This is a genomic window from Pseudomonas pichavaramensis, from assembly GCF_050473265.1.
In the GTDB taxonomy this organism is placed as follows: Bacteria; Pseudomonadota; Gammaproteobacteria; order Pseudomonadales; family Pseudomonadaceae; genus Aquipseudomonas.
The window spans coordinates 281153-337825 of sequence record NZ_JBJKFJ010000005.1; the positions used below are offsets into that span (position 1 = coordinate 281153).

Annotated in this window: 53 protein-coding genes (2 of these 53 only partly in view); 32 read left to right on the forward strand and 21 right to left on the reverse strand. The window is 61.2% G+C overall.

Annotated elements, in window-relative coordinates; genetic code table 11:
* A protein-coding gene (locus ACJRW5_RS10830; protein WP_484570516.1) for a UPF0149 family protein crosses the window boundary here: on the reverse strand, positions 1–146 show its beginning. 439 nt of this gene lie to the left of the window's left edge; only the first 146 of its 585 coding nucleotides appear in the window; the start codon lies at positions 144–146; its stop codon lies beyond the left edge, outside the window.
* Positions 147–312: 166 nt separating this feature from the next.
* Here ACJRW5_RS10830 and recQ point away from each other — a divergent pair, with 166 nt between their 5' ends.
* From recQ to ACJRW5_RS10850, 4 genes are all read left to right on the forward strand, one after another.
* Complete coding sequence (recQ, locus tag ACJRW5_RS10835; protein WP_484570517.1) at positions 313–2445, forward strand: DNA helicase RecQ; 2133 nt, start codon at positions 313–315, stop codon at positions 2443–2445.
* Between the two features lie 74 nt (positions 2446–2519).
* A complete protein-coding gene (locus ACJRW5_RS10840) occupies positions 2520–3680 on the forward strand; it encodes a GGDEF domain-containing protein (RefSeq protein WP_484570518.1) in 1161 nt (386 codons plus the stop codon).
* Between the two features lie 120 nt (positions 3681–3800).
* Positions 3801–4232: a MarR family transcriptional regulator gene (locus tag ACJRW5_RS10845; RefSeq protein ID WP_484570519.1), complete on the forward strand. Its 432-nt coding sequence runs from the start codon at positions 3801–3803 to the stop codon at positions 4230–4232.
* 272 nt (positions 4233–4504) lie between these two features.
* A complete protein-coding gene (locus ACJRW5_RS10850; RefSeq protein WP_484570520.1) occupies positions 4505–6598 on the forward strand; it encodes a FimV/HubP family polar landmark protein in 2094 nt (697 codons plus the stop codon).
* An 88-nt stretch (positions 6599–6686) separates the two neighbouring features.
* Here the strand turns inward: ACJRW5_RS10850 and ACJRW5_RS10855 are convergent, their stop codons facing one another.
* Positions 6687–8873 carry a patatin-like phospholipase family protein gene (locus tag ACJRW5_RS10855; protein ID WP_484570521.1) on the reverse strand — a complete coding sequence of 729 codons (2187 nt, stop codon included), beginning with the start codon at positions 8871–8873 and terminating at the stop codon, positions 6687–6689.
* A gap of 72 nt (positions 8874–8945) precedes the next feature.
* Here ACJRW5_RS10855 and ACJRW5_RS10860 point away from each other — a divergent pair, with 72 nt between their 5' ends.
* Positions 8946–9227 (forward strand): Rdx family protein, encoded by a 282-nt coding sequence (locus ACJRW5_RS10860; protein WP_484570522.1) that lies wholly within the window; start codon positions 8946–8948, stop codon positions 9225–9227.
* A gap of 185 nt (positions 9228–9412) precedes the next feature.
* Here the strand turns inward: ACJRW5_RS10860 and ACJRW5_RS10865 are convergent, their stop codons facing one another.
* The 3 genes from ACJRW5_RS10865 to ACJRW5_RS10875 form a co-directional block, all read right to left on the reverse strand.
* Positions 9413–10264: a DMT family transporter gene (locus tag ACJRW5_RS10865; protein ID WP_484570523.1), complete on the reverse strand. Its 852-nt coding sequence runs from the start codon at positions 10262–10264 to the stop codon at positions 9413–9415.
* On the reverse strand, positions 10261–10596 hold the full coding sequence (locus ACJRW5_RS10870; RefSeq protein ID WP_484570524.1) for a tRNA-binding protein: 336 nt from the start codon (positions 10594–10596) through the stop codon (positions 10261–10263). The genes ACJRW5_RS10865 and ACJRW5_RS10870 overlap by 4 nt, the downstream gene beginning before the upstream one ends.
* 104 nt (positions 10597–10700) lie before the next feature.
* Positions 10701–11447 (reverse strand): helix-turn-helix domain-containing protein, encoded by a 747-nt coding sequence (locus ACJRW5_RS10875; protein WP_484570525.1) that lies wholly within the window; start codon positions 11445–11447, stop codon positions 10701–10703.
* A 134-nt stretch (positions 11448–11581) separates the two neighbouring features.
* On the opposite strand from ACJRW5_RS10875, the gene ACJRW5_RS10880 reads away from it, so the two are divergent.
* Together ACJRW5_RS10880 and ACJRW5_RS10885 are read left to right on the forward strand one after the other, a co-directional pair.
* Positions 11582–12400, forward strand: coding sequence for a UDP-2,3-diacylglucosamine diphosphatase (locus tag ACJRW5_RS10880; protein WP_484570526.1), 819 nt, complete (start codon positions 11582–11584; stop codon positions 12398–12400).
* Positions 12397–13434, forward strand: coding sequence for a glycosyltransferase family 4 protein (locus tag ACJRW5_RS10885; protein WP_484570527.1), 1038 nt, complete (start codon positions 12397–12399; stop codon positions 13432–13434). The genes ACJRW5_RS10880 and ACJRW5_RS10885 overlap by 4 nt, the downstream gene beginning before the upstream one ends.
* Before the next feature lie 43 nt (positions 13435–13477).
* Here the strand turns inward: ACJRW5_RS10885 and ACJRW5_RS10890 are convergent, their stop codons facing one another.
* The 3 genes from ACJRW5_RS10890 to ACJRW5_RS10900 form a co-directional block, all read right to left on the reverse strand.
* Positions 13478–14866 carry an adenylate/guanylate cyclase domain-containing protein gene (locus tag ACJRW5_RS10890; RefSeq protein WP_484570528.1) on the reverse strand — a complete coding sequence of 463 codons (1389 nt, stop codon included), beginning with the start codon at positions 14864–14866 and terminating at the stop codon, positions 13478–13480.
* 159 nt (positions 14867–15025) lie between these two features.
* Entirely contained in the window at positions 15026–15613 is a 588-nt protein-coding gene (locus tag ACJRW5_RS10895) for an HD domain-containing protein (RefSeq protein WP_484570529.1), read from the reverse strand.
* Between the two features lie 44 nt (positions 15614–15657).
* Positions 15658–15975, reverse strand: a complete 318-nt coding sequence (locus ACJRW5_RS10900) for an Mpo1-like protein (protein ID WP_484570530.1) — start codon at positions 15973–15975, stop codon at positions 15658–15660.
* A gap of 133 nt (positions 15976–16108) precedes the next feature.
* Between ACJRW5_RS10900 and ACJRW5_RS10905 the strand changes: the two genes are divergently transcribed.
* Complete coding sequence (locus tag ACJRW5_RS10905) at positions 16109–17122, forward strand: AraC family transcriptional regulator (protein WP_484570531.1); 1014 nt, start codon at positions 16109–16111, stop codon at positions 17120–17122.
* Positions 17123–17140: 18 nt separating this feature from the next.
* Here ACJRW5_RS10905 and ACJRW5_RS10910 read toward each other — a convergent pair whose 3' ends face one another.
* A complete protein-coding gene (locus ACJRW5_RS10910) occupies positions 17141–18595 on the reverse strand; it encodes a TrkH family potassium uptake protein (RefSeq protein ID WP_484570532.1) in 1455 nt (484 codons plus the stop codon).
* A 3-nt stretch (positions 18596–18598) separates the two neighbouring features.
* Positions 18599–20053, reverse strand: coding sequence for a TrkH family potassium uptake protein (locus ACJRW5_RS10915; protein WP_484570533.1), 1455 nt, complete (start codon positions 20051–20053; stop codon positions 18599–18601).
* A gap of 149 nt (positions 20054–20202) precedes the next feature.
* Between ACJRW5_RS10915 and ACJRW5_RS10920 the strand changes: the two genes are divergently transcribed.
* Positions 20203–20574, forward strand: coding sequence for a YkgJ family cysteine cluster protein (locus ACJRW5_RS10920; protein ID WP_484570534.1), 372 nt, complete (start codon positions 20203–20205; stop codon positions 20572–20574).
* Between the two features lie 197 nt (positions 20575–20771).
* Positions 20772–21332: a nitroreductase family protein gene (locus tag ACJRW5_RS10925; RefSeq protein WP_484570535.1), complete on the forward strand. Its 561-nt coding sequence runs from the start codon at positions 20772–20774 to the stop codon at positions 21330–21332.
* A gap of 33 nt (positions 21333–21365) precedes the next feature.
* Here the strand turns inward: ACJRW5_RS10925 and ACJRW5_RS10930 are convergent, their stop codons facing one another.
* The 5 genes from ACJRW5_RS10930 to ACJRW5_RS10950 all read right to left on the reverse strand — a co-directional run bounded on the left by ACJRW5_RS10930 (position 21366) and on the right by ACJRW5_RS10950 (position 24849).
* Entirely contained in the window at positions 21366–22694 is a 1329-nt protein-coding gene (locus ACJRW5_RS10930; protein ID WP_484570536.1) for a sensor histidine kinase, read from the reverse strand.
* A 63-nt stretch (positions 22695–22757) separates the two neighbouring features.
* A complete protein-coding gene (locus ACJRW5_RS10935) occupies positions 22758–23168 on the reverse strand; it encodes a Spy/CpxP family protein refolding chaperone (RefSeq protein ID WP_484570537.1) in 411 nt (136 codons plus the stop codon).
* Positions 23169–23447: 279 nt separating this feature from the next.
* Complete coding sequence (locus ACJRW5_RS10940) at positions 23448–24125, reverse strand: response regulator transcription factor (RefSeq protein ID WP_484570538.1); 678 nt, start codon at positions 24123–24125, stop codon at positions 23448–23450.
* Positions 24126–24128: 3 nt separating this feature from the next.
* On the reverse strand, positions 24129–24509 hold the full coding sequence (locus tag ACJRW5_RS10945; protein ID WP_484570539.1) for an SH3 domain-containing protein: 381 nt from the start codon (positions 24507–24509) through the stop codon (positions 24129–24131).
* A gap of 40 nt (positions 24510–24549) precedes the next feature.
* Positions 24550–24849, reverse strand: a complete 300-nt coding sequence (locus tag ACJRW5_RS10950) for a YciI family protein (RefSeq protein WP_484570540.1) — start codon at positions 24847–24849, stop codon at positions 24550–24552.
* Between the two features lie 279 nt (positions 24850–25128).
* Here ACJRW5_RS10950 and ACJRW5_RS10955 point away from each other — a divergent pair, with 279 nt between their 5' ends.
* The 7 genes from ACJRW5_RS10955 (at position 25129) to rluB (ending at position 31105) form a co-directional block, all read left to right on the forward strand.
* Positions 25129–25995, forward strand: a complete 867-nt coding sequence (locus tag ACJRW5_RS10955; RefSeq protein WP_484570541.1) for a PHP domain-containing protein — start codon at positions 25129–25131, stop codon at positions 25993–25995.
* A gap of 13 nt (positions 25996–26008) precedes the next feature.
* Positions 26009–26635 carry an L-threonylcarbamoyladenylate synthase gene (locus ACJRW5_RS10960; protein ID WP_484570542.1) on the forward strand — a complete coding sequence of 209 codons (627 nt, stop codon included), beginning with the start codon at positions 26009–26011 and terminating at the stop codon, positions 26633–26635.
* A gap of 82 nt (positions 26636–26717) precedes the next feature.
* Positions 26718–27932 carry a tryptophan--tRNA ligase gene (locus ACJRW5_RS10965; RefSeq protein ID WP_484570543.1) on the forward strand — a complete coding sequence of 405 codons (1215 nt, stop codon included), beginning with the start codon at positions 26718–26720 and terminating at the stop codon, positions 27930–27932.
* Between the two features lie 79 nt (positions 27933–28011).
* Positions 28012–28770, forward strand: a complete 759-nt coding sequence (locus ACJRW5_RS10970) for a segregation and condensation protein A (RefSeq protein WP_484570586.1) — start codon at positions 28012–28014, stop codon at positions 28768–28770.
* A complete protein-coding gene (gene scpB, locus ACJRW5_RS10975; RefSeq protein WP_484570544.1) occupies positions 28767–29555 on the forward strand; it encodes an SMC-Scp complex subunit ScpB in 789 nt (262 codons plus the stop codon). The genes ACJRW5_RS10970 and scpB overlap by 4 nt, the downstream gene beginning before the upstream one ends.
* Positions 29556–29652: 97 nt before the next feature.
* A complete protein-coding gene (locus ACJRW5_RS10980) occupies positions 29653–29835 on the forward strand; it encodes a DUF1289 domain-containing protein (protein ID WP_484570545.1) in 183 nt (60 codons plus the stop codon).
* Positions 29836–29995: 160 nt separating this feature from the next.
* Positions 29996–31105 carry a 23S rRNA pseudouridine(2605) synthase RluB gene (rluB, locus tag ACJRW5_RS10985; RefSeq protein ID WP_484570546.1) on the forward strand — a complete coding sequence of 370 codons (1110 nt, stop codon included), beginning with the start codon at positions 29996–29998 and terminating at the stop codon, positions 31103–31105.
* Between the two features lie 53 nt (positions 31106–31158).
* On the opposite strand, the gene ACJRW5_RS10990 is transcribed toward rluB, so the two are convergent.
* The 5 genes from ACJRW5_RS10990 to ACJRW5_RS11010 all read right to left on the reverse strand — a co-directional run bounded on the left by ACJRW5_RS10990 (position 31159) and on the right by ACJRW5_RS11010 (position 36058).
* Positions 31159–32085: a GGDEF domain-containing protein gene (locus ACJRW5_RS10990; protein ID WP_484570547.1), complete on the reverse strand. Its 927-nt coding sequence runs from the start codon at positions 32083–32085 to the stop codon at positions 31159–31161.
* 241 nt (positions 32086–32326) lie between these two features.
* Positions 32327–33067, reverse strand: coding sequence for a YciK family oxidoreductase (locus ACJRW5_RS10995; protein WP_484570548.1), 741 nt, complete (start codon positions 33065–33067; stop codon positions 32327–32329).
* 72 nt (positions 33068–33139) lie between these two features.
* Positions 33140–33811, reverse strand: coding sequence for an N-acetylmuramic acid 6-phosphate phosphatase MupP (gene mupP, locus ACJRW5_RS11000; RefSeq protein ID WP_484570549.1), 672 nt, complete (start codon positions 33809–33811; stop codon positions 33140–33142).
* Positions 33812–33816: 5 nt separating this feature from the next.
* On the reverse strand, positions 33817–34515 hold the full coding sequence (gene ubiG / locus ACJRW5_RS11005) for a bifunctional 2-polyprenyl-6-hydroxyphenol methylase/3-demethylubiquinol 3-O-methyltransferase UbiG (protein WP_484570550.1): 699 nt from the start codon (positions 34513–34515) through the stop codon (positions 33817–33819).
* Positions 34516–34738: 223 nt separating this feature from the next.
* A complete protein-coding gene (locus ACJRW5_RS11010) occupies positions 34739–36058 on the reverse strand; it encodes a TRZ/ATZ family hydrolase (RefSeq protein WP_484570551.1) in 1320 nt (439 codons plus the stop codon).
* 159 nt (positions 36059–36217) lie between these two features.
* On the opposite strand from ACJRW5_RS11010, the gene mtnA reads away from it, so the two are divergent.
* From mtnA to rpsA, 8 genes are all read left to right on the forward strand, one after another.
* Positions 36218–37294 carry an S-methyl-5-thioribose-1-phosphate isomerase gene (gene mtnA / locus ACJRW5_RS11015; protein ID WP_484570552.1) on the forward strand — a complete coding sequence of 359 codons (1077 nt, stop codon included), beginning with the start codon at positions 36218–36220 and terminating at the stop codon, positions 37292–37294.
* Positions 37295–37767: 473 nt separating this feature from the next.
* A complete protein-coding gene (gyrA, locus tag ACJRW5_RS11020) occupies positions 37768–40542 on the forward strand; it encodes a DNA gyrase subunit A (protein WP_484570553.1) in 2775 nt (924 codons plus the stop codon).
* A 118-nt stretch (positions 40543–40660) separates the two neighbouring features.
* Entirely contained in the window at positions 40661–41746 is a 1086-nt protein-coding gene (gene serC / locus ACJRW5_RS11025) for a 3-phosphoserine/phosphohydroxythreonine transaminase (RefSeq protein ID WP_484570554.1), read from the forward strand.
* A 1-nt stretch (position 41747) separates the two neighbouring features.
* Positions 41748–42842 carry a prephenate dehydratase gene (gene pheA / locus ACJRW5_RS11030; protein ID WP_037054127.1) on the forward strand — a complete coding sequence of 365 codons (1095 nt, stop codon included), beginning with the start codon at positions 41748–41750 and terminating at the stop codon, positions 42840–42842.
* Between the two features lie 96 nt (positions 42843–42938).
* Positions 42939–44048, forward strand: coding sequence for a histidinol-phosphate transaminase (gene hisC / locus ACJRW5_RS11035; protein WP_484570555.1), 1110 nt, complete (start codon positions 42939–42941; stop codon positions 44046–44048).
* Positions 44045–46285, forward strand: a complete 2241-nt coding sequence (locus ACJRW5_RS11040) for a bifunctional prephenate dehydrogenase/3-phosphoshikimate 1-carboxyvinyltransferase (protein WP_484570556.1) — start codon at positions 44045–44047, stop codon at positions 46283–46285. Before hisC ends, ACJRW5_RS11040 begins: the two co-directional genes overlap by 4 nt.
* A complete protein-coding gene (gene cmk / locus ACJRW5_RS11045; RefSeq protein ID WP_484570557.1) occupies positions 46282–46947 on the forward strand; it encodes a (d)CMP kinase in 666 nt (221 codons plus the stop codon). The genes ACJRW5_RS11040 and cmk overlap by 4 nt, the downstream gene beginning before the upstream one ends.
* 292 nt (positions 46948–47239) lie before the next feature.
* Positions 47240–48922: a 30S ribosomal protein S1 gene (rpsA, locus tag ACJRW5_RS11050; RefSeq protein WP_012018329.1), complete on the forward strand. Its 1683-nt coding sequence runs from the start codon at positions 47240–47242 to the stop codon at positions 48920–48922.
* 263 nt (positions 48923–49185) lie between these two features.
* Here rpsA and ACJRW5_RS11055 read toward each other — a convergent pair whose 3' ends face one another.
* Complete coding sequence (locus ACJRW5_RS11055) at positions 49186–49629, reverse strand: REP-associated tyrosine transposase (protein ID WP_484570558.1); 444 nt, start codon at positions 49627–49629, stop codon at positions 49186–49188.
* Between the two features lie 290 nt (positions 49630–49919).
* Between ACJRW5_RS11055 and ihfB the strand changes: the two genes are divergently transcribed.
* The 7 genes from ihfB to rfbH form a co-directional block, all read left to right on the forward strand.
* Complete coding sequence (gene ihfB, locus ACJRW5_RS11060; RefSeq protein ID WP_003243558.1) at positions 49920–50204, forward strand: integration host factor subunit beta; 285 nt, start codon at positions 49920–49922, stop codon at positions 50202–50204.
* A gap of 205 nt (positions 50205–50409) precedes the next feature.
* A complete protein-coding gene (locus ACJRW5_RS11065; RefSeq protein WP_484570559.1) occupies positions 50410–51900 on the forward strand; it encodes an MBL fold metallo-hydrolase RNA specificity domain-containing protein in 1491 nt (496 codons plus the stop codon).
* Positions 51901–52030: 130 nt separating this feature from the next.
* Positions 52031–53479, forward strand: a complete 1449-nt coding sequence (locus ACJRW5_RS11070) for a mannose-1-phosphate guanylyltransferase/mannose-6-phosphate isomerase (RefSeq protein ID WP_484570560.1) — start codon at positions 52031–52033, stop codon at positions 53477–53479.
* Positions 53480–53595: 116 nt separating this feature from the next.
* The gene (locus ACJRW5_RS11075) at positions 53596–54579 is read left to right on the forward strand and encodes an FAD-binding oxidoreductase (RefSeq protein ID WP_484570561.1); all 984 of its coding nucleotides are present in this window, start codon (positions 53596–53598) and stop codon (positions 54577–54579) included.
* Positions 54580–54600: 21 nt separating this feature from the next.
* Positions 54601–55374, forward strand: a complete 774-nt coding sequence (rfbF, locus tag ACJRW5_RS11080; RefSeq protein ID WP_484570562.1) for a glucose-1-phosphate cytidylyltransferase — start codon at positions 54601–54603, stop codon at positions 55372–55374.
* Between the two features lie 5 nt (positions 55375–55379).
* Entirely contained in the window at positions 55380–56447 is a 1068-nt protein-coding gene (rfbG, locus tag ACJRW5_RS11085; protein ID WP_484570563.1) for a CDP-glucose 4,6-dehydratase, read from the forward strand.
* 49 nt (positions 56448–56496) lie between these two features.
* On the forward strand, positions 56497–56673 hold the beginning of the coding sequence (gene rfbH / locus ACJRW5_RS11090) for a lipopolysaccharide biosynthesis protein RfbH (protein ID WP_484570564.1). The gene runs 1137 nt beyond the window's last position; only the first 177 of its 1314 coding nucleotides appear in the window; its start codon is at positions 56497–56499; its stop codon lies off the right edge, out of view.

Here is a 56673-nt window from a genome sequence, read left to right on the forward strand (position 1 = left end):
ATCCACTCGCGCTCGGGCACATGGTCCGGGCAGATCGACAGGGCGGTGAGGTAGCCATGGGCGGCCACATAGTCCAGCGCTTCTTCGTGCAGCTCGTCGGCATCGAGGAAGGCTTGCAGGCGTGACAGTTGCTCAGCGAAGGACATCGTGGGGCTACCTTGAAGGATTAAACGAGGCTGGATTCTAGTCCACGCGGGCCTTTGCGGCCATAGCGGCAAGGCTGCGGCGGCAGAAAAGAGCCGCTTCGGACGGGGTGAGGCGCCGTCTTCGGCCAGAGTGCGGCATAATAGCCGGCTCGATTCGGAGGCCTACATGCTCGACCACGCGCAGCGCATTCTCAAAGACGTTTTCGGTTACGACGCCTTTCGCGGCAATCAAGCCGCGATCATCGAGCGCGTGGCCAGCGGCGGCGATGCGTTGGTACTGATGCCCACGGGGGGCGGCAAGTCGCTGTGCTATCAGGTACCGGCACTGATGCGCGACGGTCTGGCCGTGGTGGTGTCGCCGTTGATCGCACTGATGGACGACCAGGTCGCGACGCTGGACGAGCTGGGCGTGGCAGCGGTGGCGCTGAACTCCACGCTAAGCCCCGATGAGCAGCGCGAAATCGCCGACCGCATTCGTCGCGGGCAGATCAAGATGCTCTACCTGGCGCCGGAACGCCTGGTGCAACCGCGCATGCTGAGTTTCCTCCAGGGCCTGGATATCGCGCTGTTCGCCATCGATGAGGCGCATTGCGTGTCGCAATGGGGGCATGACTTCCGACCTGAATACCTGCAGCTCGGCCAACTCGCCGAACTGTTCCCCCAGGTGCCACGCATCGCCCTGACCGCCACGGCGGACAAGCGTACCCGCGAGGAGATTGTCCAGCGCCTGCACCTGGATAATGCCGAGCGCTTTCTCTCCAGTTTCGACCGACCGAATATCTTTTACCGCATCCAGCCCAAGGATCAGCCGCGCAAGCAGTTGCTGGGCTTCCTTGCCGCGCGCAAGGGCGATGCCGGCATCGTCTATTGCCTGTCGCGCAAGAAGGTCGAGGAGGTCGCCGATTTTCTCAGCAGTCAGGGCTTCCCGGCTCTGCCGTATCACGCAGGTTTGCCCAACGACCTGCGCGCCTACCACCAGAAGCGCTTTCTCAATGAGGAAGGGCTGATCATGGTGGCCACCATTGCCTTCGGTATGGGTATCGACAAGCCTAACGTGCGCTTCGTCTGCCACCTTGATCTGCCCAAGTCGCTGGAAGCCTATTACCAGGAGACCGGCCGTGCCGGTCGTGACGGTTTGCCCGCCGATGCCTGGATGGCTTACGGCCTGCAGGACGTGATCTTCCTCAAGCAGATGCTCAACAACTCGGAGGGCGACGAGCGCCACAAACGCATCGAGCAGCACAAGCTCGATGCCATGCTGGCTCTCTGCGAGGAGACCCGCTGCCGCCGCCAGGCGCTATTGGCCTATTTCGACGAGGTGCTGGAGCAACCCTGCGGGCATTGCGACAACTGCATCGACGGCGTGGAAACCTGGGACGCCACTGAGCCGGCGCGACAGGCGTTGTCAGCAATCTATCGCAGCGGTCAGCGCTATGGCGTCGGCCACTTGGTCGATATTCTGCTGGGGCGCGACAACGAGAAGATCCGCGCCTCCGGCCACCAGCACCTGGCTGTTTTCGGCGTTGGCAAAGGCTTTTCCGAAGTCGAGTGGCGTACCCTGTTCCGCCAGTTGGTCGCGCGTGGTCTGGCCGATGTCGATCTCGAGGGTTTCGGCGGCCTGCGTTTGGACGAAAGCTGCAGGCCCCTGCTGCGAGGTGAAGTCGCCCTGCAGTTGCGTCGCGAGCCCAAGCCGACTCAGGCGGCCAAGGCCTCCAGCAGCGCGGCAAGCCAGCTGGTTCGGGGGCACGAACGGGAGATGTGGGAGGCATTACGTGCTCTGCGCCGCAAGTTGGCCGAAGAACACAGCGTCCCGCCTTATGTGATCTTCCCCGATGCCACGCTGCTGGAGATGTTGCGCAGCCAGCCCGGATCGCTCAGCGAAATGGCAGAGGTCAGTGGCGTGGGGGCGCGCAAACTGGAGCGCTATGGCCAGGCCTTCCTCGAAGTGCTGGCTGGCAACGCCCAGGCTGAGGCACCGGCGCCGGTCGCGGACCTGCGTCACGAGCTGGTCAGCCTGGCTCGCGCCGGCATGACCCCGGCGCAAATCGCCGGTCAGCTCAATTGCAGTGAAAAGAACGTCTACAGCCTGCTTGCCGAGGCCATCGCCGCACAGCAGCTAAGCCTGGAACAGGCACTGGATCTGCCCGAAGAACTGTTGGGTGAAATCCAGGAAAGCTTCCTTGATGGCGAGGGCGAATTGCCTGCGGTCAGTGAGATAGCACCGCTGTTTGCAGGGCGGGTCGACGAAGCCGTGCTCTACTGCGTGCGCGCAGCCCTGCAGGCTGAGTTCGAACTGTAGCGGCGGGGTTTTTCTGGCGGCATTGCGATGCCCCGGCTAAGGTGTGGGGCAGGCCGCCAGACGACGAGGTGACGGTGCCTAACTATCACGCTTGGCTCGATGAGGTTCGCCCGAGTCCTTATGCCGATCAACTGAGCCTGGGGTTTCGCGGGTTGCGGTTTTCCCGCGTGCTGGAACGCGAATACCGCGCTCACATGCTTGACGACAGTTTCGAACTCAAACGTATCGCGCTGATCGCTGCCACGGTCATCTGGTTGGCGCTGGGCGCGTTGGATCTGCTGGTGGTGCCGGCATCGCATCTGGCCTGGGTGCTCGCCGTGCGCTTCGCCGTGTTGATCATTCTGCTGGTCTGCGCAGCCCTGATTCTGCAGCGGCGTCACACGCATCTGTTGTTGCCACTAAGCATGGCCTGCATTCTCACCCTGGGAGTCGGGGCTGCGCTGATCGTCGGTATCGCCCATCGAGCCGACCCCAGCTATCCCTATGAGGGCTTGTTGTTGGTGAGCATGGCCGCCTATTTTCTGGTGGGATTGCGTCTGAGTGAGGCACTCGCCTGTTCCCTGATCATTCTGTTTGTCTACGTGGTGGTGGAGTGGTTGGCCGGGCTGCCTGCGCCGAGGCTGATCAACAACCTACTGTTTCTCGCCTTCGGCAACCTTACGGGGGCCGTCGGCTGTTATCTGCTGGAACATAAGTCGCGCGAGCAGTTTCTGGTCAGTCGGCTGATGCGCCTGCTCGCTTATCACGACAGCCTGACAGGGCTGCACAATCGACGTAGCTTCAATCGCCAATTCGAGCGCCTCTGGCGTCAGGCGCAGCGGGACGGCAAGTCACTGGCGCTGCTGCTGTGCGATATCGATCACTTCAAAGCCTACAACGACTGCTATGGCCACCAGGCTGGCGATGCGGCCCTGCAGCGTGTGGGCATTCTGATCGAACAGGCCGCGCGGCGCCCGCTGGACATGGGCGTGCGCCTGGGCGGGGAGGAATTCGCCCTATTGCTGTTCGATATCGGTGCCGACGAGGCGCGGCAACGCGCCGAGGCCTTGCGTCAGTCACTGGAGGCGGCTGCCATCGCTCATCGCAACTCCGATAGTGCCGCTGTGCTGACCATGTCCATCGGTATCGCTTGCCTGACTCCAGGTGTTCAGGCGGAGCTGGGGCAGCTTTATGAGCAGGCGGATCGGGCGCTCTACGAGGCCAAGGCATTCGGGCGCAATCAGGTGGCCGCCTGAGTCGTGGTAAGACTGTCGCATTCAGCAATGTACCGGTGAAATCCGCGCTTGCTCTGCGCGTCGGGTTATGGCTAGCTAGCTAATAATTAGTTTTTGACCTTTGTATGAGTCCGCTTGCCCATGTCTTACCCCGACCAACATCGCTTTGCCATGCAAGTCGCCCAACTGTCACGCGCCTGGCGTTCGGAACTGGACCGACGCCTCGTTGGCCTGGGCCTGTCCCAGGCGCGCTGGCTGGTATTGCTGCACCTGGCCCGCTTCACCGAAATGCCAACTCAGCGCGAGTTGGCGCAAAGCGTGGGTGTGGAAGGGCCTACCCTGGCCCGTTTGCTCGATAGCCTGGAAAGTCAGGAACTGGTTATCCGCGTGGCCGTACCTGAAGATCGACGCGCCAAGAAAATTGCACTGCAGCCCAAGGCCCAACCGCTGATCGAGAAGATCGAGGCGATTTCCACCGAACTGCGCCACGAAGTCTTTGCCGGCATCGACGAGGATGACCTGCGACGCTGCCAGCAGGTCCACGCCCGGGTATTGGCCAACCTGGTGAAATGAGATCTGGTTGGCATTTTGCTGATCGCCGGTCAAGCGCTTTTTGTGCCTAACCTTCGATTGAAGAAGGTTGATGGCACCCTGCTTTCGTCGGCAAACTGACGCCCAATCCGCTACTTTGTGAATTAGTAGCCATAATGCAATTCAAGACGGTCCAGACAGGGATACTTCTGGCCGTGCTTCGAGTTTTCAAGGGCGCCAGCCTCCCGGCCAAGGGAAGCCCGGACAGGAAGTCGGGGAGGCGGCGTTCGAGCCTGGATAACCCTGGAGGTCACATGGCTCGGGTGCGTCAGTTGATGTTGGGTTTGGCGTCGGGGTCCGCTCTCTATTCGGGAATGGCGCCGGCGCTCGGTTTGGGTGAAATCACGCTGCATTCGGCGTTGAATCAGCCGTTGGAAGCCGAGATCGAATTGCTTCAGGTAGGCGATCTTGGCGCGCAGGACATTCGGGTCGCTCTGGCACCTGCCGAGGTGTTCAGCCGCTCCGGCGTCGAGCGTTTGTATTTCCTCAACGATCTGCGCTTTACGCCTCTGTTGCGTGGCTCGCGTAGTGTGATCCGGGTGGTCTCGAATCGCCCGGTGCGTGAGCCCTATCTGAATTTCATCGTCGAAGTGGCGCGCCCCAACGGCCAACTGCTGCGTGAGTACACCGTACTGCTCGATCCACCAGGGTCGGCTGCCTATTCCACTGTGGCAGCGTCCAGTGTCGCGCCGCTTGCCCAAACACCGCGTCAGACCACTACGTCGGCTGCGTCTTCGGTACGAGTGGTGACGCCGCCCAGTGCCGAGGCCGGGCATCGTCATCAGGTTGTGCGTGGTGACAGCCTCTGGTCGATCGCCGCGCGCTTGCGTGAAGAGGGCAGTGCACTGTCTCAGCAGGCGCTCATGGAGGGCATTCTCGCCCTTAACCCGCAAGCCTTTGCTGGCGGTGATCCTGGGCGCTTGATGGCCGGCGCTGATTTGCTGCTACCTGATGCAGCACGCGCCGGCGTGACCACTCCAGCAGTTGCCTCGGAGACCGCCAAAGCGCCTGAAACCCTTGCCGAGAGCGGCGTTGAAGGGCCTGTGAGCGCGCCGCTGGCAGCTGTGGAGTCGGCGCCCGAACAGACCGATGGCTTGCAAGTGCTGGCAGAGAAACAGCGCCAAGTCGATCTGGAACTGGCCAATCAGGCTGCGGAAAACCTGGAACTGCAACAAGGGCTAGCGCAATTGCAGGTGCAGGTGCAGCTATTGCAGGAGCAACTGGCCGAGAAGGATGCGCAACTGGCCGAACTGGCTGCGCGCGCGTCGGTGGAGTCGGCTTCGCAACCGGCAATCGAGACGCCGGTGGAGGAGCAGGTGACCCCTGTTGCTGTCGAGCGGGGATGGTTTTCCACATTACTTGCTGGCGGCATTGGCTTGCTGCTGTTGCTCGGTGCGCTTTTCTGGGCAGCACGGCGTCGTGAAAAGAGCACGCCGGTGGTTCAGGTCGAACCCAAGGCTCAGCCATCGGTGCGCCCGAAGGCAGTTGATGCGGCTCCCGTCGCAGCAGTTGCCGTTGCTGCCAAGCCGGTGCCAGCGCCGGTGCCACAGCGACCGCAGGCACCGACCGATCCGTTGGAGGCGGCCAATGTCTACATCGCCTATGGCCGCATCAGTGAGGCACGGGGCGAATTGAGCAAGGCGCTGGTACAGGAGCCGCAACGCAGCGATCTGCGCTTCCGTCTTCTGGAGGTTCTTGCTCAACTGGGCGATGGCCCGGGGTTTGCGCGCGAGGAGGCGATTCTGCGTGCGGACGCTTTCGATGAGGCCCGCATCGACGCACTGAAGGCGCGCCACCCCAATTTGCACCTGGCCAAGGCGCAGCCGTCTGCGCCTGTCGTTGCACCAGCGCAGCCGGCCGTCGAGCCTTCAGCCGAGCCTGATTTCCAGCTCAACCTGGACGACTTGTCGCTGGATGCCGATTGGGATCTGGTCAGTCCGTTCTCGACCGCCGGCAAGGCCAAGCCCAAGGCAGCAGCCGAGCCTGAACTCGATGCTTCGTTCTCCAGCAATCTGCAAGAGTTGCCGGAGGTATTCGAACTGCCTCATGAGGACGAGCAACTGACTGCATTTGGCGAGATGGAGATGGTGCTGCTCGACGATGGCGAGCAACTGGATGACAACTTCCTCGATGCTTTCGCGGGTGATGCCGACGCCACTGCTGCGCTGCAGGGCGATTTCGAGCACCTGGCCGGTAACCCGGAGCATATGGCCAAGCTCAATCAGGCGTTGGCCTACATCCGGCAGGGGGACGTTGCAACTGCGTGCGACATTCTCAACGAAGTGATCGATCAGGGTGATGACGAGCAGAAGAAGGCGGCCCGTCAACTGTTGGCGGAAATAGCCTGACGTCGCTCGCAGCTCCACTCCAGGCCGCGCTCATGCGCGGCCTGGTCGTTTTCGAAGGGGGCAGGGCGCGCCGTGCGCACCGGGAATACTAGAAACTCTTGCCCAGGTTGAGATACAGCGCTTTCTCACGCTCGTCATTGAAGCCGTAGCTGAAGTTCAGCGGACCCAGCGGTGTGTCCAGGCCAAGGAAGATGCTGGCGGCGTTGATGTAGCCGCTGTCGAAGGCATTGTCATTGTTCCAGGCGCGGCCACGTTCCAGGGACAGGCCCAGGTACAGGGGGAAGTCCAGCGGCAGCAACGAGCTTTGCGTCAGGCGGCGGTAGTAGATCATTCGGGCCAGGGCCATATTCTGGCCGCTCAACGAATCCTGGCGGAAACCGGAGAGCTCCTGGGCGCCGCCGAGGATGAAGCCGGACGTCACCACCTCGGCTTCGTCCAGGGTTCTGCCGTAGCGACCGCCCAGCAGCCAGGTATTGGGACCGTGGGTCAGCGCCTTGTTCAGCTCCAGTTGCCACTGGCGGTATTCGTCGTCCGAGCCCAGGCCCTTATCGTACTGGCGCAGGAGCAGGCCGATGTCTTCACCCTTGATCGGGAAGTCGAGGTTGTCCAGGGTGTCGAAGGAGTACTTCAGTTCGTAGTAGCCCTCGCTGAAGCTAAAGCTGGGCAGGTCGCGTTCACCCACGCGTACATCGGCTTCGCCCCAGGCCTGGCCAATGCCGAAACGGATTTCGCCATTGTTGGCGATCTGCCGGCCGAGATTGAGGCCGTAGCCGTAGCGCTCCAGGCGGTATTCGGCGATGGGGTCATTATCCAGTATCGCCTCGACGTTTTGCGCTTCGCCAAACAGATAGGGCGCGACGAAGTAGCGTGAGCCGGCATCCAGCGGCTGATAGAACTCGCTGTAGAGTTCCTGGCGGTCGCCCAGTTGCAGGCGGGTCAGCCATTCGGCGCCGAGCTCGTTGATACCGTTGACGCGGTAACTGGCACCTATGTTGAAGGCGCTGTCGCCGCGCATGTCGTCGGAGAGGCTCAGCCCCAGGCGCAGGTAGTCGGTACCGGTACGTCTGCCACGCGCATCGATCACCAGGGCGCTGCCGCGTTGATCCAGCGCCTCGACGCGGTACTGCACGCGTTCGAAGTAGTCCAGCCCGTAGAGCGTGCCCATGTCCTTCTGCAAGCGCTCCACATCCAGCGGTTCGCCCAGGGGCTGGCGGATATGTCGACGAATCACTTCATCGCCGACCTTGGAGTCATTCTCCACATGAATTTCGCGGATCACCGGGTTGCGCTGCTCGCGTGAGCGCGCCATCGCCAGCGCCGGGCTGCCGGCATTGCTGGTACGCAGCCGGGCGAGACTCTCGGCCTTGACCTGGGTCGCGCGATAGCCGGCGACGATCATCTGCTCGCCTCGATTGAAGTCGGCGACACCAAAGCCGGCCAAGGCCGGTTGGATCAGCACGTCATCCTCAATCAAGGTCGCCAATTGAGCTTCGGAGTTCTTGCGCATCATCAGGTTGATCGACTGGTTCATCACGTCGACCACGGTGAGTAACTCGTCGGCCGGTTTCAGCGGCATACCGAGGTCGACGACGATGACATGGTCGACCCCCATCTGCCGCGCGACGTCGATCGGCACGTTGTTGACCATGCCGCCATCGACCAGCAAGCGGCCATCCACTTCAGTCGGTGCAAATACGGCGGGTATCGACATGCTGGCGCGCATCACCTGGGGCAGGTGACCGCTGGCCATGACCACTTGCTCGCCACTGACCACATCGGTGGCCACGGCTCGATAGGGAATCGGCAGTTTGTCGAAATCCCGTGTGGCGCTGCGGTGCACCAGCAGACTTTCCAGCAGCAGTGCCAGGTTCTGTCCCTGAATCACCCCCAGCGGCAGGCCCAGGCTGCCGTCGTCGCGGAAGCTGAGCTTCTGCTTGATCAGAAAGTCGCGGTCGTCCTGCTTGCGGCGAAAGGGCACGTCCTCGCGCGGCGGCGAGTCGGAGAGCGCCTGCTGCCAGTCCAGGTCCAGCGCCAGGCGTTCCAGTTCCTCGACCGAATAGCCGGCGGCATAAAGCCCACCGACGATGGCGCCCATGCTGGTGCCGGCAATGGCGTCGATGCGGATGCCTTGCTCCTCGAGCGCCTTGAGCACACCGATATGCGCCAGGCCGCGGGCCGCGCCACCGGAGAGCACCAGACCGACGCGCTCGGCAGCGTGACCAGGCAGGCAATGAAGGGCAAGCAGACAGAATAACAAGCAGAGCAGGCGACGCATGACGGATACCGGGCGGGACGTATTCGAAGGCCGCTATTATAGGCATCGTATGCCCTGTCCCAGAGTCTGCTCATGTCCGATCGCAAGCCAGAAATCGTCATTACCTATTGCACCCAATGTCAGTGGCTGCTGCGCGCCGCCTGGTTGGCCCAGGAGCTGCTCAGCACCTTCTCGGATGAACTGGGGCGAGTGAGCCTGGAGCCAGGGACAGGCGGCGTTTTCCGCATTCTCTGCGACGGCCAGCAGGTCTGGGAGCGCAAGGCTGAAGGCGGTTTTCCCGAAGCCAAGGAGCTCAAACGACGGGTACGCGACCTGATCGATCCAGCGCGTGATCTGGGGCACAACGATCGCTAGTGTCACGACATGGATCACATGTCGGCATTTGCTCAGGCGCTAGGGGGTAGGGTGCGCTGTGCGCACCAGTAATAGCGCGGTACTTGCTTGGTGCGCACGATCTGGGCGGCCCCGCAACACCCTACGTAAGGCCACCATCATCCTTCGCGACATTTGATTGTTGGCACGACACTAGGGCTACGGCATCAGCGCGCCATCCGTGCGGAGACGAAGATGGCGCTGATGATCAGCAAGCCACCTGCGAGCATGCGCAGGGTGGGCTGTTCGCTGAACAGCCACCAGGCGAAGAGAATCCCGTAGACCGGTTCCAGCGCGAATATCACCGCCGTGGTACGCGCCTTGAGTACGCGCAGGCTGGCGACGAACAGGCTGTGTGCCAGACCGGTGCAGAAAATACCGAGCATCGCCAGCCACAGCCAGTCCAGTGGCCGCAGGCCTGGCACCAGCGGTGCGGCCAGGGGCAGGAACAAGATACACACCGTGACGTTCTGGTAGAGGGCTGCCTGCATCGGCTCCACACCGTGCGTGCTGGCCCGGTTGAGCAGTGACAGCAATGCGAACAGCAAGCCCGAGAGCACGGCCCAGAGCAGGCCCACGGTGGCCTCGCTGTCCAGGCTGAACTCGGGCGTCACCAGTATCAGCCCCAGGCAAACGATTGCGACCATGAGATATTCGATGAGGCGCGTTCGCTCGCGAAACAGCATGCCCTCCAGCACTATGGTGAACGCCGGAAAACTGGCGAAGCCGAGGGTGGCGATGGCCACGCCGGAGACCTTCACGGCTTCGAAGAACGCCAGCCAATGTACGCCGAGCAGCAAGCCGCCGAGTGCCAGCTGAGCGAGCTGGCGCAGCTTGGGCCGGCCTGAATCGGGGCGACGCCAGAGCAGGACGGCCATTGCCAGGGCGAGAATGGCGAAAAAGGCCCGCCCGCCAGCGATCATCTCCGGCGTGGTTGCAGTCAGCTTGCCGAGGATACCCGAGAGGCCGAACAGCAACGCGCCCAGGTGAATGGCCAGCAGGGCATCACGTTGTCTCATGCCAGACGTGCACCGTTGGGCAGCAGTTTGTCGAAACCGGCGAGAACCACGCGCTGCTCGTTGTCGTAGGCGCCGGTCACCAGGACCTCGGAGCGTACCCCGGCAATGCGTTTGGGCGCGAAATTGCATACGCACAGCACTTGCCGGCCAACCAGCGTTTGGCAGTCATAGTGAGCGGTGATCTGTGCGCTGGAGGTCTTGATGCCCAGCTCACCAAGATCCACTTCCAGCACATAGGCGGGTTTTACCGCCTTTTCGTTAGGGCGGGCGCGACGGATGGTGCCAACGCGCAGTTCCACTTTTTCGAAATCCTGCCACTCGATGCTTTGCATGGGGTACTCCTCGATGTTGCTGCGCAGTCTAGAGAGGGCAGGTGAGGGTTGTCTGTCGCGTGACTTAGGTTTTTTGTCGCCAGGCTCTCGCCTGTGCCATAGCGCTAACGTTCGCGCCGTAACTGCCGTGGTGTCATTCCCAGTTGGCGGGAGAGCGCTGCGGTGAAGGCGCTCTGCGAGCTGTAACCGACGCGTGCGGCAATTTCTCCGACAGGCAATTCGCTGTCGCGCAACAGCTGTTCAGCTCGTTTCAGGCGCAACAGGCGAACATGCTCCATGGGCGTGTGACCGGTTTCGGCGAGGAAGCGAGCATGCAGGCGCGCAACGGACAGGTCGGCCAATCGGGCCAGGTCCGCAACCTGCAACGGGTGCGCGAGATGCTGTTCGATATAGCGCTCGAGCGCTGCCAGGGGCAGGCGCGTTTGTTCGGCGTCAGGCTGTCGACATGCCAGGCTGCCGAGGAGCAGAGCCGCGCCCTGCCCGGCAATGACGGCATCGTTGATCGGCCCATTGGCCAGCCAGTTGAGCAACTGTCCCTGAGGCGGGTCGAGGTGCAGCGCAACGGGTCTTTCCAGCAGGCGCTGGATGTTCCCTGCATGATGGCCGAGTTGACGTTCGAGCCAGTCGTTGGCTGGCAGATCCAGCACCAGGCACTGGCTGCCGCGTGGGCAGTCGCACGTATGGCGGGCTTCGGCCGGTACCACTGCCAGGTGATGACGCAGCACGCGACTGCCCAAACCGTCTACCTCGAACTGCAGCTCACCCGTCAGGCCGAACACGAGCTGTGCGTGGTCATGGCTGTGGCAGAGCATTTCATGGCTGTAGTGGCGCAAGGACAGGGCAGGGAGCATGGTGATTCCTCGGTGACGGCAGCAGTGTAACGCCTGGGCGTGATGGCGTGCTGCGTCATGCAACGGTCTTTTATTCGTCACAATGCTTTCACCGCTACGCCTCAAGCTCGTCTAAACCCAGCCGGAGGCAGCCCATGACCAGCGCCCAGCTCGCCAAGCCCACCCGCAAGCAACGTGTCCGCACCCTGTGGATCTCCGATGTGCATCTCGGTACTCGCGACTGTCAGGCCGAGCACCTGGCGGCCTTTCTCAAGCGTTACCACGCCGACCGCATCTACCTGGTGGGTGACATCATCGACGGCTGGAAGCTGCGCGGCGGCATCTACTGGCCGCAGGCACACACCAACGTCATCCGCCGCCTGCTGACCATGAGCAAGCGTGGCACCGAGGTGATCTATGTCACCGGCAACCATGACGAGTTCCTGCGCCGCTATTCGAGCCTGCTGCTGGGCAATATCCAGTTGGTCGACGAGGCGGTGCACGTCACCGCTGATGGCCGTCAGTTGCTGGTGATTCATGGTGATCAGTTCGACGTGATCACCCGCTACCATCGCTGGCTGGCCTTTCTCGGCGACTCGGCTTACGAATTCACCCTGACCCTCAACCGCTGGCTGAACCACTGGCGCAGTCGCTGGGGCTACGGTTACTGGTCGCTGTCGGCGTACCTCAAGCACAAGGTCAAGACGGCGGTGAACTTCATCAGCGACTTCGAGGAAGCCATCGCCCATGAGTGCGTCAAGCGCGGTCTGCAGGGTGTCGTCTGCGGCCACATCCACCACGCCGAGATTCGCCAGGTGAGCGGCGTCGAGTACATGAACTGCGGTGACTGGGTCGAATCCTGCACGGCACTGATCGAGCACTGGGACGGGCAGATCGAGCTTTACCGCCTGGCCGAGGCGCAGGCGCGAGAGGCCAGCGATGCGCAGACCGTGGCGCTCGAGACCGGTGCATGAGGATACTGATCGTCTCCGATGCCTGGTCGCCCCAGGTCAATGGGGTGGTCACCAGCCTGGCGGCGCTGATCAGCGAGCTGCGCGGGCTGGGCCATCAGGTCAAGCTACTGTCGCCCGCCGATTTTCGCGCTGTGCCGTGCCCGACCTACCCGGAAATACCGCTGGTGTGGGATCTATGGCGCGTTGGGGCGGCGATTCGCGATTTCCGCCCCGACTGCGTTCATCTCGCCACCGAAGGCCCCTTGGGGTGGGCGGCGCGGCGTTGGCTGGTCAAGCGTGGTCTGGCGTTTTCCACGGCGATCCATACACGCTTTCCCGAGTATGTCAGCACCCGCTGGCCCTGGATCGCGCCGCGTTGGGGGTACGCGTTTCTGCGCGCGTTTCACCGCCCCAGCCAGGCAGTACTGGTGACCACCGAACGATTACGTGAGGAGTTCGCCGGCTGGGACTTGCGTCGGCTGCAATTGTGGCGCAAGGGCGTGGATACCGGCTTGTTCAGCCCGGCTGAGGGACAGCCTCGTCCCGTGCAACCGGTGTTTCTGTACGTCGGACGTATTGCCCCGGAGAAGAATCTGCAGGCCTTTCTCGATCTGCAACTGCCCGGCGAGAAGCGTGTGGTAGGCGATGGACCGCAGCGTGAAGCGCTGCAGTTGCGCTACCCGCAGGTGCACTTTCTCGGGTATCGCCGTGAGCGGGAGCTGGCCGAGGCCTATCGGCAGGCCTCGGTGCTGGTTTTTCCTTCGCGTACCGACACCTATGGCCTGGTGATGCTGGAGGCGCTGGCCTGTGGCACACCGGTTGCTGCTTTTCCTGTTGCGGGTCCGTTGGACGTGTTGCAGCAGGGACAGAGCGGCGTGATGGACGAGGATCTGGGGGCGGCCTGTCTGGCGGCGTTGCAGCTGGATCGCGGGCGTTGCGCCGAACTGGCAGCTGCGCAGTCCTGGCGCGCCTCGGCGCTGGAGTTCTTGACATTGCAGCCGCTGATCGATGGCGAGCCGGCGGTGTTGAGCGAGGTGTTGGTGGAGGGGAGGTAGCGGGTTCCCCCGGTGCGCCGCGCGCACCGGGAGGCGGCTGGCCTTACAGAATGACCTTGTCGCGCAGCTTCTCGGCGGCCTGGTTGAGCGCCTGGATCACGCGTTCCTTGTCGAAGTTCTGGATGCCGTTGGTGTCGAGGTACATGGAGAAGCCCGGTAGCTCGTGCTCGACGTAGCTGGAGGTGGCGCCCAGGTCGCGGCGGAAATCCACCACCTGATAGATCTGCACCGGACGGGTGAAGCCCTTGACCGTGATCTGGCCCTTGTCACGGCACATGATCACGTCCTTGACCAGCGAGTAGGTCTCGTGGGAGATGAGAATCTCGCCAGATTCCGCCGCGCTTTCCAGGCGGCTGGCGAGGTTCACGTCGCGGCCGATGATGGTGTAGTCCATGCGTGTGTCGGCGCCGAAGTTACCGACCGTGCAGTAGCCGGTGTTGAGGCCCATGCGGATTTCCAGCGGCTTGGTGATGCCCTGGGCACGCCATTGCTGGCGCAGCACCTTCATGTGCTTGCGCATGGCGATGGCCATGGACACCGCTGCCACCGCATCCTTCTTGGCGCCGTTGCTGCTGGGGTCACCGAAGAACACCATGACGCAGTCACCGATGAACTTGTCGATGGTGCCGCCATATTTCAGGCAGATCTTCGACATCTCGTTGAGGTAGGTGTTGAGCAGGTCGGTCAGCGCCTCGGCTTCCAGCTCTTCGGAAAGCTCGGTGAACCCCTTGATGTCGGAGAAGAACACGGTGAGTTTCTTGCGCTGGGTTTCCAGGCGTACGGTCTTCTTGCCGGTGAAGATCGACTCCCATACCTGCGGCGACAGGTACTTGGCCAGGTTGCGAGCCAGGCGCGCGGCCTTCTCCTGCTCACGTTTGATCTCGCTGCGCACCTGCGCCAGGCGCAAGCCCTGCTGGTTGACGAAGTAGGCGGTGATGCAGATGTAGAAGGTGGCGAAGAGAATGCTGACCAGGGCAACCAGTGTCGGCGTTTCGGTATTGAGATGAACCTTGACCAGTGCCGCGCACAACGCCATGCCACTGGCGGCGACCAGCAACGCCAGGCCCAGGTAGCGCAGGCCACCTATGACCAATGCGCTGAAGCAGAGGATCAGCATGAACATCAGGCTGGGCACGCTGGAGAAACCCAGCAGCACGCAAGCAGCACCGGCGTGCAGCGAGTCGAGGAACAGCAGGGTGAGATCGGTCTGCCCCGGATAGTCGCGCTTGAAGCGGCGGCTGAGGTTGTGTGCCAGATGCGGGTAGAGCAGAGCGTAGGGCACCATCCACAGGATGTCGTAGGCGAAATGCCCGACGTAGGTCCCGGCGGCGATGCTGGCGGCCGTGGCGATATAGGCCAGCACGCGCGAATAGTATTCGCGCAACGGCGGCGTCGGGAGCCCGTTGGCACGGCTGGAGGTGACTGACTTCATCTGCTGGAACTGTCCCTGCTGGATTTCTGGCGTCTCTTGCTGGACGCCTGGCTGGTCTGCAAGACCTGAGCCAGAGGCTCGATGGGCGGGGATCATAACCAAGGGGGTGGCAGCCAGCCAAGCATGGCCGCCGAACGGTGGCGTAACAGTGGCCGGCGGTCAGGCGCCTTTGTCTTCCATGGCGGCCAGGTAAATGGAGTTCTTCGGTTTGGCGAACACCCGTTGCAGCATGGGCACGAAGTACTCCAGCGGCAGACTGTCGTAGTGCGGATCGAAAGCGGCAGCATCGTACTTGGCACAGAACTCGATGGTGGCCTGATACTGCGGATGATCCTTGAACTGCTCGCGCAGGTGGCGATCCATGCCCAAGTGATGGAAGAAGTAGTAGCCCTGGAATATTCCATGCTTTTCCACCATCCAGTGATTCTCGGTGCTGACGAAGGGCTTGAGGATCGCCGCTGCGATATCCGGGTGGTTGTAGCTGCCGAGGGTGTCACCGATGTCATGCAGCAGCGCGCAGACCACATACTCCTCGTCGCGCCCGTCACGATGAGCACGGGTGGCGGTTTGCAATGAGTGGGTCAGACGGTCGACCGGGAAACCGCCAAAATCGCCATCGAGCAGGCGCAGGTGATCGAGGATGCGTGCGGGCAGTTGGGCTGCATAGGCGGCAAAGTCCTGGGCGATGATGGCCCAATCCTCGGCCAGGCCGTCTTGCATGTGGGTAAAGCGGGCTCGGCTATTCATGGCTTTCTCGTTCTTATTGTGGTGGTGGATTGGCGCGGCAGATTTCAGAGGCGAATCCGGCCGGTAAAGGCATCCTTGAGCATCACCCAGTCGCCCATCAGGCTGTAGAGCGGGTATTGGAAGGTGGCGGGGCGGTTCTTCTCGAAAACGAAGTGGCCGACCCAGGCGAAGCCATAACCGGCCAGCGGCATGGCCAGCAGCCACAGCCATTGCTGAGTGGCCAGGGCGTAGGCGAGGATCGCCAGCACCAGCAGGCTGCCGGCATAGTGCAGGCGGCGACACACCGGGTTGCTGTGCTCCTGCAGGTAATAGGGGTAGAACTCGGCGAAGCTCTGGAAGCGTTCGGTGGTCTGGGCGGTCATGGCGCACCTCCTGTTATTGTCATGGTCAGTCTAGAGCGGCTGTCTCCATGGGCCACTGACTTAAGGTGCCAGTCTAGTATCCTTGGGCCGCCAACTATGACCTTGCTGGCCTGATCTACATAAGAACAAGACGATGAGTGAAAGAACCACATCTTCCAATTGGGCCCTGGCGATCGTGCAGGCACTGGAGCTGGGCGGTGTCGATTGTGCTGGGCTGTTCGCCGAGCTGGGCATGGACTATGCCGCGCTGAACGACCCGGATGCGCGTTTTCCGCAAGATGGTATGACCCGCCTGTGGCAGCGCGCTGTGGCCCTGTCCGGTAACCCGGCGATCGGTCTGAACATGGCGCAGGTGGTGCGCCCGGCGTCCTTCCATGTGGTGGGCTATGCGCTGATGTCCAGCCGCAACCTGCGCGACGGTTTCACCCGCCTGGTGCGCTACCAGCGCATCATCGGCGAAGGGGCTGACCTGAATTTCCTGGCGCAGCCCGACGGTTACGCACTGACCCTGGCCATCCATGGCGACCGCCTGCCACCGGCACGGCAGAGCGCCGAGGCCTCGCTGGCCTACTGCCTGGCGTTCTGCCGGTGGATGACCGGCAAGTTGATTCGGCCGCGTGAGATCCGCCTGCAAGGCCCGGCGCCTGCCGACCTAACGCCCTATCAGCAGGTGTTCCAGGCGCCGTTGAAGTTCAATGCCGAGCACTATGGGCTGATCTTCGAACGCGCCGATCTGGAAGCGCCGCTACCCAGCGCCAACGAGGCCCTGGCGCAGCTGCACGACCGCTTTGCCGGGGAGTATCTGGCGCGTTTCTGCAGCAGCCGGGTGACCCATCAGGCGCGCCAGATGCTGTGCCGCCTGTTGCCGCAGGGAGAGCCGCGACGCGAAGTGGTGGCGCAGGCGCTGCACCTGTCGCAGCGCACCTTGCAGCGACGGCTGCAGGAGGAGGGCACCAGCTACCAGCAGTTGCTCGACGATACCCGCCGCGAGCTGGCCGAGCAGTACCTGGGGCAGGTCGATCTGACGCTGCTGGAGGTGGCCTATCTGCTGGGCTTTGCCGACCCCAGCAACTTCTTCAGGGCGTTTCGCCGCTGGTTCGGCGAGACGCCGGGGGAATACCGCAGCCGGCGAGTGCCCGTCCAGTGAGAGGGGCGTTCTGCCGTCTCAATGTCGCCAGAAGGCGGGGAACAGCAGTACCAGCACGGTGAGAATCTCCAGGCGCCCAAGCAGCATGCCCAGCGTCAGCAGCCACTTGGCCAGGTCGGGAATGCCGGCGTAGTTGCCGGCCGGACCGACCATCTCGCCCATCCCCGGGCCCACCCCGGACACCATGGCGGCGGCGCCGGTGAGCGAGGTGATCCAGTCCACTCCGCACATGGCCACGGCCAGCGCCAGCGTCGCGATGGTGATGGTGTAGAAGAAGGCGAAGGCCAGGATCGAGCGAACGATGTCCTCGTCCAGACGGTGGCGGTTGTACTGCTGCTTGATCACCGCACGCGGGTGGATCAGTTGCTTGAGGTTGGCCTTGAGCAGAATGTAGGCCACCTGGAAACGGAATACTTTCAGGCCGCCGGCGGTGGAGCCGGAGCAGCCGCCGACGAAGCCCAGGTAGAAGAAGATCATGCTGGCGAACGGCCCCCACAGGTGGTAGTCGCCGACGGCGAAACCCGTGGTGGTCATGATCGAGGTGATGTTCACCGCCACCAGGCGCAGCGCATCGAGCCAATAGAGGTCGGTGGTGAGCCACTTCCAGCTAGCCAGGATCAGCCAACTGCTCAACAAGAGTAGAAGAAAGCCGTGTACCTGGGCATCACGCAGCAGTGGCCGGTAATTACCGCGCAATGCCGTGACATACAGCACGAAGGGCAGGCTGCCGAGAATCATCACCACTACCGCGACCCAGTGAATGGCGGGCTGCTGCCACTTGCCCAGCGACGAGTCGGAGGTGGAGAAACCGCCGGTAGCGATCGCCGACATGGCGTGGTTGATCGAGTCGAACAGGCCCATTCCGGCCAGCCAGAAAGCCAACACGGCGATGGCGCTGAGCCCGACGTAGGCCAGCACCATGTACTTGGCGACCATGTGCGAGCGCGGCATGACCTTCTCCGAGCGGTCCGAAGACTCGGTCTGGAACAGGCGCATGCCACCGATGCGCAGCATCGGCAGAATCGCCACGGCCATGGCGATGAAGCCGATGCCGCCGAGCCAGTGCAGCAGCGAGCGCCAGATCAGCGTGCCCGGCGACATGTTGTCCAGGCCGCTGAAGACCGTGGCGCCGGTGGCGGTGATGCCGGACATGCTCTCGAAGTAGGCGTCGGTGATGCTCGCGCGCTCGGCGAAGAGAAACGGCAGTGCGGCGAAGATCGAGACCATCACCCAGCTGGAGACCGTCAACATGTACATGTCGCGCGGGCGCAGCTGGGTTTGCTGCGGCCGGCCCTGAGCGATCATGACGATGCCGGTCAGGGCGGTGATCAGGCTGGACCAGAGGAAGGCATTGATGCCCTGCGGTTGCTCGAAGATCAGCAAAGTGATCACCGGCACCAGCATGCTCAGGGCCAGGGTGATGAGGAAGATGCCGTTGATGAAGGCAAGGATGCGCAGGCTGGAAAGAGGCATCGGTCAGTGTTTCCAGAAGCTGCGGGTGATCAGCACTAGCACGGTGAGGATTTCCAGGCGACCCAGCAGCATGCCGATCGACAGCAGCCACTTGGCTGAGTCTGGTAGGCTGGCGAAGTTGCCGGCGGGGCCGATGATCGGGCCGAGGCCCGGCCCGACGTTGCACACCGCGGTGGCGGCGCCGGTCAGGGCGGTGACCCAGTCCAGGCCGGTCAGGGTCAGCGCCAGTGCCAGGACGCCGATGGTGATGGTGAAGAAGAAGGAGAAGGTGATCAGCGAGCGCACGATCTCCTCGTCCAGGTTGTGGTTGTTGTACTGCTGCTTGATCACCGCTCGTGGGTGCACCAGCTGCATCAGGTTGGCCTTGAGCAGCACGTAGGCGACCTGGAAGCGGAAGATCTTCAAACCGCCCGAGGTCGAGCCGGAGCAGCCGCCCATGAAGGTCAGGTAGAAGAACAGCAAGACCGCGAAGCTGCCCCAGGTGGTGTAGTCACCGAGGGCGAAGCCGGTGGTGGTGACCACCGAGGTAACGTTCACCGCGACGATGCGAATGGCGTCGAGCCAGGCATAGTCAGAGTTGATCCACAGCCAGGTGCCGAAGACCAGCCAGGTCAGCAGCAGGAAACCGATGAAGCCGCGTACCTGATGGTCCCTGAACAAGGCATGGCGATTGCCGCGGACGAAGGCGACGTAGAGCATGAAGGGCATGCCGCCGAGCAGCATCAGCACCACGGCGGTCCAGTGCACGGCTGGTTGCGGCCAGTTGGCCAGTGACGAATCCGAGGTGGAGTAGCCGCCGGTGGAGATCGAGGTCATGGCGTGGTTGACGGCATCGAACAGATTCATGCCGGCGGCCCAGTAGGCCAGAACCCCGAACAGAGTGAGTGCTACGTACACCAGGAGCAGGTACTTGGCCGCCACGTGCGAGCGTGGCATCACCTTCTCGCCCCAGTCCGACGATTCGGTCTGGAACAGGCGCATGCCGCCGACGCGCAGCAACGGCAGAATCGCCACCGCCATGCCGATGAAGCCGATACCGCCCAGCCATTGCAGCATGGAGCGCCAGATGAGGATGCCCGGCGACATGTGGTCCAGCCCGGTGAGCACAGTGGAACCGGTGGTAGTGATGCCCGACATGGTTTCGAACACCGCGTCGGTGTAACTGATGTGCGCGATCAACATCATCGGCAGGGCTGCGAAACTGCACACCACGCTCCAGCTTCCAGTGGTGAGCAGATACATGTCACGCGGGCGCAGCTGAGCGTTCTGTGGGCGGCCAGGAATGACCAGCGCCAGGCCGGCAATCAGGGTGATCAGGCTGGACCAGAGAAACGCGTTGAGATCTTCGGGGTGCTCGAAGATCAGCAGGGTCAGCATGGGGATGGCCATGCTCACCGCAAGGGTAATCAGGAATATGCCGATGATGAAACCGATGATGCGTAGCGTCGGCAAGGCCATGTAGGGGGCTCTGACGGAGTTGAAGGGCGCCATTCTACCCGCGGACGGGCGGCTGTAAACCGCTGCAGGAGGGGGCTTTACAAGCACATGGCCAAGCATAGAATAGCCGCCAGTTGCCCGCGTCCGTCGGTTTCCGAGTCCTTCTCAAAATGTCCGAAGCTAATCCCTGTCTCACGTGCGGCGCCTGCTGCGCGTTTTTTCGTGTGTCCTTCTTCTGGGGCGAATGCCAGTCAGCCGGCGGAACTGTGCCCGACGAACAGGTCGTCCAGATCAACCCTCACTACGTCGCGATGCGCGGCACGGAGAGCAAACCGGCGCGCTGTACCCAGTTGCTGGGTGATGTCGGCTGCGGCGTGCGCTGCACCATGTACGAACAGCGTTCGAGCAGTTGCCGCGAGTTCGAAGCGTCCTGGGCGAACGGCGTGCACAACCCGCGTTGCGATGACGCGCGCAAGGCCCACGGTCTGCCTCCGCTGACACCACCGGTGCAGCCAGTCATATCGCCGGATCGCGTGGCCTGAACGCGGCGGCAAGTCGCAAGTTTCAAGTTGGAGTCGCGCCCCGCGGCGGATGTGATCGTTCAGGCGCTCCCAATGGAAAAGCCTCGCCCCGGGGCGGGGCTCCTGCACCAGCAGTCCACACGCCTGCGAGCACACCGACTTGCGGCCCGCCACTTGTCGCATTGAAAATGCACTCCCTTGTTTCTCGGAGGTGGCCGATGGAGGCTCTCGACGCTCTGCTCAACCGTGTTTCCGTTCCTCGTCTGGTCGAGCCAGCGCCGGATGCTGCGCAGCGTGAGCTGCTGTTTCGTGCAGCCCTGCGTGCGCCCGATCATGGGCAACTGCGTCCGTGGCGTTTTCTGACGATAGAGGGCGAGGCGCGCGAGCGCATGGGGGAGCTGTTCGCCGGGGCGTTGCAGGCGAAAGACCCGCAAGCTGCGCAAGAGGCGCTGAACAAGGCACGTGGTATGCCGTTGCGTGCACCGCTGCTGGTTGTCGTGATCGCGCGGGTGCAGGCACATCCCAAGGTGCCTGAAGTCGAGCAGGTGATCGCTGCCGGTTGCGCGGCACACGGCATGCTGCTGGCTGCACATGCTCAGGGTATCGGTGCCGTCTGGCGTACCGGTGACATGGCCTATGACGCGCATGTTGCCCAAGGCCTGGGCCTGGCAGCGGACGAGCAGATCATCGCCTATCTCTATCTCGGTACACCTGAACGCGAGCTACGTCGTGCGCCGGAGCTGGCGCCAGAGGACTTCGTCAGCGCCTGGAACGGCTAGCCCGGATTACATCCGGGCTACGCGCCAAGTCGATCAACTCAGCTGCTGCTTGAGCGGCAGCCTGAGTGTGGCGACGAAACCGGCTTGCGGGTGGTTGTTCAGCAGCAGTTCACCGCCATGACGCTGTGCTGCACGGCGCGCGATGGCCAGGCCCAGGCCGTGGCCGGAGCCGCTCTGGCCAGGCGCGCGGAAGAAGGGTTTGCCGAGCTGCTGCAGGTGTTCGCTGGCCACTCCAGGGCCATGGTCACGCACGCTGAGCAAGACGTCCTGTCCCTGGCGCTGCACACTGATGACGATAGGGCGATCCGCCGGGTTGAAGCGCAGGGCGTTGCGCAGCAGATTGTCGAGTGCGCGCTCGAGCATGTCCGGCCAGCCTTCCAGGCGTGCTTCCTGATCGAGGTCGATCTGCAACTGTTGTTGCGGTTCGGTCAGGCGCGCGTCTTCTCTCAGCTTGTCGAGCAGCGCGCCCAGGTCCACCGGCTGGGCGGCGCCTGGATCGGCATCCAGGCGGGCGAGCGCAAGAATCTCGCTGATCAGTGCTTCCAGACGGTCACATTCCTGGCTGAGACGCGGCCAGAGTTTGTCTCGCTCCGCAGCGTCAGCGCGTTCTGCCAGGGCCAGGGCGATACGCAGCCGGGCCAGAGGCGAGCGTAGTTCGTGGGAGACGTCACGCAGTAACTGGCGCTGACTGCCAATCAGCCCTTGCAGGCGCTCACCCATACGGTTGAAGTCCTTGGCCAGCAGGCCCAGTTCATCGCGGCGGGTGGCCAGGCGGGCGAGGCTGTTCTGCTGGTAGGTGGTCTGCCCCAGGTCGTGCACGGCGCCGCGTAGACGATCCAATGGGCGGGTGATCGACAAGGTCAGCATCAGGCTGAACAGCGTCAATACCACCAAGGCTATCGCCAGGGCACTGAGTGGCCAGAACAGGCTGCCGCGGTGCCAGGCGGCGAGCTCCGGGTGAGGAATACGATAGATGAACAGGTAGCTTTCGCCGCTTTCCGGGCTGGTGTATTCGGCCGTCAAACGGCGCCAGGGCAGGCGGCGGTCGTCTCGCTGACGGGCCTCGAAAGCGGCAGCGCGGGAGGGGAAGGTGCCCCGGACCAGTGGTTGTCCACTCTCGCCGAGGACCTGGGTGTCGATGCGGTATTGACGTTTGCGCTGTTCGAGAAAGTTCTGAGCAGCCTCCGGGCCCTGGCTCTCGTAGTGCTTGACCCACTTGCTATCCAGATCATCGAGGCCCGGATGCAGGCTGAGGATCCAGGCGTCCTGATTCAGGGCGCGGCCGAGCAGCAATGACAGGCCAGCTACCAGGGCGATGGCCAGCCAGAATGTTGCCAGAATGCGCCAGAATAATGAACGCACGGTAACTCCTCATGCAGAAGCCGCCGGGCCCGAAGGCGCGGCGGCGGATTGATTGCGATGGATTCAGTTGGCTTTCTTGTCCTTCTCGGCCTTCCAGGCCTTGAATTCGGCCATTTCGGCGCGGCGTGCTTCCATCTTCTTCTGATGCTCGTCGAAAGCTTTCTGCTGTTCCGGGTTGAGCAGGTCACGCAGGGCCTTGTGCTGGTCGGCGCGGACCTTTTCCAATTCTTTCTTCATGGCCTGCTTTTCGGCTTCCGGCAACTTGTCCAGATAGCGCTTGGTAATGTCGCGATGGGTTTTCATCTGCTCGCCCATCAGCTTGCGGAACTCCTGGCGCTGTTCCTTGCTCAGGTTCAACTCCTTGAATATGCCAGGGCCGCGGTCGTGATGACGCGGGCCATCCTGCATGGGCATGGCGAAGGCCAGGGTCGGCAGGGTGGCGGCGAGCAGCAGGGCGGTAAGGGTCTTGCGCATGGTGATTCTCCTTGTCTGAAGAACCTGTTTTACGATCTAGCGAGCTAGAGTCATGCAAGGCGAAAACAGACGAGGAGGCGGAGTGTACTGTTGTACATGAGCATTCCGAGTCTGTTTTCAACGCAGCAGGGCCGACGCGCAGCAGGTCGTAAACAGGTTCCGAGGCCGGTAAGTACCGGATGGGCTCATTATGCGGCGGTCAAGGTCAAGGGCAGTCAGGCGATGGTAAAGCTTGGGTAAAGGCGATGTTGCAGGCGATTTACGTTGGTGCAGCGCTGATCAGGGGGCGTAGTAATAGCCACGGCTGCGCAGGGCCAGAATGCGTGGGCGTCCGTCCGGGTGTGGGCCGAGCTTCTTGCGCAGGTTGCTGACGTGCATATCCAGGCTGCGGTCATAGAGTGTCAGCTTGCGGCCCAAAGCCAGTTGCGCCAGCGCCTGTTTGTCCACCGGCTCGCCAGGTTGGTGTAGCAATGCTTCCAGCAGGCGACTTTCGGACAGGGTCAGTGGAATGTCATGTTCACCGACGCTGACCACGCCACGATTGGGGCTGAAGTTGAGATCGCCCAGCTCCAGCTGACTGCTGGTCGGTGTCGGGGTGGTACGACGTAGCACTGCGCGCAGGCGGGCGGTCAGCTCGCGTGGGTCGCAGGGTTTGGCCAGATAATCATCGGCGCCCAGTTCCAGGCCGAGGATGCGGTCCAGCGGCTCGCCGCGGGCTGACAGCATCAGCACCGGCAGGTCCGCGTGCTCGCTGCGTAGTTGTTTGAGCAACTCGAGGCCGCTGCCGTCCGGCAGCATCACATCCAGCACCACCGCGTCGGGTGCCTGAGTGTTGAGGGCCTGGCGAGCGCTACCGGCTTCGTGGCACGCAGTGACCTGGAAGCCTTCCTGGGTCAGCCAACTGGCCAGCAGCTCGCAGAGCTCCTGGTCATCGTCGATCAGTAGCAGTCGGCTCATGGTTCAGTTGATCCACTCACGGCGGGTTTTACGACGGCCACGCAGCAAGGCACCGATCAGCATCGAGATCAGGCTGAGGGTTGCGCCAAGGGCGAACCAGGTCTGAGTCTCGGTCAGCAGGCCCGGCTGAACCTGCGCCTGGCTTTCCTTGAGTTGCAGGCGCAGACGTTGGTTCTCCTGACGCAGGCGTTGCAGCTGCGCGGCACTGCTTGATTGCTGTTCGCTGCGCAGTTGCTCGCTTTCTGTCAGGCGCTGCTCCAATACCTGTTTCTCGGTATCGACGCTGGCTGTCGGGGCGGCAGGCTGAACGGTTTCCTCTTCTGCCTGTGCCAAAGAGCAGCTCAGTGCCAGGGCGATAAGCAGGGACAACGGGATCGAGCGCATCGCGATTCCTTGTTGCGAGAGCAGCGTTGTGACTGTCTACTCAGGGCAGCACTTTCTTGAAGGGTTTGACCAGCACGTCGGCATAGACGCCTGCGGCACGGTACGGGTCTGCGTCGGCCCATTTCTGCGCGGCTTCGAGGGAATCGAATTCGGCAACCACCAGGCTACCGCTGAAGCCTGCCGGGCCCGGATCGTTGCTGTCGATGGCCGGGTGCGGGCCGGCCAGCAGCAGACGGCCTTCCTGCTTCAGCTGCTCCAGACGGGCAAGGTGAGCGGGGCGTGCAGCCAGGCGGTTTTCCAGGGAGTTTTCGACGTCGGTGGCGATGATGGCGTAGAGCATCTCAATCCTTAATTCAGGGTCGAAGCGGGGGAGGGGTGAAGGGTTTGCGCCATACGGCAACAGCCTAGCAGGCTGTTGAAAAACTATCTGCGTTGCCATCGCTGCGTTAAAAACAGGCTCGAGCGCGAGTCCGATCAAAATGCTCATTTACAACTCGTAAACTGCGCTTTTTCGCCTGTTTTTGCCTTGCACTGGCTGCCTCGCCTACGTTTTTCAACGGCCTGCTTGCGGCGGATGTGGGGCATAATAACAAACATCAATCTCAACGAAAGCGCCGCCATGATTGTCGATTTGCATTGCCACAGCACCGCCTCCGATGGCGCCCTGGCCCCCGCCGTACTGGTGGCGCGGGCCCATGAGCGCGGCGTGCGTGTGCTGGCACTGACCGACCATGACACGCTGGAAGGCCTCGACGAAGCACGTAGCGCTGCAGCGGCGCTGGATATGCGTCTGGTCAACGGTATCGAGCTGTCCTGCACCTGGGGCGGTGCCACCATTCATGTGCTGGGCTATGCCTTCGAACGCGAAGCGCCTGCGCTGCGCGACGCCATCGAGGCCCTGCATCATGGTCGCTGGCAGCGCGCCGAGGAAATCGACCGGCGTCTGGCGGTCAAAGGTATGCCGGGTGCTCTGCAGGGGGCTCGGGCCGTACAGCAGGAGCTGGGGGACAGTGGCAACGCACCGGCGCGGCCACATTTTGCCGAGTTCCTGGTGCGCGCCGGCCATGTGCGTGATCGCGCCGAGGCATTTCGCAAATGGCTGGGCTCGGGCAAGCTGGGTGATGTGAAACAGCATTGGCCGACGTTGGAAGAAACCCTCGCCACCTTGCGTTCGGCCAGAGCGTGGATCAGCCTGGCGCATCCGTGGCAGTACGACTTTACTCGCAGTAAGCGTCGTCGTCTGGTGGCCGATTTCGCGGCACTGGGCGGGCATGCTCTGGAGGTGGTAAATGGTATGCAGCCAGCGGAGCAGGTCGGTGGCCTGGCGATTCTGGCGCGCGAATTTGGCTTGATGGCCAGTGTCGGCAGCGATTTCCATGCGCCGGGTGACTGGTCCGAACTGGGCATGTATCGCCCATTGCCCGACGACCTGACGGCGCTCTGGGAGCGCTTCGAACATGCACAGCCATCCGCTGTCACTTCATGAGCAGGGAGCAAGCGTGAGTCAATTTTTCCAGGTTCACCCGGAAAACCCCCAAGCGCGCCTGATAAAACAGGCCGTGGAAATCATTCGCGGCGGTGGTGTGGTGGTCTATCCGACCGACTCCTCCTACGCCCTGGGCTGCGCCATCGGCGACAAGAATGCGGTAGAGCGCATCCGTCGCCTGCGCCAGCTCGACGACAAGCACAACTTCACCCTGGTCTGCCGCGATCTGTCGCAGATCGGCCTGTTCGCCAAGGTCGACACCGCAGCCTTTCGCCTGCTGAAGAACCATACGCCAGGCCCTTACACCTTCATCCTCAACGCCACGCGTGAAGTGCCGCGCATGCTGCTGCATCCCAAGCGTCGCACCATCGGCATTCGCGTACCCAGCCATCCCATCGCCCTGGCGCTGCTGGAGCAGCTCGGCGAACCCCTGATGAGCGTCAGCCTGATCATGCCGGGCGACGAGCTGCCGATGTCCGACCCCTACGAGATGCGCCCGATTCTCGAGCACCATGTCGACCTGATCATCGACGGTGGCTTCGGCGGGCTGGAGGCCTCTACCGTGGTCAATCTGGCGGACGACAGCCCTGAGGTTTTGCGCGTCGGCTGTGGCGATCCCGCGCCGTTTCACGATCTCTGAGCCGGTCTGTCACGCGCCTTTTCCGTTGTGAGTGCACCTGCCCTATACTCCGTGGCCTTGTCTGTATTTTGGGTAGAACGGTTTGAGCCTTAACGACTCCGAGCGTCGGGTGCTGTCAGGAATGCGTCCGAGCGGTCGTCTGCACCTCGGGCACTATCACGGCGTGCTGAAGAATTGGGTCAAGTTGCAGCACGAGTTCGATTGCTTCTTCTGCATCGTCGACTGGCATGCGCTGACCACTGAATACGCCGATGTCGGCGAGCTTTCTCAGCATGTCATGGACATGGCCGTGGACTGGCTGGCGGCCGGTGTCAGCCCCAGCTCGGCCACGCTGTTCGTGCAGTCGCAGGTGCCCGAGCACGCAGAGCTGCATCTGCTGCTGTCGATGATCTGCCCGCTGAGCTGGCTGGAGCGCGTGCCCTCCTACAAGGAGCAACAGGAAGGTCAGGCGGGCAAAGACCTCTCCACCTACGGCTTTCTCGGTTATCCGTTGCTGCAGGCCGCCGACATCCTGCTTTACCGTGCCGGGCAGGTTCCCGTCGGCGCGGATCAGCTGCCGCATATCGAATTCGCCCGCGAAGTGGCGCGCCGCTTCAACCATCTGTACGGCAGTGAGCCGGATTTCGAAGTGAAGGCCGAAGCGGCCATTGGCAAGCTGGGCAAGAAGCTCGGCAAGCTCTACAGCAGCTTGCGCAAGGCCTACCAGGAGCAGGGCGATGCGCAGGCCCTGGAAACCGCTCGTGCGCTGCTCAAGGAGCAGAGCACCTTGACTCTGGGTGATCAGGAGCGCTTGTTTGGTTACCTCGAGGGTGGCGGCAAGGTGATTCTCGCTGAGCCGCAACCCATCCTGACCGAGTTCTCGCGAGTACCGGGCCTGGATGGACAGAAGATGGCCAAGTCCAGCAGTAACGCAATTTTCCTGCGCGACAGCGATGCCGAGATTGAGGGGAAGCTGCGGCGCATGCCAACCGATCCGGCGCGCGTGCACCGTGATGACCCCGGTGAACCGCAGCGTTGCCCGGTCTGGTCGCTGCACCAACTGTACTCCAACGATGAGCAGTTGCACTGGGTTATCGACGGCTGTCGCAGCGCCTCGATCGGTTGTCTCGATTGCAAGAGTGCACTGTGCTCGTCGCTGCAGAGCGAACTGGCGCCTTTGCAGCAGCGTGCCATCGATTACGAGGACAGCCCGGACCTGGTCCGCAGCATCCTGGCCGAGGGCGCCGAACATGCCCGGGACGAGGCGCGTGAGACACTGGCTGAGGTGCGTATGGCCATGGGCCTGAACTATCGCTGAAGGAGTGTCTGTCGTGACTGAACCCGCCTCGCCCACTGTGGACAGCCAGGCCGGCGCCCAGCAGGAGCTGCCGTTCGCCCTGGTATATGGCGAGGCGGTCACTGAGCTGCCGCTGGATCTGTACATTCCTCCGGATGCGCTCGAGGTCTTTCTTGAAGCCTTCGAAGGGCCGTTGGATCTGCTGCTCTATCTGATTCGCAAACAGAACATCGACATCCTCGATATTCCTGTCGCGGAAATCACCAAGCAGTACATGGGCTATGTCGAGCTGATGAAGTCGGTGCGCCTGGAGCTGGCCGCCGAGTATCTGGTCATGGCCGCCATGCTCGCCGAAATCAAGTCGCGCATGCTCTTGCCACGTTCGACCGAGACCGAAGAGGAAGAAGACGACCCGCGCGCCGAGCTGATACGCCGTCTCCAAGAGTACGAACGCTTCAAGTCGGCTGCCGAAGATCTGGATGAATTGCCGCGGGTTGGGCGAGACGTTGTCGTGCCCAGGCTGGATGCCCCCGATGCCAGGGCGCGCAAGCTGCTACCGGATGTCAGCCTGGAAGAGGTGCTGCTGTCGATGGCTGAGGTGATGAGACGCGCTGATATGTTCGAAAGCCATCAGGTGACCCGTGAGGCGCTGTCTACCCGCGAACGCATGAGTGAAGTGCTGGAGCGTCTCAAATACGGCAATTTTGTTCCCTTTGTCGATTTGTTCGCCGTCGAAGAAGGGCGGCTTGGCGTCGTGGTGACTTTCATGGCAGTTCTTGAATTGATCAAGGAATCTCTGGTCGAGCTGGTGCAGAATGAGCCTTTCGCCGCCATCCATGTCCGAGCCCGAGCCGAATGAACCTGAACGACCCTCATGAACTGGCTCGGTTGCTCGAAGCCTTTTTGTTGGCCTCCGGCAAGGCGCAGTCGCTCGAGCGTCTTTCTGAGCTGTTCGAGGAAGGTGAGCGGCCCGAGCCTGAGCAGTTCAAGGCCGCGCTGGAACTCTTGCGTCAGTCCTGCGAGGGACGTGCCTTCGAGTTGAAGGAAGTGGCCTCGGGCTACCGCCTGCAGGTGCGTGAACGTTTTGCACCCTGGGTCGGGCGGTTGTGGGAAGAGCGGCCGCAGCGCTACTCCCGTGCACTGCTGGAGACCCTGGCGCTGATCGCCTATCGCCAGCCGATCACCCGCGGTGAAATCGAGGATGTGCGTGGCGTGGCGGTCAATAGCAACATCACCAAGACGTTGCTCGAGCGCGAGTGGATTCGTGTGGTGGGTTATCGCGACGTGCCCGGGCGCCCGGCGATGTTCGCCACTACCAAGGGCTTTCTCGATCATTTCAATCTCAAGAGTCTCGACGAGCTGCCGCCGCTGGCAGCCCTGCGCGAACTGGAGCCCGAGCCGGAGCTGGCCCTGGATGATGACGCCGAGGTGCCTGAGGCGTTGCAGGCGCGCGCCGACTTGGCCTTGCAGGACGAGGGCGAGGTCGCCGAACCGCGCGAGGAAACCAGCTTCCGCAGCCTGCTGGCCGAGCTGGACGACATGGAGCAAGGACTCAAGACCGATTTCGATGACCTGCGCCTGAGTGAAGAGAGTGAGGATGAGGTCGTTGAGGCGGACCTGGACGGCGACGAGCCGTTGCATTGATATCCTTTAAGCCGTTTATCGAATACTTCAATCTCGCTGCGTATCGCTCGACCTTTATTCTGGCGCTCATCCGATTCTTCCCGGTCCTGGAGCGCCAATGAGCAAGAGTCCCTGTATCAAGGTTTGCGAGTTCGAGCAGGATATCTGTTTGGGCTGCGGCCGCAGTCGCCAGGAAATCAAAGGCTGGAAACGTCTGGACAAGCACGAGCGTCTGGCGCTGCTGGCTAAGGCCGATATGCGCTTGCTGGCGCTGGAGGCCACCGGCAGGCGCAAGTACTGACCGCTCATCTGCTGTAGGCGCCGGGCCTCGCGGCGAATGGCGGCGCGTCTGCACGTAAACGTTTGCTTCTACCGCCGCAGTATCGTCTACCCTATGGGCTCTACAGCGCGTATGATGCGCGCCCTTCGATCATCCATTACTACACCGGGAGGTGCCCAAGATGACTGAGCACGAACAACCGCGTCCTGCAGGCGAGAAATTGCAGAAAGTCCTGGCTCGTATGGGCCTTGCCTCGCGTCGCGAAATGGAGACCTGGATCACTGAGGGTCGCGTCAAGGTCAATGGCGCTACTGCAACCCTTGGCCAGCGCGTCGACAGCCACGACGCCATCGCGCTCGATGGGCGTTTGCTCAAGCGTGAAGAAATCACCGGCTCGGTACGTCGCGTGCTGATCTACAACAAGCCCGATGGCGAAATCTGCACGCGTGACGACCCGGAAGGCCGTCCTACCGTATTCGACCGTTTGCCGCGTCCGAAAGAAGGGCGTTGGATCAATATCGGCCGTCTCGACATCAACACCACGGGCCTGCTGCTGTTCACCACCGATGGTGAGCTGGCCAACCGCCTGATGCACCCGTCCTACCAGATGGACCGCGAATATGCGGTGCGGGTACGCGGTGAGGTGACCGAGGAGATGCTGGAGAACCTGAAGAAGGGCGTCATGCTCGAGGACGGTCCGGCCAAGTTCACCGATATCAAGGAAGCGCCGGGTGGCGAAGGCTTCAATCACTGGTATCACTGCGTGGTGATGGAAGGCCGCAACCGCGAAGTGCGCCGTCTTTGGGAATCCCAGGGACTGGTGGTCAGCCGTCTGAAGCGCGTGCGCTTCGGCCCGGTGTTCCTGACCTCCAACCTGACCATGGGACGCTGGCGCGAGATGGATCAGCGCGAAGTGGACATTCTCAGCGCTGAAGTTGGCCTGACCCCGCAGGCGTTGCCGGCGATGAAGGAAAAGACCCGCGACAAGCTTGATCGCCTGCAGCGCAAGTCGGCCAAACCCGTGGAGGTGCGTGGCAAGCGCGTGCTGCGTCCGGCCAAAGACGAGGCTGCCGGTGAAAGCGCTCGCGCGCCGCGCAGGGGCGGTGATGAACGCCGTGAGAATGGCCGTGGTACGCCGGTCGCCGAACGTCCGGGCGATACCAAGAAGCGCCAACCGCGTCCGGCGGTCGAACTGGCCGATCGCCCTGCGCGCAAGCCGCGCCCGGCATCGCCGGACAAGCGTTCGCCCTCTGCTGATGGGCAGCGCCCAGGCTTTGGCCGCAAGCGCTGAATAACGAAAAAGGGACTCCATGGAGTCCCTTTTTTATCGTCTGAAGGGGGCGTTCAACCAGCCATCGACAGGCGATTGCGGCCTTCGCGTTTGGCCACGTATAGCGCGCTGTCGGCGCGGCGCAGCAGGCTTTCACTCGACTCCCCGGGCAGCAGGCTGGCGCAGCCCAGGCTGATCGATACGTCGATGGGGCGCCCCGCATCCAGGCATTGCAGTTCCATCACCGCAAAGCGCAGGCGCTCGCCCACCAGTGCAGCCCCTTCGCGACTGGTGCCCGAGAGGACGACCAGAAATTCCTCGCCGCCGAAGCGAAACACCATGTCGATGTTGCGCAGCTGGTTTTTCAGGGTCTGCGCCACGGCCTTGAGTACTTCGTCGCCCAGTGCATGACCGTGGTTGTCGTTGATCGACTTGAAGTGGTCGATGTCCAGCATCAGCAGAGACAGCGGCTGCAGGTTGCGGCGGGCCAGATCCACCTCGCGTTGCAGCACCTGATCCATGGCGATGCGGTTGCCGGTGTCGGTCAGCGGGTCGCGCAGCGCGCTTTGCAGGGCCGTGCGGTAGAGCAGAGCGTTACGCAGCGGGAACAACAGGCAGGCCAGCAGCGCCTCCAGCTGCGTCAGCTCCTCTTCGGAAAAGCGTTGCTTGCGACGGAAGATCAGCTCACCCAGGTATTCACCTTCATGGCTCAGGCGATAGCCGGCCGAATGTGGCGCCCGCTCTCCCAGCTCCAGGCGCAGGTCGTGCGATGGGTGCTGGAAAGCCAGAGCATCGAGTGACACCAGTCGCTGCACCTCGCGGAAGAACAGGTTGAGAATGCGCTCCACGTCCAGACTGGTCTGCAGTTGCAGGCTCAGTTTGTGGCGCAATTCGACCAGGCTGGCGGGCTTGAGCGGCAGGTTGCGGGTGCCGGTGAAGCCGAGACGCTGCAACTTGGCGGCATCGAAATCGATGGTGTTGGACTGGCTGGGGGGAACCATGGAGCTGAACCTCTGGCGCGATGGGTGCGACGAGAGGGTTAGAGCGAATTTCGTGCCAGGTGGTTCAGATGAGCTGAAATACCTGTGAAGTCAGTCACTTAGATGGATTATGAAATGGTGTGTGGCAATTGCTTGCCGGTTGTCTGACGCCGATGCTGGCAATGTGCTGCCGCCAGGTCGGGGTGGTGGCAAATTTCTGTCATGTTGCGGGCGCAGATGTCTGCGGCCCGCAACAGGTAGATCACTGGGCGTCGAAGGCCTGACCGTTGACCTCTTTACTGTCCGGCCCCATCAGGTAGAGGTACAGCGGCATGATGTCTTCGGGTTGGGGGCGGGTGGCCGGGTTCTCGCCCGGATAGGCCTGGGCGCGCATGTCGGTGCGGGTCGCGCCTGGGTTGATGCTGTTGGCGCGTACGTTGCTGATGCCATCCAGCTCATCGGCCATGACCTGCATCAGGCCTTCGGTGGCGAACTTGGAGACCGCGTATGCGCCCCAGTAAGCGCGCCCCTTGCGCCCGACGCTGCTGGAGGTGAAGGCCACGGAGGCATCCGCCGACAGCTTGAGCAGCGGCAACAGGGTGCTGCTGAGCATGAACATGGCGTTGACGTTGACGTGCATCACGCGCATGAAGTTGTCGCCGGAGAGCTGTTCCAGCGGCGTGCGCGGGCCAAGGATGGAGGCGTTGTGCAGCAGGCCGTCGAGGCGGCCGAATTCGTTCTCGATCATCACCGCCAGCTCGTCGTACTGGTGCGGCAGGGCGGTTTCCAGATTGAAGGGAATGACCACCGGTTGCGGATGGCCGGCGGCTTCGATCTCGTCGTAGACCTGGCTCAGGTTGGCTTCGGTCTTGCCAAGCAGTAGTACGGTCGCTTCATGGGCGGCGAAACTCTTGGCGGCCGCAGCGCCGATACCGCGGCCAGCGCCGGTGATCAGGATTACGCGATCCTTGAGCAGGTCTGGGCGGGCGCTGTAATCGAACATGTTCAGGGTCCTTCGGGGTATTGATGAGAAGGGCGGGCCTGGCCCGCCAGATAGCCTGAGCGCGCTACGGCATCAGCAGCTGCACAGAGCGCGGTCGAGAACTGCGCGCAGCTCCTGGGGGTGATCCACGACCACGTCGGCGCCCCAGTTGCGTGGGTTGTCTTCGGGGTGGATGTAGCCGTAGGTCACTGCTGCGGTGCGGCAGCCTGCAGCGCGGCCCGATTCGATATCGCGGGCATCATCGCCAATGAACAGCACTTCTTCAGGCTGGACACCCATTTGCTGGCAGGCGAGCAGGAGCATATCCGGGGCAGGTTTGCTCTGCTTGACGTGATCCGGGCAGACCAGCACGGCGGAGCGCTCGGCAAGATTCAGGCGTTGCATGATCGGCTCGGCGTAGCGCAGCGGTTTGTTGGTGGCGACGCCCCATTGCAGGCGGGCCAGCTCGATATCGCCAAGCAGGGCCTCGATGCCATCGAACGGGCGCGTCAGAACCGCGCAGTGTTCCTGGTAGCGCTCAAGAAACTCCTGGCGCAGGGCTTCGAAGGCGGCTGATTCCGGATCCTCGTCGAAGGCGCAGGCCACCATGGCGCGCGCGCCGCCGGACACCTGGTCGCGAATGGCCTTGTCCGGCAGCGGCGACAGGCCGCGGGCGGCGCGCATGGCCTGGGTGATGGCGATGAAGTCCGGCGCCGAGTCGAGCAGGGTGCCGTCCATGTCGAACAGAACTGCTTTCAAACGCATGCGGGCTACTCCTTGCGCAGCGTCTGGATCATGTAATTGACGTCGACGTCGGCTTCCAGTTTGTAGTGCTTGGTCAGCGGGTTGTAGGTCAGGCCGATGATGTCCTTGACCTCCAGCCCGGCCGCGCGGCTCCAGGCACCGAGCTCGGAGGGGCGGATGAACTTCTTGAAATCGTGGGTGCCGCGCGGCAGCAGGCGCAGGATGTACTCGGCACCGATCACCGCGAACAGGTAGGCCTTGGGGTTGCGGTTGATGGTGGAGAAGAACACCTGGCCGCCCGGCTTGACCAGCTTGTGGCAGGCGCGGATTACCGAGGAAGGATCGGGTACGTGCTCGAGCATCTCCAGGCAGGTGACCACGTCGAACTGACCGGGCATCTCCTCGGCCATGGCTTCGGCGGTGATCTGCCGGTACTCGACCTCGACGCCGGACTCCAGCTGATGCAGCTGGGCGACGGAGAGCGGGGCTTCGCCCATGTCGATGCCGGTTACACTGGCGCCGCGCTGGGCCATGGCTTCGCTGAGGATGCCGCCGCCACAGCCGACGTCGAGCACGCGCTTGCCAGCCAGGCTGACGCGTTCATCGATCCAGTTGACCCGCAGTGGGTTGATGTCGTGCAGAGGCTTGAACTCGCTCTCACGGTCCCACCAGCGGTGTGCCAGTGCCTCGAATTTGGCGATTTCGGCGCGGTCGACGTTGCTCATAAGCATCTCTTTCAAAGCATGGAAAGCATATTGCCGCTATGTTGCCAGTTTAAGAACGGGCTTGGGGCGGCGCGGATTCGTTCAATGTATGTCAGTTTGTCGCAGCTGTTTGGGAATGTTGTCGCGCCCAAGGTTCATCGGCTGCTCATTCATTTCATTCATGCGCGGTCTGCCCCTCTTCCATTTGTGGGAGAGGGTTGGAGAGAGGGGAGGATAAGCAATATTACTTGCTGGCAATCTTCTCTCCCCACTGCCTGGCCTTGGTGATCAGCTCGCGCTCGTCCATCCGGGTCAGGCGGCCGTCGTCGAGCAACTGCTTGCCGCCCACCCAGAGGTGTTTTACGCAGTCGCGGCCGCTGGCGTAGACGAGCTGCGATACCGGGTCGTAGATCGGTTGCTGGGCCAGGCCGGAGAGGTCGAAGGCGACGAGGTCGGCCAGCTTGCCGGTTTCCAGTGAGCCGACCTGGGCGTCCAGGCCGAGGGCGCGGGCGCCGTTGAGGGTGGCCATACGCAGCGCGCTATGGGCGCTCAAGGCGGTGGCCGAGCCGGATACGGCCTTGGCCAGCAGGGCGGCGGTGCGCGTTTCGCCGAGCAGGTCGAGGTCGTTGTTGCTGGCGGCGCCGTCAGTGCCGATGGCGACGTTGACGCCGGCCTGCCACAGGCGTTCGACCGGGCAGAAGCCGCTGGCCAGCTTGAGGTTGGACTCCGGGCAGTGGATGACGCTGCAGTTGTGTTCCACCAGCAGCGCCAGGTCGTCATCGTCGATCTGCGTCATGTGCACGGCCTGGAAACGCGGGCCGAGTAGGCCCAGGCGGGCAAGGCGGGCCAGCGGACGCTCACCGTGCTTGGTGATGGCCTCGGCCACTTCCTGGGCGGTTTCATGTACGTGCATGTGAATGCCGGCATCCAGCTCGTCGGCCAGCATGCGCACCTGTTCCAGCTTGTCGTCGCTGACCGTATAGGGTGCGTGCGGGCCGAAGGCGATGCGGATGCGCGGGTGCTGCTTGAGGTCGTCGAACAGTTGCAGGCCCTTGCGCAGCGCCTCGTCAGCATTGAGGGCGCCAGGGACGGGGAAATCCAGCACGGGCACGGTGATTTGCGCGCGCATGCCGGCTTTGTGTACGCACTCGACGGCCGTTTGCGGGTAGAAGTACATGTCGGAGAAGCAGCTGATGCCGCCCTTGATCTGTTCGGCAATGGCCAGGTCGGTACCATCACGAACGAATTCATCATCGACCCATTGACCCTCGGCCGGCCAGATGTGCTCGTGCAGCCAGGTCATCAGCGGCAGGTCGTCGGCGATGCCGCGCAGCAGGGTCATCGCCGCATGGCCGTGGGCGTTGATCAGGCCGGGCGCGAGCAGGCAGTCTGGCAGCTCGCGCACCTCGCTTGCGGCATGGCGCAAGGCTTCTTCGCGGGGGGCGATCAGGGCGATCTGCCCGTTGCGAATCCCCAGGCCGTGTTCGCGCAGCACCACGCCAGCCGGCTCCACGGGCACCAGCCAGGTCGGCAGGAGCAGAAGGTCGAGAGGGGCTTGGGGCATGAGTGCGTGTCCGTCTGGCTTGAAGGCTGCATGGAAGGCCGCCAGTGTATAGATGAACGCGCGTTGCTTGAAGTCGCCGGGGCTGCTGGATTGTTCGGTTAACGCCTGCTTCTCTGCGTATAATTCGCGATTTTTTGATGGTTAAGGATGGGGTGCGCGATGCGCGAGCAATTGCTGGCGGTGGAGAAGGTCCAGGCAATCGAGTGGCGCGAGGGTGCACTTTATCTGCTCGATCAGCGCCTGCTGCCGCATAGGCAGACCTGGTTGCGCTTCGATTCCGCTGCATTGGTGGCGGATGCGATTCGCAACATGGTGGTTCGTGGAGCCCCGGCGATCGGTATTGCTGCTGCCTATGGGCTGGTGCTGGCGGTGCGCGCCAGATTGCAGGCCGGTGGTGACTGGCGTGATGCACTGGAGTCTGACTTCGCTCGTCTCGAACAGTCGCGTCCCACGGCGGTGAATCTGTTCTGGGCTCTGCAGCGCATGCGTGAGCGCCTGGCGCGGATCAAGGATGACGAGCAGGCACTGCAGCAGCTGGAGGCCGAGGCAATCGGCATTCACGCCAGCGACCGCGAGGCCAACCTGACCATGGCGCAACTGGGCATGGAACTGATCCGCAAGCACCAGGGCAACCCGCAGGTGTTGCTGACTCACTGCAATGCCGGTGCGCTGGCGACCGGTGGTTTCGGCACGGCGCTCGGGGTCATCCGCGCTGCGTACCTGGAAGGGCTGGTCGAGCACGTTTATGTCGATGAGACCCGTCCCTGGTTGCAGGGCGCGCGCCTGACCGCCTGGGAGTTGGCCGGCGACGGCGTACCGGTCAGCCTCAATGTCGATGCGGCGGCCGCGCATCTTATGAAGACCAAGGGCATCACCTGGGTGATCGTGGGGGCTGATCGCATCACCGCCAATGGCGATGTGGCGAACAAGATCGGCACCTATCAGCTGGCGGTCAACGCCATGCACCATGGGGTGCGGCTGATGGTGGTGGCGCCCAGTTCGACCATCGACATGAGCCTGGAAAGCGGCGAGGACATCTTGCTCGAAGAGCGCGATGGGCGGGAGCTGCTGGAAGTCGCTGGGCAGCGAGTGGCGGCGGATGTGCATGCGGTCAATCCGGTATTCGACGTGACGCCGGCGGATCTGGTCGACTACATCGTGACCGAGAAGGGCGTGGTCGAGCGTCCGGATAGCGCAAAGATGGCGCAGCTCATGTGCCGCAAGCGCCTGCACTGAGCTTATCGAGCACAGTTTACTCATTGTGGGAGCCCGCCTCGGGGCGAAGCTCTTGTTTTTGCGGCTTTTCTTGCGCTTTGCCACCTTTGGGGCATGGGCCAGATGTGGTGGGATGGCCGCCATTCGCCGCGGGCAGCGGTGTTCGAAGCGTGGTGTAGGAGCCCCGCCCTCGGGGCGAAGCCTTTGCTTTCGTTGGCCGTGCGGCAGCTTCTGCAGGTTGGTCGTTTCGCCTCTTTCCGTCTTGTTTGCTTCGCTTCTTTGTGAGCTGGCTCGGGGTAGGTGTGCGGCACGCTTTGTGGTAATCTCCGGCAGTTTTCAGGGGCGCTCACCATGGCTCCCTTCACTGCATCGAATCGTGACATAACTCGTTGATTTGTCGTGAGTCGCTGATGGCTCGAAGCTATCGCGACGTGCTCCATGGCGTTCAGGAAGAATGACGCGGAGTTTCACCAGAAAAAGGAACCAGGCTTCTCATGGGCGAACTGGCCAAAGAAATCCTCCCGGTCAATATCGAAGACGAGCTGAAACAGTCCTACCTCGACTACGCGATGAGCGTGATCGTCGGGCGTGCGCTGCCGGATGCGCGCGATGGCTTGAAGCCTGTCCACCGTCGTGTGCTGTACGCCATGAGCGAACTGGGCAACGACTGGAACAAGCCCTACAAGAAATCCGCCCGTGTGGTCGGTGACGTGATCGGTAAATACCACCCGCACGGCGACACCGCGGTGTACGACACCATCGTGCGTATGGCGCAGGACTTCTCCCTGCGTTACCTGCTGGTCGACGGCCAGGGCAACTTCGGTTCGGTGGACGGCGACAACGCCGCGGCCATGCGATACACCGAGGTGCGCATGACCAAGCTGGCCCACGAGCTGCTGGCCGATCTGGAAAAGGAAACCGTCGACTGGGTGCCCAACTACGACGGCACCGAGCAGATTCCGGCGGTGATGCCGACCAAGGTGCCGAACCTGCTGGTCAACGGCTCGTCGGGTATCGCCGTAGGCATGGCAACCAACATCCCGCCGCACAACCTCACCGAGGTGATCGATGGCTGTCTGGCGCTGATGGACAACGCCGAGCTCACCGTCGATGAGCTGATGCAGTACATCCCCGGCCCGGATTTCCCCACCGCCGGCATCATCAACGGTCGCGCCGGGATCATCGAGGCCTATCGCACCGGCCGCGGGCGCATCTACATCCGTGCCCGCGTCGAGATCGAGGACATCGACAAGTCCGGCAACCGCCAACAGCTGGTGGTCACCGAGCTGCCGTACCAGCTGAACAAGGCGCGTCTGATCGAGAAGATCGCCGAGCTGGTCAAAGAGAAGAAGATCGAAGGCATCACCGAGCTGCGCGATGAGTCCGACAAGGACGGCATGCGCGTGGTGATCGAGCTGCGCCGTGGCGAAGTGCCGGACGTGGTGCTGAACAACCTGTACGCCCAGACCCAGATGCAGAGCGTGTTCGGCATCAACGTGGTGGCGCTGGTCGACGGTCAGCCGAAGACCATGAACCTCAAGGACATGCTTGAGGTATTCATCCGTCACCGCCGCGAAGTGGTGACCCGCCGTACCGTCTATGAGCTGCGCAAGGCGCGTGAGCGTGGCCATATCCTTGAAGGTCAGGCGGTTGCGCTGTCCAACATCGATCCGGTGATCGAGCTGATCAAAAGCTCGCCGACCCCGGCCGAAGCCAAGGAGCGCCTGCTCGCCACTGCCTGGGAGTCCAGTGCGGTGGAAACCATGGTCGAGCGCGCTGGCGCCGACTCCTGCCGCCCGGAAGGGCTGGATGAGCAATACGGCCTGCGCGACGGCAAGTACTACCTGTCGCCGGAACAGGCTCAGGCCATCCTCGAGCTGCGTCTGCACCGCCTGACCGGTCTGGAACACGAGAAGCTGCTGGCCGAGTACCAGGAAATCCTCGCTCTGATCGGCGAGCTGATCCGTATCCTGACCAGTCCCGAGCGTCTGATGGAAGTCATCCGCGAGGAGCTGGAAAAGGTCAAGGCCGAGTTCGGTGATGCGCGTCGTACCGAGATCATCGCTTCGCGTCAGGACCTGACCATTGCTGACCTGATCACCGAAGAAGAGCGCGTCGTCACCATCTCCCATGGCGGCTATGCCAAGAGCCAGCCGCTGGCAGCCTATGAGGCGCAGCGTCGCGGTGGCAAGGGCAAGTCGGCCACCGGGGTGAAGGACGAGGACTACGTCGAGCACCTGCTGGTCGCCAACAGCCACGCCACCCTGCTGCTGTTCTCCAGCAAGGGCAAGGTCTACTGGCTGCGCACCTTCGAGATTCCGGAGGCCTCGCGTACCGCACGCGGCCGTCCGCTGGTCAACCTGCTGCCGCTGGACGAGGGCGAGCGCATCACCGCGATGCTGCAAATCGACCTTGAAGCCCTGCAGCGTGATGCTGGCGATGAAGACGAACTCGACGAAAACGAAGGCGTGGTGATCGAGGGCGAAGCCGTCGAAGTGGCCGAAGCCGAAGAAGTCGAGGAAGTCGAGGGTGAAACCCCTGAGCTGGTCGCCGAGCCGACTGGCGCCTTCATCTTCATGGCCACCGCTTTCGGTACCGTGAAGAAAACCCCGCTGGTGCAGTTCAGCCGTCCGCGTAGCGCCGGCCTGATCGCTCTGCGCCTGGAAGAGGGCGACACCCTGATCGCTGCGGCCATCACCGATGGCGCCAAGGAAGTCATGCTGTTCTCCGACGCTGGCAAGGTGCTGCGCTTCGCCGAGAGCAAGGTACGCACCATGGGCCGTACCGCCCGCGGCGTGCGCGGCATGCGTCTGGGCAAGGATCAGGAGCTGATCTCCATGCTCATTCCTGAGTCCGGCGCGCAGATTCTCACCGCTTCCGAGCGTGGCTTCGGTAAACGTACCGGCCTGGGCAAATTCCCCCGTCGCGGCCGTGGCGGCCAGGGCGTGATCGCCATGGTCACCAGCGAGCGCAACGGCAAGCTGGTCGGTGCCATCCAGGTGCAGGACGGCGAGGAAATCATGCTGATTTCCGACCAGGGCACGCTGGTGCGTACCCGCGTCGACGAAGTCTCCAGCTCGGGTCGTAACACCCAGGGCGTCACGCTGATCAAGCTGGCCAAGGATGAAACCCTGGTCGGTCTGGAGCGTGTCCAGGAGCCGACGCCAGTCGAGGATGACGAACTGCTCGAAGGTGAGGAGAGTGTCGAGGTTGCCGAAGAAGGCGCCGAGGCAACGGTCACCGACGCCGAGGAAGGCAGCGAGGAATAAATACGCGCCTCGTGGGAGGGCTTCAGCCGCGGCTGTCGCCGCTGAAGCGCCTCCCACAGATCGCGGGTTCAGGTCGTAGGATGGGTTGGACCCATCTCAATGAATTGAGAGAAAAGAAGTGAGCAAGCGAGCTTTTAACTTCTGCGCCGGCCCGGCCGCGCTGCCGACCGCTGTACTGCAACGTGCCCAGGCCGAAATGCTCGACTGGCAGGGCAAGGGCCTGTCGGTCATGGAGATGAGTCACCGTAGCGATGAGTACGTGGCCATCGCCAGCCAGGCCGAACAGGACCTGCGCGATCTGCTCGCTGTGCCCAGTGATTACAAGGTGCTGTTCCTGCAGGGCGGCGCCAGCCAGCAGTTCGCCGAGATTCCGCTGAACCTGCTGCCGGAAGACGGCGTGGCGGATTACGTCGAGACCGGTATCTGGTCGAAGAAGGCCATCGAAGAAGCGCGTCGCTATGGCGCCATCAATGTCGCCGCCAGCGCCAAGGCGCATGACTATTTCGCCATTCCCGGGCAGAACGACTGGCAGCTGTCGAAAGACGCTGCCTACGTGCACTACTGCAGCAACGAAACCATCGGCGGCCTGCAGTTCGACTGGGTGCCGCAGGTGGGCGATACGCCTCTGGTGGTGGACATGTCTTCGGACATCCTTTCGCGGCCCATCGATGTGTCCCAGTTCGGCCTGATCTATGCCGGTGCGCAGAAGAACATCGGCCCCAGCGGCCTGGTGGTGGTAATCGTGCGTGAGGACCTGCTCGGCCGTGCTCGCAGCGCCTGCCCGACCATGCTCGACTACAAGATCTCGGCCGATAACGGCTCGATGTACAACACCCCGGCCACCTATTCCTGGTACCTGTCCGGCCTGGTGTTCCAGTGGCTGAAGGAGCAGGGCGGTGTCGAGGCGATGGAGCGCATCAACCGCGCCAAGAAAGACCTGTTGTACAAGGCCATCGACGGCAGCGATTTCTACAGCAACCCGGTCGCGCACAACGCGCGCTCCTGGATGAACGTGCCATTCCGTCTGGCCGACGAGAAGCTCGACAAGGTGTTCCTGGCCGGTGCCGACGAGCGTGGCCTGCTCAACCTCAAGGGGCACCGCTCGGTAGGTGGCATGCGTGCCTCCATTTACAACGCCGTCGGCCTGGATGCGGTCGAGGCGCTGGTGGCCTACATGGTCGAGTTCGAGAAGGAGCATGGCTGACATGTCGGAGCAGGAACTGCAGGCGCTGCGTGTGCGCATCGATAATCTCGATGAGCGCATTCTCGAGCTGATCAGCGACCGCGCGCGCTGCGCCGAAGAAGTGGCGCGGGTGAAGATGAAGGAGCTGAAGGAGGGCGAGTCGCCTGTCTTCTACCGTCCGGAGCGTGAGGCGCAGGTGCTCAAGCGCGTCATGGAGCGCAACCAGGGGCCGCTGGGCAACGAAGAGATGGCGCGGCTGTTTCGCGAAATCATGTCCTCCTGTCTGGCCCTGGAGAACCCGCTGAAAGTCGCCTACCTCGGCCCGGAAGGCACCTTCAGCCAGGCCGCGGCGATGAAGCACTTCGGTCATGCGGTGGTCAGCGTACCGATGGCCGCCATCGACGAGGTGTTCCGCGAGGTCGCCGCCGGAGCGGTGAACTTCGGCGTGGTGCCGGTGGAGAACTCCACCGAAGGGGCGATCAACCACACGCTGGACAGTTTCCTCGAGCACGACATGGTCATCTGCGGTGAGGTGGAGCTGCGCATTCACCACCACCTGCTGGTGGGCGAGACCACCAAGACCGACAAGATCACCCGTATCTATTCCCATGCCCAGTCGCTGGCGCAGTGCCGCAAGTGGCTGGATGCGCATTACCCCAATGTCGAGCGCGTGGCGGTTTCCAGCAATGCCGACGCCGCCAAACGGGTGAAGAGCGAGTGGAACAGCGCGGCCATTGCCGGCGACATGGCTGCCAACTTGTATGGTCTGACCAAGCTGGCCGAGAAGATCGAGGATCGCCCGGACAACTCCACGCGCTTCCTCATCATCGGCAGCCAGGAAGTACCGCCGACCGGCGATGACAAGACGTCGATCATCGTCTCGATGCGCAACAAGCCGGGCGCCTTGCACGAGCTGCTGGTGCCGTTCCATAACAACGGCATCGACCTGACCCGCATCGAGACCCGTCCGTCGCGTAGCGGCAAGTGGACCTACGTGTTCTTCATCGATTTCATCGGCCACCACCGCGACCCGCTGATCAAGGATGTACTTGAGAAGCTCGCCCAGGAGGCCGTAGCGCTGAAGGTTCTGGGCTCCTATCCCAAGGCGGTACTGTAAACCGCGTACCTGTGGGAGCGGCTTTAGCCGCGATATTCGCGATTGAGGTTGCTCCTGCGAAGCCGTGACGCTCGGTCGAGACAACGAGGTTTTGTGATGAGTTGCGATTTCCTGACCCTGGCCCAGCCAGGGGTGCAAAAGCTGTCCCCTTACGTGCCGGGCAAGCCGGTCGATGAGCTGGCCCGCGAGCTGGGACTCGACCCGGCCGGCATCATCAAGCTGGCCAGCAACGAGAACCCGCTCGGCCCCAGCGACAAGGTGCTGGCGGCGATTCGTGCAGAGCTGGACGAGCTGACCCGCTACCCGGATGGCAACGGCTTCACCCTCAAGGCTGCCCTGGCTGATCGCTATGGCGTGGACCTCGCACAGGTCACTCTGGGCAATGGCTCCAACGACATTCTTGAGCTAGTCGCCCGCGCTTATCTGGCGCCTGGCCTGAACGCCGTGTTCAGCGACTATGCCTTTGCTGTGTACCCCATCGCTACCCAGGCCGTCGGCGCGCAGGGCAAGATCGTCCCGGCCAAGAACTACGGTCACGACCTGGACGCGATGCTCGCTGCGATCGACGAAGACACCCGAGTCGTGTTCATCGCCAACCCGAACAACCCGACCGGCACCTGGTTCGGCCCCGAGGCACTGGAGGCCTTCCTGGCCAAGGTGCCTGAGTCGGTACTGGTCGTGCTGGACGAGGCATACATCGAATACGCCGAAAGCGACGAACTGCCGGACGGTCTGGATTACCTGGCGCGTTATCCCAATCTGCTGGTCTCGCGTACCTTCTCCAAGGCCTATGGCCTGGCGTCGTTGCGGGTCGGTTACGCCATCAGCTCGCCAGCCATCGCCGATGTACTCAATCGTGTACGCCAGCCGTTCAACGTCAACAGCCTGGCTCTGGCAGCAGCCTGCGCCGCACTGAGTGACACCGATTACCTGGCCGAAAGCCGTCGTCTCAATGAGGCCGGCATGCAGCAGTTGGAGGAGGGGTTGCGCGCCTTGGGCCTTGGCTGGATTCCCTCCAAGGCAAACTTCATCGCCGTCGACTTTGGCCGCGAAACCGCCGCGATCAATCAGGCGCTGCTGCGCGAAGGGGTGATCGTGCGGCCGATGGCTGGATACCGCATGCCGAACTTCCTGCGCGTTTCCATCGGCCTGCCGCGTGAGAACGCACGTTTCCTCGAGGCCCTGGCCAAGGTGCTTGCGGCGTGACTGTAACGGCAGTGCAATCGAGTCCCCCTAAGATCGGCCGCCTTGTGGTGGTCGGGCTGGGGTTGATCGGTGGTTCCTTTGCCAAGGGCCTGCGTGAGTGCGGCTTGTGTCGCGAGGTGGTCGGTGTCGATCTGGACGCCGAATCGCGCCGGCTCGCTGTGCAGTTGGGCGTGGTCGACCGTTGCGAGAGTGATCTGGCTGCCGCCTGTCAGGGGGCGGATGTGATTCAGCTGGCAGTACCTATCCTGGCCATGGAGAAGGTGCTCGCAGAACTGGCCAAGCTCGACCTTGGCGATGCCGTGCTCACTGATGTCGGCAGTGCCAAGGGAAATATCGTCCGGGCCGCGCGCCTGGCCTTCGCCGGCAAGGCCGTGCGTTTGGTGCCGGGGCATCCGATTGCAGGCTCCGAGCAGAGCGGGGTCGAGGCTTCAAACGCAGGGTTGTTCCGCCGGCACAAGGTGATTCTTACGCCTTGTGAGCACAGCGATGACGCAGCCGTGGCGCTGGTCGAGAGCCTGTGGCGCGAGCTGGGGGCGGCTGTCGAGTTGATGGAGGTTGAGCACCATGATCAGGTGCTCGCCGCGACCAGCCATCTGCCCCATCTGCTGGCTTTCACCCTGGTCGACTCGCTGGCCAAGCGCAGCGAGAACCTGGAGATTTTCCGTTACGCCGCTGGTGGTTTCCGTGATTTCACGCGGATTGCCGGCAGTGATCCGGTGATGTGGCACGATATCTTTCTCGCTAACCGCGAGGCCGTGCTGCGTACGCTGGACACGTTTCGCGACGACCTCGACGCCCTGCGCGACGCGGTCGACGCTGGGGATGGGCATCAACTGCTGGGCGTGTTCACCCGCGCCCGCGTGGCCCGCGAACATTTCAGCAAAATTCTGGCCCGCAGGGCCTATGTGGACGCTATGCACTCGACCGATCTGATTTTCCTGGCAAAACCCGGTAGCTCGCTGTCCGGACGTATTCGCGTACCGGGTGATAAATCCATTTCGCATCGCTCGATCATGTTGGGTTCGCTGGCCGAAGGCACCACCGAAGTCGAAGGTTTCCTCGAAGGCGAAGACGCCCTGGCCACGCTGCAGGCGTTCCGCGACATGGGCGTGGTCATCGAAGGTCCGCACCATGGTCGCGTGACCATTCATGGCGTAGGCCTCAATGGTCTGAAGGCTCCGGCTGGCCCGCTGTACATGGGCAACTCCGGCACCTCCATGCGCCTGCTCTCCGGTCTGCTGGCTGCGCAGCCCTTCGACACCACCCTGACCGGCGATGCCTCACTGTCCAAGCGCCCGATGAACCGCGTGGCCAAGCCGCTGCGCGAAATGGGCGCGGTGATCGAGACCGCTCCGGAAGGTCGTCCGCCGCTGACCATCAAGGGTGGCCAGCGCCTGACCGGTATGGCCTATGAAATGCCGATGGCCAGTGCCCAGGTCAAATCCTGTCTGCTGCTGGCTGGTCTGTATGCTGCTGGCAGCACCTCGGTTACCGAGCCGGCGCCGACTCGCGATCATACCGAGCGCATGCTGCGTGGCTTCGGTTATCCGGTCAGCGTGGAAGGCAGTACTGCCTGCGTCGAGTCCGGGCACAAGCTCAGCGCAACGCGCATCGAGGTGCCGGCGGACATTTCCTCGGCGGCCTTCTTCCTGGTCGCTGCCAGCATCGCCGAAGGCTCCGAGCTGGTGCTGGAACATGTCGGTATCAACCCGACTCGCACTGGCGTGATCGACATCCTCAAGTTGATGGGCGGTGACATCACCCTGGAAAATCAGCGCGAAGTTGGTGGTGAGCCGGTTGCGGACATTCGTGTGCGTGCGGCCAAGCTCAAGGGTATCGATATTCCGGAAGACCTGGTGCCGTTGGCTATCGACGAGTTCCCTGTGCTGTTCGTCGCCGCTGCCTGCGCTGAGGGTCGCACTGTATTGCGCGGCGCTGAAGAGTTGCGCGTCAAGGAGTCTGACCGTATCCAGGTCATGGCCGATGGTCTGGTCGCGCTGGGCGTCAAGGCTGAGCCGACCCCGGATGGTATCGTCATCGAAGGTGGCGCCATTGGTGGCGGCGAAGTCTGGGCGCATGGCGATCACCGTATCGCCATGTCCTTCAGTGTCGCCTCGCTGCGTGCCAGCGCGCCGATCCGCATCCACGATTGCGCCAACGTTGCCACCTCCTTCCCTAACTTCCTCGCCCTGGCGGCCGAAGTCGGCATCAACGTGGCAGAAGAGGGCAAGGCATGACTGCCCCGGTCATCACCGTCGACGGGCCGAGCGGGTCGGGCAAGGGAACGCTCTGCGCGCTGCTGGCCAAGCAGCTGGGCTGGAATCTGCTCGATTCGGGCGCGCTATATCGCCTGTTGGCTTTTGCTGCCGGCAACCACGGTATTGATCTGACCAACGAGGAAGCGCTCAAGCAATTGGCGGCGCACCTGGATGTGCAGTTCATCGACAAGCGCATCATCCTCGAAGGCGAGGAAGTTACTGACGCCATCCGCAACGAGCAGGTGGGCGCGGGCGCCTCGATGGTCGCCTCGCTGCCGGCGGTGCGCGAAGCACTGCTGCAGCGCCAGCGTGCATTTCAGGAAATGCCGGGCCTGGTGGCCGATGGTCGCGACATGGGCACGGTGGTATTCACCGAGGCGCCGCTGAAGGTTTTCCTCACGGCCAGCGCCGAGGAGCGTGCTCGCCGCCGCTACCTGCAGTTGAAGGCCAAGGGCGATGATGTTAATCTCGCGAGTCTTCTCGATGAGATCCGGGCGCGCGATGAGCGCGACACCCAGCGCGCAGTAGCTCCGCTCAAGCCAGCTGCTGACGCAATCCTGCTGGATTCGACCGAACTTTCCATCGAGCAGGTGCTGGAACGAATTCTGAGCGAAGTCGCTGATCGCGACCTCGCCGGGTAAAGAACCTATCCAAAGGTTCGCGAGCTAGAGCCATGCAAGGCAAAAACAAGCGAGGAAGCGGAGTGTGCTGTAGCACATGAGCATTCCGAGCTTGTTTTTAACGCAGCAGGGCCGACGCGCAGCAATCTTTGGATAGGGGCGTCAGAGTCGCGGCTGCTATAAGTCGAAAGACTCGCAAGGAGGCGTGCGGGAGACCAGTCCTTGTCCCGCAGGCCTCTTTTTACATGAACGAACCCACATGGTCTGGAATGTGGTTTGGGCGAATCCCCGCCCTTGATCAACAGGAATCAACATGAGCGAAAGCTTTGCAGAACTATTTGAAGAAAGCCTGAAATCCCTCGACATGCAGCCGGGTGCCATCATCACCGGTATCGTGGTCGACATCGACGGTGACTGGGTTACCGTACACGCCGGCCTGAAGTCCGAGGGCGTCATCCCGCTCGACCAGTTCTTCAACGAACAAGGCGAGCTGACCATCAAGGTCGGTGACGAAGTCCACGTTGCGCTGGACGCGGTTGAAGATGGCTTCGGTGAAACCAAGCTGTCCCGCGAGAAAGCCAAGCGCGCTGAATCCTGGCTGGTTCTGGAAGCTGCGTTCAACGCTGAAGAAGTGGTCAAGGGCGTTATCAACGGTAAGGTCAAAGGCGGCTTCACCGTTGACGTCAACGGCATCCGCGCGTTCCTGCCGGGTTCCCTGGTTGACGTCCGTCCGGTGCGTGATACCACTCACCTGGAAGGCAAAGAGCTGGAATTCAAGGTCATCAAACTGGACCAGAAGCGCAACAACGTTGTCGTTTCCCGTCGCAGCGTCCTGGAAGCCGAGAACAGCGCCGAGCGCGAAGCTCTGCTGGAATCCCTGCAGGAAGGCCAGCAAGTCAAAGGTATCGTCAAGAACCTCACCGACTACGGTGCGTTCGTTGACCTGGGCGGCGTAGATGGCCTGCTGCACATCACCGATATGGCCTGGAAGCGCATCAAGCACCCGTCCGAGATCGTCAACGTTGGCGACGAGATCGACGTCAAGGTTCTGAAGTACGACCGCGAGCGCAACCGCGTATCCCTGGGCCTGAAGCAACTGGGCGAAGACCCATGGGTTGCCATCAAGGCTCGTTACCCGGAAAACACCCGCGTCATGGCGCGCGTTACCAACCTGACCGACTACGGCTGCTTCGCTGAGCTGGAAGAAGGCGTTGAAGGTCTGGTGCACGTTTCCGAAATGGACTGGACCAACAAGAACATCCACCCGTCGAAAGTCGTTAACGTCGGTGACGAAGTGGAAGTCATGGTTCTGGACATCGACGAAGAGCGTCGTCGTATCTCCCTGGGTATCAAGCAGTGCAAGACCAACCCGTGGGAAGACTTCTCCGGTCAGTTCAACAAGGGTGACAAGATCTCCGGCACCATCAAGTCGATCACCGATTTCGGTATCTTCATTGGTCTGGACGGCGGCATCGACGGCCTGGTTCACCTGTCCGACATCTCCTGGAACGAAGCTGGCGAAGAAGCCGTGCGTCGCTTCAAGAAGGGCGACGAGCTGGAAACCGTCATCCTGTCGGTTGACCCGGAGCGCGAGCGCATCTCCCTGGGCATCAAGCAGCTGGAAGACGATCCGTTCAGCAACTACGTCTCCCTCAACGACAAGGGCACCATCGTCCGCGGCGTTGTGAAGGAAGTAGATGCCAAGGGCGCGATCATCGACCTGGGCAACGAAATCGAAGCCACTCTGAAAGCCTCCGAAATCAGCCGTGACCGCGTTGAAGACGCGCGCAACGTCCTGAAAGAAGGCGACGAAGTAGAAGCCAAGATCATCAGCGTCGACCGCAAGTCCCGCGTTATCAGCCTGTCCATCAAGTCGAAAGACGTTGAGGACGAGAAAGACGCGATGAAGGAGCTGCGTAACAAGCAAGACGTTGAAAGCACCGGCCCGACCACCATTGGTGATCTGATCCGTGCTCAGATGGAAAACCAGAACTAAGTTCGGGTAATTCATCAAAAAGGCGACCTTCGGGTCGCCTTTTTTCGTTTTCGTTCTCCAGTGAATTTGCCCTTGTAGGAGCCGCGCCCCGCGGCGAATGGCAGCTATCCAGTAATCCTGATGCAGGCTAAAAGCTTCGCCCCGAGGCGGGGCTCCCACACCAATCCACCAAACAACGCGCCACTTGTAGGAGCGGCGCCCCGCCGCGAATGGCGTCCGTCCAACAATATAGGGCCTATGCCCAAAACGTCGCCCAGCCGCCCTCATATCCACACCGCATCCCAATGCGGGTAATCACCTACGCGCCTCGCCAGCCCAGCTCTTAACGGATTCGCCACCACATACCGCGCTACGCTCCGAACATCTTCCTCCCGACGCAGCGCGTGATCATGGAATCCCTTCCGCCATATCGGCCTGCCCAGGCGTTTGGCGGAAATGGATTTGACCCTACCCACCAAGCGGGCCAGGCCCTCATTCTGTAGTTGCAGCAACCAGTGCAGATGATCTGGCATCACAACAAAGCAAAGCGTTCGGTGCGATCCAAGCGTCTCGTCCTGGCGAATGACTTGGATGAGCGTGCGTGCCGCCGATAAATCGGCAAATACCGGAATGCGATTCTTGGTTACGGCAGTGACAAGGTAGATCTGTCCGCTGCAAGACCAACGACCCTCGCGAAGCTTGTGTGAGGCATAGCGCTTCTCTGTCATCGGAGTCCCTTCCGTTGGCAAATGTCAGAGGCAAGCGTAGTCGACAAAAGAAGCTTCGCCCTGGGACGGGGCTCCTACATCGATCCATCAAACGACGCAGCCCTTCTGTAGGAGCGGCGCCTCGCCGCGAACAGCGGTCACTGGCCAACCCCAGGCGTCACTCGTGCCTGCAAAGCCGGCCATTTCCCACATTGCGCTAAGACATTGTTTTTTAGGCTGTTCAAAAGCTGACCAGCATGCTAAAACCGATCCATCGAGTCTTCTAGCCGCTTGAAAAAGAAGGGAAAACCATGACCAAGTCGGAGTTGATCGAAAGAATCGTCACTCATCAAGGTCAGCTGTCCTCCAAGGATGTCGAGCTGGCCATCAAGACCATGCTGGAACAAATGTCCCAGGCGCTGGCGACAGGAGATCGCATCGAGATCCGCGGCTTTGGCAGCTTCTCCCTGCACTACCGCGCGCCGCGCGTTGGTCGCAACCCTAAAACCGGCCAATCAGTACGGCTGGACGGCAAATTTGTGCCGCATTTCAAACCGGGGAAAGAGCTGCGGGATCGGGTCAATGAAGACGAATAATCGTCTGTAACGCTCACTCACTGATTCGCTGGCGTCATCTCTCTGTCACGCTTGCGAAATAGCCGAAATCCGTCAAAATGTGCGGGTTTTCACGGTGTTGCTCAAAGAGTGGCGTTCCCTCGTCCTCTCGATTCGCAAGGCTTGAATCTTCGTCCGCACTACTGGGCTGAGTCCCTTTAGGCTTCTAGCGTTAAGGGATTGACCTGTGCGGTACCCCTCCATCATTCACCATGGCGCTGTCACCGGCGTTACGGGCTCTTGCCATCAGCTACAGATGGATGATGAGCACGCGCTGCTGATCGACTGCGGCCTCTTTCAAGGCGCTGAGACTTCCCCTGAAGGTCGCGCTGGCGCAGGAAAGCTTGCCATCGACTTTCCACTGGATGGCATCAAGGCGCTGGTAGCGACACACGTTCATATCGACCACGTTGGCCGCATCCCCTACCTGCTGGCAGCCAGTTTCAAAGGGCCGATTCTCTGTAGTGAACCATCGGCCAAGCTCCTGCCAATCGTGCTGGAAGATGCTTTCAAGCTCGGCTTTAGCCGAGATCAGAAACAGGTTCAGCGTTACCTCAAGCTGATTGAGCAACGCATCGTCGCGATTCCCTACAAGCAGTGGTTCACCCTGGTGGACAGCAAGCAGCTGAAAGCTCGCATTCGGCTGCAGCGGGCCGGCCATATCCTTGGCTCCGCGTATGTTGAGGTCGACTTGCATTACCTTGCTACAGGCGAGAGAAAGCGCATCGTTTTCTCCGGCGATCTGGGTGCGTCACATGCACCTATCTTGCCGGCGCCGAAGGCGCCGCATAAAGCCGATGTTCTGGTTATCGAAAGTACCTACGGTGATCGTTTGCATGAGGACCGTCGCACGCGCCGTAAACGCCTGGAGGTGGTGCTGGAGCATGCGCTCACTAACAACGGCACGGTGCTGATCCCTGCCTTCAGCATTGGCCGTACGCAAGAGCTGCTGTACGAGCTTGAAGACATCATTCATCGCCGATTGCTAAAGGCCGCGGCGAGACCGTCGCAAGCCTACGGCTCGGCAAGGGCGAAACGCCCATCGCTAGACTGGCGCAATCTGCCGATCATTCTTGACTCCCCCCTAGCCAGCCGCTTCACCCAGGTCTACCGGGAGCTTGATCGGTTCTGGGATATGGAGGCACGGGCACGCTTGAAGGAAGGCCGCAATCCACTGGCCTTTCGTAACCTGCTGACGGTCGATAACCACAAGGCTCACCTAGCCATGGTCAATCGTCTGGCTCAAACCGCTCAGCCGGCCATCGTGATCGCCGGTAACGGCATGTGCTCTAGTGGCCGCATCGTCAATTATCTTAAAGCCATGCTGGGCGACGAGCGACACGACGTGCTGTTCGTCGGTTATCAGGCCGAAGGCTCACCGGGAAGACAGATCCAGCGTTTTGGCCCGCGTAGTGGCTATGTGGAATTTGACGGGCAGCGCTATGACATTCGGGCTCAGGTGCATACCATAGGCGGTTATTCAGCTCATGCCGATCAGTTAGGGTTGGTAAGGTTTGTAACCCGTATGAGTGCGTGGCCAAATGAAATTCGTCTGGTGCATGGCGACAAGCCTGCTAGACGTGCTTTGGCTGATGCATTGCGAGAACGCTATGTTGACCAGAGCAGTGATGTGGACATCCTGTTGCCGGGCATTGATGAGGAGACAGGGATGGGGTGAGCCGTTGCCATTCCTTTGCGGAGACGCCCAGTAAATCTGAGGCTTTGTCGCTCTATCCAGAGTTTGGTTGGGCCGGAAAACCGGCCTGCCATTGCCTTGATCAGTAACCACCACACAGGTTCAATGTTTCATGACGTCAACCAACCCTATTCAACCAGTAATACTGTGCGGCGGATCAGGTACGCGACTGTGGCCATTATCGCGGTCAGGTTTTCCAAAGCAGTTCCTTTGCTTGGTAGGCAACGACAGTTTGTTCCAGCAGTCCATCAAGCGTCTTTGGGGCGGTAGTGAGTCAAACGATGCGCCTTCTTCGCCCTACATCGTATGCAATGAAGAACACCGCTTTTTGGCCCAAGAACAACTCAGGGAGCTTGGGGTCGACAATGCAACATTCCTGCTAGAACCGGTAGGGCGTAATACTGCGCCGGCGCTGACTCTGGCTGCCTTGGCAGCGCGCGATGCAGGAACAGATCCAGTACTGGTGGTTACCCCGGCAGATCAGGCCATCACTGACGACGAGGCTTTCCGCGTAGCGATGCATCGGGCGGTTGAGTCTGCGGTTGAAGGCAGCATTGTCATCCTTGGCATTACGCCTGACAGGCCTGAAACAGGCTACGGCTATATCAAGGTGGCTTCTGACAAAGAGGCAGTTGCTACCGTTGAGCGTTTTGTAGAAAAGCCTGATCGGGACACGGCTCAAGCCTATCTGGATGAGGGTGGCTACTACTGGAATGCGGGCTTATTCGTACTCAAAGCCTCAGTATGGCTAGCGGCTCTGGAGAGTTTTAGACCCGATATTCTTCAGGCTAGCGTTAAGAGCTGGGTGGGCAAGCGAATTGATGGTGTTTTTATTCGACCCGATAAAGAGGCTTTTACGGCGATTCCTAGCGAATCGATCGATTACGCGGTCATGGAGAAGTGCCCAGGAAGTGACTTACCCATCAAGATGCTACCGCTGGATGCTGGCTGGAGTGACCTGGGCGCCTGGGATGCCGTATGGAGTGTGTCGCCCAAGGATGACAAAGGTAATGCCCTTCACGGCGATGTGCTGATAACCGAAAGCAGTAATTCGCTTGTACACGCAAGCAACCGCCTTGTAGCACTGGCCGGCGTTGAGAACCTTGTGGTGATTGAAACAGCAGATGCTGTGCTTGTTGCAGACAGAAGCCGCTGCCAGGACGTTAAGCAGATTGTAGGTCTGCTTAACCAACAATCACGCGAGGAGCACGCCCTTCACCGCAAGGTGCACCGTCCGTGGGGCTGGTATGACAGTATCGATGAGGGTGGACGCTTCAAGGTCAAGCGTATACAGGTCAACCCCAAAGCGAGCCTGAGCCTTCAGAAACACCACCATCGAGCTGAGCACTGGATAGTGGTGCAGGGGACAGCAGAAATTACGAGAGGTAGTGAAACACTATTGCTCAGCGAGAACCAGAGTACCTATATCCCCCTTGGTGAGGTTCACCGTCTGGCGAATCCTGGCAGCATCCCGTTGGAGATCATTGAAGTGCAGTCTGGGAGCTATTTAGGTGAAGACGACATCATTCGCTTTGACGACCAGTATGGGAGAAGTCACTAGAAGCACTTTTATAGTGGTGAGTACAAGGGGTGTGCATTCCTGTTACTCAAGATGGCTGCGCTGTATTTAAATATCTGAATGATGCTTGGTGTATAGAAAGTGATGCGACAGAGACCATGTCAATAGTGAAATTAGCAAATTCCAAGGTGTTTTCCTGTGGCTCCGAGCAAACACTGCTGGAGGCTGCGCGTACGCAAGGTATATTGCTAGAGCATGGTTGTCGTACAGGGCGTTGCGGCATATGCAAGGCAAAAGTGGTTACAGGTACTACTTCTGTGCTTCTAGATGAGTGCTCGCTCAGTCAAGGCGAGAGAGATAGAGAAATCATCCTCACCTGTTGTCGAGCGGCTTTGACTGACCTTGAGCTTGATATAGAGGATTTGAGTGAGCTCGCTGGATTCACGGTAAAGACATTGCCCTGTCGTATTGATGGTTTGCAAATGTTATCTGAAGATGTTGTTGAGGTAACGCTGAGATTGCCGCCGAACGCTCAGTTTCAGTACTTACCAGGTCAATATGTCGACGTCATCAAGGGAAGCGTCCGGCGCAGTTACTCGATTGCAAATGCTCCTCGGGGTGATGGGAAAATCACCATGCAGATCCGAAGGGTCGCAAACGGTGAAATGAGCCGTTATTGGTTTGAAGAGGCCAAGGAGAACGATCTTCTAAGGCTGGAAGGAGCTCTCGGGACTTTTTTCTTGAGACAGGAAAGTGTCCGGCACCTGATCTTCCTAGCAACTGGAACAGGAATCGCACCTATCAACGCAATCCTGCAGCAGCTCGCCTCGAGTGAAAGTATTGGTTTGTATGAAAACATACACCTTTACTGGGGGGGGAGGTGTGAAAGCGACATGTATTGGGTGCCAGACTTTCCCGGGCTGAATTTGAATTATGTGCAAGTGCTGTCTCGCTCGGTAAGCAGCACCGCTAGGAGGGGGTATGTCCAGGATGCTGTCATCGACTCTGGTATAGCTCTAGAAACTGCGGTTGTTTACGCGTGCGGCTCCGAGAAAATGATCGAGTCCGCGCGTGAGACGCTGATTACTACAGGGCTTAAGCCTAAAAATTTTCATTCTGATTCATTTGTCAGTTCTAATTAATTACAGGTTTAGGGAGTGAAGATGAAGGCTGTAATTCTTGCTGGTGGCTTGGGTACCCGGCTTAGTGAGGAAACCAGCGTGCGACCTAAGCCGATGGTTGAGATCGGCGGTAAGCCTATTCTTTGGCATATCATGAAAATGTACGCTTCGCATGGGATCAACGATTTTGTTATCTGCTGCGGCTACAAGGGATATGTGATAAAGGAATATTTCGCCAACTATTTCTTACATATGTCGGATGTTACTTTCGATATGCGTGAAAACAAGATGGAAGTACATAACAAACGGGCGGAGCCTTGGAATGTAACCCTTGTAGATACGGGAGAACTTTCCATGACTGGTGGTCGTTTGCGCCGTGTTGCTGAGTACGTGAGAAACGAAGACGCATTCTGTTTTACATATGGCGATGGTGTTGGTGATATCGACATCGCTGCTACCGTACGTTTTCACAAAGAGCATGGTAAGGCTGCAACACTTACGGCAACTTATCCGCCAGGTCGTTTTGGTGCGCTGGATATTCAAAACAAAAAAGTGATGAATTTCAAGGAGAAACCCAAAGGCGACGGGGCAATGATCAATGGCGGTTTTTTTGTTCTTACCCCGGATGTACTAAAGTATCTTAGTGATGACGCTACTGTCTGGGAGCAGGAGCCTCTGATGGGCCTGGCACAAGATGGCCAACTGATGGCGTATGAGCATCACGGCTTCTGGCAGCCCATGGATACATTGCGCGACAAGCACCTGTTGGAAGAATTGTGGGACAGTGGCACAGCCCCGTGGAAAACCTGGGATTGATGTCTATGGCAATCTCAGTTGATCCAAAGTTTTGGCAGAGTAAAAGAGTATTTCTGACAGGGCATACTGGCTTTAAAGGAAGCTGGTTGTCCCTGTGGCTGCAAAGCATGGGCGCAACGGTAAAAGGTTTTGCGTTGCAACCTCCCACTCAGCCCGCATTATTCGAGCAAGCGCGTGTGGCGCAAGGCATGGAATCCGTTATTGGTGATATCCGTAATCTGGAGGCTATCACCAGTGCAATGACAACGTTCAATCCCGATATTCTTATTCACATGGCTGCTCAGCCCCTGGTGCGCTTGTCATACCGCGAGCCGGTAGAAACTTATGCAACAAATGTCATGGGAACTGTGCACGTTCTGGAAGCTGCTCGTCAATGCGACCATCTAAAAGCCATAGTCAACGTCACGACTGACAAGTGTTACGAAAATCGTGAGTGGGTATGGGGCTATCGTGAAGACGAACCAATGGGAGGCCATGATCCTTACAGCAACAGCAAAGGTTGCTCTGAGCTCGTAACTGCTGCCTACCGTAGTTCCTTTTTCAATACAACAGGCAGCGCGTTTTTGGCAACCGGTCGTGCTGGTAACGTTATTGGTGGTGGTGATTGGGCTGAAGACCGTCTGATACCTGATATTTTACGGGCATTCGAAAAGCAACAGCCGGTGATTGTTCGTAATCCAATGGCAACCCGGCCATGGCAACATGTGTTAGAGCCTCTGAGCGGTTACCTGATACTGGCAGAGAAGCTTTACACAGAAGGAAAGTCTTATGCCGAGGCCTGGAACTTTGGTCCGAGAGATGAGGATGTACAGCCGGTAGAGTGGATACTCAATCACATGACCGAGCACTGGGGAGAGGGTGCCAGTTGGCAGTTAGACACCAACCCCCAGCCCCATGAAGCGCAATTGTTAAAACTCGATATCAGTAAGGCAGCCGCAAGGCTCAAATGGCGGCCTCGTTGGTCACTTGCCCACACGCTGGATACCATTGTCGATTGGCAGCATGCCTGGCTCCAAGGTGAGGATATGCGTCAGAAAACGTTGGAGCAAATATATCACTATCAGTCCTACTGATCGCAGTGTAAGCGTGCCCCGAAACAAGATTGAAAATAGAGAAGCCAATATGAATTCCGAAGTACTCCGTCAGGAAATCAGTAAACTGGTACAGCAATATGCTGATACCGCACTCGCAGCCAAGAGCTTTGTGCCAGGTGAAACCGTGATACCTCCCTCTGGGAAAGTAATTGGTGCACGTGAACTGCAACTGATGGTCGAAGCCTCGTTGGATGGTTGGCTGACC

Coding starts and splice junctions, on each gene's coding strand:
- recQ (WP_484570517.1), top strand. CDS start 313: ATGCTCGACCACGCGCAGCGCATTCTCAAAGACGTTTTCGGTTACGAC.
- ACJRW5_RS10845 (WP_484570519.1), top strand. CDS start 3,801: ATGTCTTACCCCGACCAACATCGCTTTGCCATGCAAGTCGCCCAACTG.
- ACJRW5_RS10850 (WP_484570520.1), top strand. CDS start 4,505: ATGGCTCGGGTGCGTCAGTTGATGTTGGGTTTGGCGTCGGGGTCCGCT.
- ACJRW5_RS10855 (WP_484570521.1), bottom strand. CDS start 8,873: ATGCGTCGCCTGCTCTGCTTGTTATTCTGTCTGCTTGCCCTTCATTGC.
- ACJRW5_RS10860 (WP_484570522.1), top strand. CDS start 8,946: ATGTCCGATCGCAAGCCAGAAATCGTCATTACCTATTGCACCCAATGT.
- ACJRW5_RS10865 (WP_484570523.1), bottom strand. CDS start 10,264: ATGAGACAACGTGATGCCCTGCTGGCCATTCACCTGGGCGCGTTGCTG.
- ACJRW5_RS10870 (WP_484570524.1), bottom strand. CDS start 10,596: ATGCAAAGCATCGAGTGGCAGGATTTCGAAAAAGTGGAACTGCGCGTT.
- ACJRW5_RS10875 (WP_484570525.1), bottom strand. CDS start 11,447: ATGCTCCCTGCCCTGTCCTTGCGCCACTACAGCCATGAAATGCTCTGC.
- ACJRW5_RS10880 (WP_484570526.1), top strand. CDS start 11,582: ATGACCAGCGCCCAGCTCGCCAAGCCCACCCGCAAGCAACGTGTCCGC.
- ACJRW5_RS10885 (WP_484570527.1), top strand. CDS start 12,397: ATGAGGATACTGATCGTCTCCGATGCCTGGTCGCCCCAGGTCAATGGG.
- ACJRW5_RS10890 (WP_484570528.1), bottom strand. CDS start 14,866: ATGAAGTCAGTCACCTCCAGCCGTGCCAACGGGCTCCCGACGCCGCCG.
- ACJRW5_RS10895 (WP_484570529.1), bottom strand. CDS start 15,613: ATGAATAGCCGAGCCCGCTTTACCCACATGCAAGACGGCCTGGCCGAG.
- ACJRW5_RS10900 (WP_484570530.1), bottom strand. CDS start 15,975: ATGACCGCCCAGACCACCGAACGCTTCCAGAGCTTCGCCGAGTTCTAC.
- ACJRW5_RS10905 (WP_484570531.1), top strand. CDS start 16,109: ATGAGTGAAAGAACCACATCTTCCAATTGGGCCCTGGCGATCGTGCAG.
- ACJRW5_RS10910 (WP_484570532.1), bottom strand. CDS start 18,595: ATGCCTCTTTCCAGCCTGCGCATCCTTGCCTTCATCAACGGCATCTTC.
- ACJRW5_RS10915 (WP_484570533.1), bottom strand. CDS start 20,053: ATGGCCTTGCCGACGCTACGCATCATCGGTTTCATCATCGGCATATTC.
- ACJRW5_RS10920 (WP_484570534.1), top strand. CDS start 20,203: ATGTCCGAAGCTAATCCCTGTCTCACGTGCGGCGCCTGCTGCGCGTTT.
- ACJRW5_RS10925 (WP_484570535.1), top strand. CDS start 20,772: ATGGAGGCTCTCGACGCTCTGCTCAACCGTGTTTCCGTTCCTCGTCTG.
- ACJRW5_RS10935 (WP_484570537.1), bottom strand. CDS start 23,168: ATGCGCAAGACCCTTACCGCCCTGCTGCTCGCCGCCACCCTGCCGACC.
- ACJRW5_RS10940 (WP_484570538.1), bottom strand. CDS start 24,125: ATGAGCCGACTGCTACTGATCGACGATGACCAGGAGCTCTGCGAGCTG.
- ACJRW5_RS10945 (WP_484570539.1), bottom strand. CDS start 24,509: ATGCGCTCGATCCCGTTGTCCCTGCTTATCGCCCTGGCACTGAGCTGC.
- ACJRW5_RS10950 (WP_484570540.1), bottom strand. CDS start 24,849: ATGCTCTACGCCATCATCGCCACCGACGTCGAAAACTCCCTGGAAAAC.
- ACJRW5_RS10955 (WP_484570541.1), top strand. CDS start 25,129: ATGATTGTCGATTTGCATTGCCACAGCACCGCCTCCGATGGCGCCCTG.
- scpB (WP_484570544.1), top strand. CDS start 28,767: ATGAACCTGAACGACCCTCATGAACTGGCTCGGTTGCTCGAAGCCTTT.
- ACJRW5_RS10980 (WP_484570545.1), top strand. CDS start 29,653: ATGAGCAAGAGTCCCTGTATCAAGGTTTGCGAGTTCGAGCAGGATATC.
- rluB (WP_484570546.1), top strand. CDS start 29,996: ATGACTGAGCACGAACAACCGCGTCCTGCAGGCGAGAAATTGCAGAAA.
- ACJRW5_RS10990 (WP_484570547.1), bottom strand. CDS start 32,085: ATGGTTCCCCCCAGCCAGTCCAACACCATCGATTTCGATGCCGCCAAG.
- ACJRW5_RS10995 (WP_484570548.1), bottom strand. CDS start 33,067: ATGTTCGATTACAGCGCCCGCCCAGACCTGCTCAAGGATCGCGTAATC.
- mupP (WP_484570549.1), bottom strand. CDS start 33,811: ATGCGTTTGAAAGCAGTTCTGTTCGACATGGACGGCACCCTGCTCGAC.
- ubiG (WP_484570550.1), bottom strand. CDS start 34,515: ATGAGCAACGTCGACCGCGCCGAAATCGCCAAATTCGAGGCACTGGCA.
- ACJRW5_RS11010 (WP_484570551.1), bottom strand. CDS start 36,058: ATGCCCCAAGCCCCTCTCGACCTTCTGCTCCTGCCGACCTGGCTGGTG.
- mtnA (WP_484570552.1), top strand. CDS start 36,218: ATGCGCGAGCAATTGCTGGCGGTGGAGAAGGTCCAGGCAATCGAGTGG.
- gyrA (WP_484570553.1), top strand. CDS start 37,768: ATGGGCGAACTGGCCAAAGAAATCCTCCCGGTCAATATCGAAGACGAG.
- pheA (WP_037054127.1), top strand. CDS start 41,748: ATGTCGGAGCAGGAACTGCAGGCGCTGCGTGTGCGCATCGATAATCTC.
- hisC (WP_484570555.1), top strand. CDS start 42,939: ATGAGTTGCGATTTCCTGACCCTGGCCCAGCCAGGGGTGCAAAAGCTG.
- cmk (WP_484570557.1), top strand. CDS start 46,282: ATGACTGCCCCGGTCATCACCGTCGACGGGCCGAGCGGGTCGGGCAAG.
- rpsA (WP_012018329.1), top strand. CDS start 47,240: ATGAGCGAAAGCTTTGCAGAACTATTTGAAGAAAGCCTGAAATCCCTC.
- ACJRW5_RS11055 (WP_484570558.1), bottom strand. CDS start 49,629: ATGACAGAGAAGCGCTATGCCTCACACAAGCTTCGCGAGGGTCGTTGG.
- ihfB (WP_003243558.1), top strand. CDS start 49,920: ATGACCAAGTCGGAGTTGATCGAAAGAATCGTCACTCATCAAGGTCAG.
- ACJRW5_RS11070 (WP_484570560.1), top strand. CDS start 52,031: ATGACGTCAACCAACCCTATTCAACCAGTAATACTGTGCGGCGGATCA.
- ACJRW5_RS11075 (WP_484570561.1), top strand. CDS start 53,596: ATGTCAATAGTGAAATTAGCAAATTCCAAGGTGTTTTCCTGTGGCTCC.
- rfbF (WP_484570562.1), top strand. CDS start 54,601: ATGAAGGCTGTAATTCTTGCTGGTGGCTTGGGTACCCGGCTTAGTGAG.
- rfbG (WP_484570563.1), top strand. CDS start 55,380: ATGGCAATCTCAGTTGATCCAAAGTTTTGGCAGAGTAAAAGAGTATTT.